The 55,786-nt window shown below is 59.0% G+C and carries 53 protein-coding genes (2 of these 53 cut by a window edge); 35 read left to right on the top strand and 18 right to left on the bottom strand.

The window, feature by feature from the left end:
• The 3 genes in view from ACONT6_RS17520 to ACONT6_RS17530 are tightly spaced (at most 20 nt apart) and all read left to right on the top strand, a layout consistent with a single transcriptional unit that may run on beyond the window.
• Positions 1-1,507, top strand: the 3' portion of a protein-coding gene (locus tag ACONT6_RS17520) for a M3 family metallopeptidase (protein ID WP_428819674.1). Its footprint begins 560 nt before the window's first position; only the last 1,507 of its 2,067 coding nucleotides appear in the window; the start codon falls outside the window, past its left edge; it ends in the stop codon at positions 1,505-1,507.
• Between the two features lie 8 nt (positions 1,508-1,515).
• Positions 1,516-1,791: a YheV family putative zinc ribbon protein gene (locus ACONT6_RS17525; RefSeq protein WP_428819675.1), complete on the top strand. Its 276-nt coding sequence runs from the start codon at positions 1,516-1,518 to the stop codon at positions 1,789-1,791.
• 20 nt (positions 1,792-1,811) lie between these two features.
• Entirely contained in the window at positions 1,812-2,618 is an 807-nt protein-coding gene (locus ACONT6_RS17530) for a hypothetical protein (RefSeq protein WP_428819676.1), read from the top strand.
• A 44-nt stretch (positions 2,619-2,662) separates the two neighbouring features.
• Here the strand turns inward: ACONT6_RS17530 and ACONT6_RS17535 are convergent, their stop codons facing one another.
• Together ACONT6_RS17535 and ACONT6_RS17540 are read right to left on the bottom strand one after the other, a co-directional pair.
• Positions 2,663-3,322: a hypothetical protein gene (locus tag ACONT6_RS17535; protein ID WP_428819677.1), complete on the bottom strand. Its 660-nt coding sequence runs from the start codon at positions 3,320-3,322 to the stop codon at positions 2,663-2,665.
• 139 nt (positions 3,323-3,461) lie between these two features.
• A complete protein-coding gene (locus ACONT6_RS17540; RefSeq protein WP_428819678.1) occupies positions 3,462-4,826 on the bottom strand; it encodes an MATE family efflux transporter in 1,365 nt (454 codons plus the stop codon).
• A 433-nt stretch (positions 4,827-5,259) separates the two neighbouring features.
• Between ACONT6_RS17540 and coxB the strand changes: the two genes are divergently transcribed.
• Genes coxB through ACONT6_RS17560 form a run of 4 tightly spaced genes read left to right on the top strand, consistent with a single transcriptional unit; the run spans position 5,260 to position 9,515 of the window.
• Positions 5,260-6,420, top strand: coding sequence for a cytochrome c oxidase subunit II (gene coxB, locus ACONT6_RS17545; RefSeq protein ID WP_428819679.1), 1,161 nt, complete (start codon positions 5,260-5,262; stop codon positions 6,418-6,420).
• Positions 6,421-6,444: 24 nt separating this feature from the next.
• Complete coding sequence (gene ctaD / locus ACONT6_RS17550; protein WP_078084159.1) at positions 6,445-7,995, top strand: cytochrome c oxidase subunit I; 1,551 nt, start codon at positions 6,445-6,447, stop codon at positions 7,993-7,995.
• Positions 7,996-8,024: 29 nt separating this feature from the next.
• A complete protein-coding gene (locus ACONT6_RS17555; RefSeq protein WP_428819680.1) occupies positions 8,025-8,618 on the top strand; it encodes a cytochrome c oxidase assembly protein in 594 nt (197 codons plus the stop codon).
• Between the two features lie 6 nt (positions 8,619-8,624).
• Entirely contained in the window at positions 8,625-9,515 is an 891-nt protein-coding gene (locus ACONT6_RS17560; RefSeq protein ID WP_428819681.1) for a cytochrome c oxidase subunit 3, read from the top strand.
• A 49-nt stretch (positions 9,516-9,564) separates the two neighbouring features.
• Here the strand turns inward: ACONT6_RS17560 and ACONT6_RS17565 are convergent, their stop codons facing one another.
• Positions 9,565-9,789 (bottom strand): DUF2909 domain-containing protein, encoded by a 225-nt coding sequence (locus ACONT6_RS17565; RefSeq protein WP_181254751.1) that lies wholly within the window; start codon positions 9,787-9,789, stop codon positions 9,565-9,567.
• 32 nt (positions 9,790-9,821) lie between these two features.
• Here ACONT6_RS17565 and ACONT6_RS17570 point away from each other — a divergent pair, with 32 nt between their 5' ends.
• From ACONT6_RS17570 to ACONT6_RS17600, 7 genes are all read left to right on the top strand, one after another.
• Positions 9,822-10,667 (top strand): SURF1 family protein, encoded by an 846-nt coding sequence (locus tag ACONT6_RS17570; protein WP_428819682.1) that lies wholly within the window; start codon positions 9,822-9,824, stop codon positions 10,665-10,667.
• A gap of 84 nt (positions 10,668-10,751) precedes the next feature.
• Positions 10,752-11,402 (top strand): hypothetical protein, encoded by a 651-nt coding sequence (locus tag ACONT6_RS17575; protein WP_428819683.1) that lies wholly within the window; start codon positions 10,752-10,754, stop codon positions 11,400-11,402.
• A gap of 49 nt (positions 11,403-11,451) precedes the next feature.
• The gene (locus ACONT6_RS17580; RefSeq protein WP_428819684.1) at positions 11,452-12,504 is read left to right on the top strand and encodes a COX15/CtaA family protein; all 1,053 of its coding nucleotides are present in this window, start codon (positions 11,452-11,454) and stop codon (positions 12,502-12,504) included.
• A gap of 197 nt (positions 12,505-12,701) precedes the next feature.
• Complete coding sequence (gene cyoE, locus ACONT6_RS17585; protein WP_428819685.1) at positions 12,702-13,610, top strand: heme o synthase; 909 nt, start codon at positions 12,702-12,704, stop codon at positions 13,608-13,610.
• 2 nt (positions 13,611-13,612) lie between these two features.
• Positions 13,613-14,281, top strand: a complete 669-nt coding sequence (locus ACONT6_RS17590; RefSeq protein ID WP_428819686.1) for an SCO family protein — start codon at positions 13,613-13,615, stop codon at positions 14,279-14,281.
• Positions 14,282-14,365: 84 nt separating this feature from the next.
• The gene (locus ACONT6_RS17595; protein WP_428819687.1) at positions 14,366-15,157 is read left to right on the top strand and encodes a lysostaphin resistance A-like protein; all 792 of its coding nucleotides are present in this window, start codon (positions 14,366-14,368) and stop codon (positions 15,155-15,157) included.
• Between the two features lie 10 nt (positions 15,158-15,167).
• Entirely contained in the window at positions 15,168-15,587 is a 420-nt protein-coding gene (locus ACONT6_RS17600) for a hypothetical protein (RefSeq protein WP_428819688.1), read from the top strand.
• 3 nt (positions 15,588-15,590) lie between these two features.
• Here ACONT6_RS17600 and ACONT6_RS17605 read toward each other — a convergent pair whose 3' ends face one another.
• Positions 15,591-16,403, bottom strand: coding sequence for an iron chelate uptake ABC transporter family permease subunit (locus ACONT6_RS17605; protein WP_428819689.1), 813 nt, complete (start codon positions 16,401-16,403; stop codon positions 15,591-15,593).
• A 2-nt stretch (positions 16,404-16,405) separates the two neighbouring features.
• Positions 16,406-17,191, bottom strand: a complete 786-nt coding sequence (gene znuC / locus ACONT6_RS17610) for a zinc ABC transporter ATP-binding protein ZnuC (RefSeq protein WP_428821527.1) — start codon at positions 17,189-17,191, stop codon at positions 16,406-16,408.
• 164 nt (positions 17,192-17,355) lie between these two features.
• Between znuC and ACONT6_RS17615 the strand changes: the two genes are divergently transcribed.
• On the top strand, positions 17,356-18,300 hold the full coding sequence (locus ACONT6_RS17615; RefSeq protein WP_428819690.1) for a metal ABC transporter substrate-binding protein: 945 nt from the start codon (positions 17,356-17,358) through the stop codon (positions 18,298-18,300).
• Positions 18,301-18,350: 50 nt separating this feature from the next.
• On the opposite strand, the gene ACONT6_RS17620 is transcribed toward ACONT6_RS17615, so the two are convergent.
• Complete coding sequence (locus tag ACONT6_RS17620) at positions 18,351-18,773, bottom strand: hypothetical protein (RefSeq protein WP_428819691.1); 423 nt, start codon at positions 18,771-18,773, stop codon at positions 18,351-18,353.
• A gap of 224 nt (positions 18,774-18,997) precedes the next feature.
• Between ACONT6_RS17620 and polA the strand changes: the two genes are divergently transcribed.
• The 3 genes from polA to ACONT6_RS17635 all read left to right on the top strand — a co-directional run bounded on the left by polA (position 18,998) and on the right by ACONT6_RS17635 (position 23,353).
• Entirely contained in the window at positions 18,998-21,742 is a 2,745-nt protein-coding gene (polA, locus tag ACONT6_RS17625; protein ID WP_428821528.1) for a DNA polymerase I, read from the top strand.
• Positions 21,743-22,666: 924 nt separating this feature from the next.
• Positions 22,667-23,137, top strand: coding sequence for a hypothetical protein (locus tag ACONT6_RS17630; RefSeq protein WP_428819692.1), 471 nt, complete (start codon positions 22,667-22,669; stop codon positions 23,135-23,137).
• A 15-nt stretch (positions 23,138-23,152) separates the two neighbouring features.
• Entirely contained in the window at positions 23,153-23,353 is a 201-nt protein-coding gene (locus ACONT6_RS17635) for a hypothetical protein (protein WP_428819693.1), read from the top strand.
• 29 nt (positions 23,354-23,382) lie between these two features.
• Here ACONT6_RS17635 and yihA read toward each other — a convergent pair whose 3' ends face one another.
• The gene (gene yihA, locus ACONT6_RS17640) at positions 23,383-24,063 is read right to left on the bottom strand and encodes a ribosome biogenesis GTP-binding protein YihA/YsxC (protein WP_428819694.1); all 681 of its coding nucleotides are present in this window, start codon (positions 24,061-24,063) and stop codon (positions 23,383-23,385) included.
• Positions 24,064-24,197: 134 nt separating this feature from the next.
• On the opposite strand from yihA, the gene ACONT6_RS17645 reads away from it, so the two are divergent.
• From ACONT6_RS17645 to ACONT6_RS17680, 8 genes are all read left to right on the top strand, one after another.
• Complete coding sequence (locus ACONT6_RS17645) at positions 24,198-24,848, top strand: c-type cytochrome (protein ID WP_428819695.1); 651 nt, start codon at positions 24,198-24,200, stop codon at positions 24,846-24,848.
• Between the two features lie 205 nt (positions 24,849-25,053).
• Entirely contained in the window at positions 25,054-25,731 is a 678-nt protein-coding gene (locus tag ACONT6_RS17650; protein ID WP_428819696.1) for a thiol:disulfide interchange protein DsbA/DsbL, read from the top strand.
• A 128-nt stretch (positions 25,732-25,859) separates the two neighbouring features.
• A complete protein-coding gene (locus tag ACONT6_RS17655; RefSeq protein ID WP_428819697.1) occupies positions 25,860-27,074 on the top strand; it encodes a hypothetical protein in 1,215 nt (404 codons plus the stop codon).
• A gap of 126 nt (positions 27,075-27,200) precedes the next feature.
• Positions 27,201-27,746, top strand: a complete 546-nt coding sequence (locus tag ACONT6_RS17660) for a hypothetical protein (protein ID WP_428819698.1) — start codon at positions 27,201-27,203, stop codon at positions 27,744-27,746.
• Positions 27,747-27,877: 131 nt separating this feature from the next.
• A complete protein-coding gene (locus tag ACONT6_RS17665; protein ID WP_428819699.1) occupies positions 27,878-28,738 on the top strand; it encodes a hypothetical protein in 861 nt (286 codons plus the stop codon).
• A gap of 37 nt (positions 28,739-28,775) precedes the next feature.
• Complete coding sequence (locus ACONT6_RS17670) at positions 28,776-29,186, top strand: ACT domain-containing protein (RefSeq protein ID WP_428819700.1); 411 nt, start codon at positions 28,776-28,778, stop codon at positions 29,184-29,186.
• 69 nt (positions 29,187-29,255) lie between these two features.
• A complete protein-coding gene (locus ACONT6_RS17675) occupies positions 29,256-30,002 on the top strand; it encodes a hypothetical protein (RefSeq protein WP_181254730.1) in 747 nt (248 codons plus the stop codon).
• A gap of 74 nt (positions 30,003-30,076) precedes the next feature.
• Positions 30,077-31,771: a M28 family metallopeptidase gene (locus ACONT6_RS17680; protein ID WP_428819701.1), complete on the top strand. Its 1,695-nt coding sequence runs from the start codon at positions 30,077-30,079 to the stop codon at positions 31,769-31,771.
• Here the strand turns inward: ACONT6_RS17680 and ACONT6_RS17685 are convergent.
• Positions 31,768-32,907, bottom strand: a complete 1,140-nt coding sequence (locus ACONT6_RS17685; protein WP_428819702.1) for a peptidase C39 family protein — start codon at positions 32,905-32,907, stop codon at positions 31,768-31,770. The two genes, ACONT6_RS17680 and ACONT6_RS17685, sit on opposite strands and share 4 nt — an antisense overlap.
• A gap of 199 nt (positions 32,908-33,106) precedes the next feature.
• Here ACONT6_RS17685 and ACONT6_RS17690 point away from each other — a divergent pair, with 199 nt between their 5' ends.
• Positions 33,107-34,573, top strand: a complete 1,467-nt coding sequence (locus ACONT6_RS17690) for a RimK family protein (protein WP_428819703.1) — start codon at positions 33,107-33,109, stop codon at positions 34,571-34,573.
• A 48-nt stretch (positions 34,574-34,621) separates the two neighbouring features.
• Here the strand turns inward: ACONT6_RS17690 and ACONT6_RS17695 are convergent, their stop codons facing one another.
• Complete coding sequence (locus tag ACONT6_RS17695) at positions 34,622-35,503, bottom strand: LysR family transcriptional regulator (RefSeq protein ID WP_428819704.1); 882 nt, start codon at positions 35,501-35,503, stop codon at positions 34,622-34,624.
• Positions 35,504-35,640: 137 nt separating this feature from the next.
• Here ACONT6_RS17695 and ACONT6_RS17700 point away from each other — a divergent pair, with 137 nt between their 5' ends.
• On the top strand, positions 35,641-36,417 hold the full coding sequence (locus ACONT6_RS17700) for a ferredoxin--NADP reductase (protein WP_181254726.1): 777 nt from the start codon (positions 35,641-35,643) through the stop codon (positions 36,415-36,417).
• 266 nt (positions 36,418-36,683) lie between these two features.
• Here ACONT6_RS17700 and ACONT6_RS17705 read toward each other — a convergent pair whose 3' ends face one another.
• The 9 genes from ACONT6_RS17705 to ACONT6_RS17745 form a co-directional block, all read right to left on the bottom strand.
• Complete coding sequence (locus ACONT6_RS17705) at positions 36,684-38,402, bottom strand: hypothetical protein (RefSeq protein WP_428819705.1); 1,719 nt, start codon at positions 38,400-38,402, stop codon at positions 36,684-36,686.
• A complete protein-coding gene (locus tag ACONT6_RS17710; protein WP_428819706.1) occupies positions 38,402-40,609 on the bottom strand; it encodes a hypothetical protein in 2,208 nt (735 codons plus the stop codon). The genes ACONT6_RS17705 and ACONT6_RS17710 overlap by 1 nt, the downstream gene beginning before the upstream one ends.
• On the bottom strand, positions 40,602-41,816 hold the full coding sequence (locus tag ACONT6_RS17715) for a BatA domain-containing protein (RefSeq protein WP_428819707.1): 1,215 nt from the start codon (positions 41,814-41,816) through the stop codon (positions 40,602-40,604). The genes ACONT6_RS17710 and ACONT6_RS17715 overlap by 8 nt, the downstream gene beginning before the upstream one ends.
• Position 41,817: 1 nt before the next feature.
• The gene (locus tag ACONT6_RS17720; RefSeq protein WP_428819708.1) at positions 41,818-42,714 is read right to left on the bottom strand and encodes a DUF58 domain-containing protein; all 897 of its coding nucleotides are present in this window, start codon (positions 42,712-42,714) and stop codon (positions 41,818-41,820) included.
• 18 nt (positions 42,715-42,732) lie between these two features.
• On the bottom strand, positions 42,733-43,743 hold the full coding sequence (locus ACONT6_RS17725) for an AAA family ATPase (protein WP_428819709.1): 1,011 nt from the start codon (positions 43,741-43,743) through the stop codon (positions 42,733-42,735).
• Positions 43,744-43,749: 6 nt separating this feature from the next.
• Positions 43,750-44,463 (bottom strand): DUF4159 domain-containing protein, encoded by a 714-nt coding sequence (locus tag ACONT6_RS17730; protein WP_428819710.1) that lies wholly within the window; start codon positions 44,461-44,463, stop codon positions 43,750-43,752.
• Positions 44,464-44,598: 135 nt separating this feature from the next.
• On the bottom strand, positions 44,599-46,230 hold the full coding sequence (locus tag ACONT6_RS17735) for a TldD/PmbA family protein (protein WP_428819711.1): 1,632 nt from the start codon (positions 46,228-46,230) through the stop codon (positions 44,599-44,601).
• A gap of 27 nt (positions 46,231-46,257) precedes the next feature.
• The gene (locus ACONT6_RS17740; RefSeq protein WP_428819712.1) at positions 46,258-47,589 is read right to left on the bottom strand and encodes a TldD/PmbA family protein; all 1,332 of its coding nucleotides are present in this window, start codon (positions 47,587-47,589) and stop codon (positions 46,258-46,260) included.
• Between the two features lie 177 nt (positions 47,590-47,766).
• Positions 47,767-49,398, bottom strand: a complete 1,632-nt coding sequence (locus tag ACONT6_RS17745; protein WP_428819713.1) for a TldD/PmbA family protein — start codon at positions 49,396-49,398, stop codon at positions 47,767-47,769.
• Between the two features lie 429 nt (positions 49,399-49,827).
• On the opposite strand from ACONT6_RS17745, the gene ACONT6_RS17750 reads away from it, so the two are divergent.
• The 7 genes from ACONT6_RS17750 to ACONT6_RS17780 form a co-directional block, all read left to right on the top strand.
• Positions 49,828-50,283, top strand: coding sequence for a hypothetical protein (locus ACONT6_RS17750; protein WP_428819714.1), 456 nt, complete (start codon positions 49,828-49,830; stop codon positions 50,281-50,283).
• 52 nt (positions 50,284-50,335) lie between these two features.
• Positions 50,336-51,004 carry a PspA/IM30 family protein gene (locus ACONT6_RS17755; RefSeq protein WP_428819715.1) on the top strand — a complete coding sequence of 223 codons (669 nt, stop codon included), beginning with the start codon at positions 50,336-50,338 and terminating at the stop codon, positions 51,002-51,004.
• Positions 51,004-51,663: a YqiJ family protein gene (locus tag ACONT6_RS17760; RefSeq protein ID WP_181254694.1), complete on the top strand. Its 660-nt coding sequence runs from the start codon at positions 51,004-51,006 to the stop codon at positions 51,661-51,663. Before ACONT6_RS17755 ends, ACONT6_RS17760 begins: the two co-directional genes overlap by 1 nt.
• A gap of 16 nt (positions 51,664-51,679) precedes the next feature.
• Complete coding sequence (locus ACONT6_RS17765; protein ID WP_428819716.1) at positions 51,680-53,374, top strand: flotillin family protein; 1,695 nt, start codon at positions 51,680-51,682, stop codon at positions 53,372-53,374.
• 270 nt (positions 53,375-53,644) lie between these two features.
• Positions 53,645-54,754 (top strand): 4-hydroxyphenylpyruvate dioxygenase, encoded by a 1,110-nt coding sequence (hppD, locus tag ACONT6_RS17770; protein ID WP_428819717.1) that lies wholly within the window; start codon positions 53,645-53,647, stop codon positions 54,752-54,754.
• Between the two features lie 28 nt (positions 54,755-54,782).
• Entirely contained in the window at positions 54,783-55,331 is a 549-nt protein-coding gene (locus tag ACONT6_RS17775; RefSeq protein WP_428819718.1) for a VOC family protein, read from the top strand.
• A 44-nt stretch (positions 55,332-55,375) separates the two neighbouring features.
• Positions 55,376-55,786 carry the start of a fumarylacetoacetate hydrolase family protein gene (locus ACONT6_RS17780; protein WP_428819719.1) on the top strand. 597 nt of this gene lie beyond the right edge of the window, so only the first 411 of its 1,008 coding nucleotides appear in the window; it begins with the start codon at positions 55,376-55,378; the stop codon falls past the right edge of the window.

Here is a 55,786-nt window from a genome sequence, read left to right on the forward strand (position 1 = left end):
CGATGAAGCCGAGCTGGCTGGTATTCCTGAATCCTCGCTGGCCACCGCCACGGCGCTGGCGGAGTCGAAAGGCAAGTCCGGTTGGTTGCTGACTCTGGATGGGCCCTGCTTTCTGGCGGTGATGACCCACGCGGAGAACCGCGAGCTGCGCCACAAGATGCACTACGCGTTTATCACCCGCGCCTCCAATGTTGGCCCCAACGCCGGCGAGTTCGATAACGCCAATGTGATGGCTGAAATTCTTTCCCTGCGCGCAGAGCAGGCGCACCTGCTGGGAATGAAGAACTATGCAGAGCGCTCCCTGGCCAGCAAGATGGCGGAATCTCCCGAGCATGTGGAAACCTTCTTGCGGGATCTGGCCAAGCGCGCCAAGCCCGCCGCAGTGCGAGAGTTTGCCGAGCTGCAGTCATTTGCCGACAGCGAGCTCGGTATCGACCGGCTGCAGCCGTGGGATGTTGGCTGGGCCGCTGAGAAGCTCAAGCAGGCCCGCTACGCGGTGAGCCAGGAAGAGTTGCGTCCGTATTTTCCGTATCCGAAAGTATTGTCGGGCCTCTTCTCGGTAGCGGAAAAACTCTTCGGCGTGAGCGCCGAGCGGGATAGCTCGGTAGCCACCTATCACCCGGACGTGCACTTCTACTGGCTGAAGCGTGGCGGCGAGCCCATTGCCGGCTTCTATCTTGATCCCTATGCCCGCGAGAACAAGCGCGGCGGCGCCTGGATGGATGACGCGCGGGTGCGCCGCCAGACCAGTGCCGGCCTGCAGCTGCCTGTGGCCTACCTGGTGTGCAACTTTTCTTCACCGACTGCCGCTTCCGGCTCGGGTAAAGACACGCCGGCGCTGTTGACCCATTACGAGGTCACCACGTTATTCCATGAATTTGGCCACGGCCTGCACCATATGCTCACCCAGGTGGACGTGGCCGCGGTCTCCGGCATTAACGGTGTTGCCTGGGATGCGGTAGAGTTGCCCAGCCAGTTTCTGGAAAACTGGTGCTGGGAGCCGGAGGCGCTGGCGATGATTGCCGGTCATCACGAGACCGGCGAGCCGCTGCCGCAGGAATTACTGGAAAAAATGCTCGCGGCAAAGAACTTCCAGTCCGCCATGTTTACCGTGCGCCAGCTGGAGTTCGCCCTGTTTGATTTCCTGCTGCACTCCCGCCCGGAGGGCGCCAATGCCGAAGAAATCCAGCGCCTGATCAACGAGGTTCGGGCCAAGGTGTCGGTGGTCCCGGTTTCCCCGGATAACCGTTTCCAGAACAGTTTCAGCCATATTTTTGCCGGTGGTTACGCCGCTGGATACTACAGCTACAAGTGGGCCGAAGTACTGAGCGCGGATGCGTTTTCCCTGTTCGAGGAGACGGGAATTTTCGATCCTGCGACCGGCAATCACTTCCTGAGCACGGTCCTGGAGCAGGGCGGAAGTCGCGATGCACAGGACCTGTTCGCAGAATTTCGCGGCCGAGCCCCTAAAATAGACGCACTGTTGCGGCACTCGGGTATTGAATGAGGTAACCCATGAGCGATCACCAGAACATTGAAAAACCCACGAAGCGCCGGTTTATTGCCGGTGCTGTATGTCCCCGCTGCAGTGAGATGGACAAGATCGTCAACTACAAACTTGGCGATAAAAATTATCGCGAGTGCGTAGCCTGTGGCTTCAAGGACGAAATACGCTTACAGGCATCTACGCGGGAATTGGATACCCGGGTGAATCAGACCAATGACAGGGAAGTGGAAGAAACCGCAGTCAAAATACTGCAGCCGCCCTCGGGACCGGCCGATAAAAATTAATCCACGAAAAAATTAACTCCTTGAAGAAAATCTATCCCCTGATCGCACTGGCGATCGTTTTACTCATTGCGGGTTACGCAGGCCTAGACCACTACCGCGAGGTGCGCGAACAGCAGCAGGCCCAGACTGCGCACCTGATTACCCGCTGTGTTAACCAGGGACTGCTGTCCCTGTTTACCCTGCAAAAAAATGACTGGGAGAAAAATCCGGAACTGTTGCGGGCGGAAGAAGAGCGACTCGATCAGCGGATCGCCGCGCTGCCGGATGCGGTACTGGTCGACAAGCCCTTTGCCGATTGGCAGGGCGCGCTGGAAATTTGCCAGCGCCTTACGGTCAATTCCAATCGTCTGCACAAAACCATTTTCCGACCCCTGATGGAAATGGCAAAAAAAGAAATGTGGAGCCTCAAGAATGCCAAGAGCTCCCAATATCAGTCGCGCCGAAAACGCACTATTTACCGGACAAAAATAGCCGCGGAAGCCGCGGACCGGTATCTGGAGGACTTGCGATCGGATATTGATCGTCTGCTCGATATCAGCCGGATCTCCGCGGAATCGCGCGCCCTGGCCGAGCGCCAGTTACAGGAAGCGATCTTCGATAAATATCGCAAGGGACGTTTTAGCAAGACGCGGGTACTACAATATCTGGAGCGTCAGGAAACCTTTTACCAGTTGCTCGCCGACAACCCCAGGGGATTCACTCTGCGCGGCGGCAGTCTTTATTTCTATAACGATAAATTGCATCGCCAGGCGGATGACCTGAACCGTGCCCTGTTGCAGGGTGAGGTGGATTTTTTCGCCAATTGGCGCCAGATCGTCGAGCAGTAGAGCGCGGGATTACCGGCGCGGTCGCACGGGTTGGCACTTTGCGCCTAGTGCGACAGGTCTATCTGTCTGGATAAGGAAGGGGTGCGCAGTTCAATCTGCAACTGGCTGGCAAAGTCCGGCCATTCTCCGGGCGCATCGTCGTAGCGTTGTTTGTAAAGGATCATGGATACCAGTCTTTCCGGATCCAGTTCCGCCGGTTCAAAGCGCTGCAGCAAAATATTTGCCAGATCGTCCAGCTGGCACGCCAGCTTTTCTCCCAGTAGTTCCCGCACCACCAGATTGGCCACCATCGGATCCATCGGCAGCAGCGGCGTACCGCACAGGGGGTGCAGCATATCGTTGATTTCTTCCATCGCGCGATGGGCCAGATAGGCTTCATCCAGAATGGAACCCAGGCCGTGCTCGTAGGGCTGGCGCTCGGGAACCTGACTGAAGCTGTGCAGGATCAGTTCCCGCAACGGGTGAAAATCCAGACCGCCAGCGTGACACATCTCATCCAGGCGTTGCATCCAGGAAGGAATAGCCTGGATATAGCGGATGACAAAGCAGGTGATATGCAGGGGGGCATCGCGTTGCGGCAGGTGGATGCTGCGATGCAGGTTCGGCAGGGTATCGTGTAATGCGCGACGAAAGCGCCCCCGGGACTGCTCTGCAGCCACGGCACGGTCGATACACTGCTGGATCAGTTGATAATGGTCACTCATACATCAAAACGAAAACGGCGAAACCGCCTCCCCGTTTCTTTGTCTGCTGACCCCCCGTTTGCCCCTGATGGCAGGGGATTGATCCAGAGTGCGGACAAGACTGCTTAACGTTGGAAGTGGACTCGGTGCGTATCTCCAATTACAGCCAATAATTGTTCTTAGTGTAGTTATAAAAGTAGACCATCAATCCGGAAGATCGTGCGCCAAACCACAAAAACAGGCTGAACCAGATGCCAGTGTTGCCCCAGTGTCGTGTAAACCACCAGCAAGGTAAAAACACGATCACAGTTGCGATGAACATGGTGTCACGCATTTGCCTGCTTTTTCCCGCCCCGATGAATACCCCGTCCAATTGATAGCTCCATACCGCCACCAGAGGCAGTGCACACAGCCAGGGATAAAACTCCGCGCTTGCGGTCAACACCGGCGGAATACTGGTAAACAGCGGCAAAATCCAGCCTTTTCCGGTGATCAGGATCAGTGTGACGACAATGGCGGAAACCAGCGCCCAGACCCCCGCGGCCGCGTTGGTGCGCTGGAATTGTGCCAGGGATCCGCGTCCCACTGCGCGCCCCACCAGCGACTCGGTGGCATGGGCAAAGCCGTCCAGCGCATAGGAGGTCATCATCAGCAGCTGTAGCAGAATCGCGTTGGCGGCCAGCACGGTATCTCCCTGTGCTGCGCCCTGGGCAGTGAAAAACGTCAGCGTGAACAGTAGCAGACAGGTGCGGATAAACAGGTCGGTATTGATACGCAGCAGCTCCCACCACGGCGCTCCGCGCCGCCACGGCCAGAAGTCGGTTGCGGCCATTACTGCGCGTATTTCCCGGACGGTGTTGCGGTGCCGCCGGGACAGCAGCCAGAACCCCATCGCGAAAGCACACAGGTCCGCGGATAGCGACGCCCAGGCCGCGCCTCTCGCGCCCATATCCAGGCCGAGGATCAGGATCAGGTCGAGCAGAATATTGAGCAGGTTGGCGGTAACCAGTATTGCCAGCGGTGCGCGGCTGTCCTGGCGACCGATAAAAAATCCCAGCAAGGCAAAGTTGGCCAGTGCCAGTGGTGCACTCAAAAGGCGGATCTGCAAATAGTCGCGGGCGTGCGGTGCGGCCTCGGCACTGGCATTCATCCAATGGGTAATCTGCGGAAGCAGCGGCGACGCCAGCAACAGTACCAGCAGGCCGAGTATTGCCGACATCCACAACGCGCGCAGTAGCCAGGCGGCGCCCTGTGCGCTGTCGCTTGCCCGCGCCACCAGTCCGGTGGTCCCCATTCGCAGAAAACCGAACGCCCACAACAGCATCGAAATCACACTGGCGCCAATGGCAACGCCGGAAAGATATTCCGGGCTGGACAAGTGGCCGAGTACAGCGGTGTCGACTGCGCCGAGAAGCGGCACGGTTATGTTGCTCAGGATCATGGGCCAGGCAAGGCGCCAGACCCGCACATAGGGGGCGGCAAATCGGCGCTGAATGGCACGCGAGGGCGCCGGTGAATTTTTCATGTAAGTTGGCGGTTTAATTGACTTTCTTCTGGCGATGTGTTTCTTTTGATAGCGCTAGATGCGACGAAAAGACACAGGTTGTTGGTTGTACCTTCCGGGCGACGACATCTGAAGTAAAAATAACAAGTTGCACTGACAGCAGTATCGCGCAACTGTGGTCCTCCCCGGTGTGCGAACAGTGTATGTAGTCTTGGTTTACTACAGCATGTCCACATTGATGATGTGTGGATTATTTCCCGATCTTGCGATCGGGGCAGACTCCAGTCCTCCGAGCAGCCAACCGCTGTTACAGGGTTTTGCTATTTTGTTGGTTGCAGCGCCGCGACTGCGCACCCGATACCGCAGCGAAAGCAGTATTCGTGTGGCAGGCCCGCAGTGATGTGACCGCAGGAAAGCGGCTCGCGAGAATAACAAACATGGAGATCTGCAGGCGATGTTGATGGGCTTAAAACGGCTGTTCGCCTTCCTGACCATCTCGGCCATCGCGCCCCAACTTTTTGCCCAGGAAACTGCGCAGAAAGCCGAAGAGGGTGTGGAGCGCTGGGGGGTCAACATGACCCAGGGGGTTACCGAAGTTTCCCGAACCACTTACGATTTGCACATGCTGATCTTCTGGATCTGCGTGGCGATCGGTATTGTGGTGTTCGGGGTGATGTTCTACAGCATGTGGCGTCACCGCAAAAGCAAGGGCTACAAGGCGGCGCAATTTCACGAGAGCACGCTGGTGGAGCTGGCGTGGACGATTGTACCCACGTTGATCCTCGTTGGTATGGCGATTCCCGCCACCAAAACCCTCTACGATATCTACGACACCAAGGAAGCCGATCTCGACATCATGATCACCGGCTACCAGTGGAAGTGGAAATACGACTACCTGGGTTCCGACGTCACCTTCTTCTCCAATCTATCCACCCCCCGCGCACAGATCGATAACCAGCAGCCAAAAACCGAGAACTATCTGCTGGAAGTGGATGAGCCGCTGGTGGTACCGATCAATCGCAAAATCCGTTTCCTGATCACAGCCAACGATGTCATTCACGCTTGGTGGGTGCCGGATCTCGCAGTGAAAAAAGATGCAATCCCCGGCTTTGTGAATGAATCCTGGACCCGCATCGACGAACCGGGCATTTACCGCGGCCAGTGTGCGGAGCTGTGCGGTAAGGACCATGGCTTTATGCCGATTGTGGTCAAGGCCGTGCCGGAGGATGAATACCATTCCTGGCTCAATGATCGCGCTGCCGCAGCGGCGAAGATCAAGGAGCTGACCAACAAGACTTTCACGTTTGACGAGCTCTACGAGCGCGGCAAGAAAGTCTATGAGAGCACCTGCGCCGCCTGTCACCAGGTGAAAGGGCAGGGTGTGCCCGGTGCCTTCCCGGCCATTGCCGGCTCCAAGATCGCCACCGGTGCAATGGATGGCCATTTGAGCATGGTGGTGAATGGCTCGCCGAGCAATCCCGCGATGCAGGCGTTCGGCGCACAGTTGAGTGAAGTGGATCTCGCTGCGGTTATCACCTATCAGCGCAATGCCTTCGGCAACAATATGGGCGACACCGTGCAGCCCATCGACATTCTCAATTTCAAGAATAAGTAAGCAGGAGCCGAAAGGAGTTTAGTTATGGCACACGGTCCGAAACCCGGTTTTACCCGCTGGCTCTACACGACTAACCACAAGGACATCGGCTCGATGTACCTGTGGTTCAGTTTTGCGATGTTCCTGCTTGGCGGTTGTATGGCGCTGGTAATCCGCGCCGAACTTTTCCAGCCCGGCCTGCAGATTGTGCAGCCGGAATTCTTTAACCAGATGACCACCATGCACGGTCTGATCATGGTGTTCGGCGCGGTGATGCCCGCGTTTGTGGGGCTCGCCAACTGGATGGTGCCGATGATGATCGGTGCCCCGGATATGGCGCTACCGCGGATGAACAACTGGAGCTTCTGGATTCTGCCATTCGCATTCGCGATGCTGGCGTCCACCCTGTTCATGGAAGGCGGTGCGCCCAACTTCGGTTGGACTTTCTATGCACCACTCTCCACCGAATATGCGCCGCCCAGCGTAACTTTCTTTATCTTCTCGATTCACATCATGGGTGCGTCTTCCATCATGGGGGCGATCAATATTGTCGCTACCATTTTGAATATGCGCGCGCCGGGCATGACCCTGATGAAGATGCCGCTGTTTGTGTGGACCTGGCTGATCACCGCCTATCTGCTGATTGCGGTAATGCCGGTACTCGCTGGTGTAGTGACCATGATGCTGATGGATATCCACTTCGGCACCAGCTTCTTCAGCGCCGCCGGCGGTGGTGATCCGGTACTGTTCCAGCATGTGTTCTGGTTCTTCGGCCATCCCGAGGTGTACATCATGATCCTGCCGGCATTCGGTATCGTGTCGGCGATCATTCCCACCTTCGCGCGCAAGCCGTTGTTTGGTTACAGCTCGATGGTCTACGCCACCGCGTCGATTGCTTTCCTCAGTTTTATCGTGTGGGCACACCACATGTTCACCGTGGGCATGCCCATTGCCGGTGAGCTGTTCTTTATGTACGCGACCATGCTGATTGCGGTACCTACCGGGGTGAAGGTATTCAACTGGGTAACTACCATGTTCCGGGGCTCGATGACCTTCGAAACCCCCATGCTGTTCTCCATTGCCTTCGTGATCCTGTTTACCCTGGGCGGTTTCTCCGGGCTGATGCTCGCCATCGCACCGGCGGACTTCCAGTATCACGATACGTATTTCGTAGTGGCGCACTTCCACTACGTGCTGGTACCGGGTGCCATCTTCTCGATCACGGCCGGGGTGTATTACTGGCTGCCGAAGTGGACCGGCAACATGTACAACGAGACCATGGGTAAGGTGCATTTCTGGATGGCGTTTGTCGGCCTGAATGTCACCTTCTTCCCGATGCACTTTGTCGGTCTCGCGGGTATGCCGCGGCGTATCCCGGACTACGCGCTGCAGTTTGCCGATTTTAACCAGATAGCTAGCGTCGGCGCCTTCCTGTTTGGCGCTGCCCAGATCGTGTTCCTGTTCAACGTGATTCGCACCGTGCGCGGCGGCCGTAAAGCTACCGATGAAGTATGGGAAAACCCGCAGGGTCTGGAGTGGACTGTGCCTTCACCGGCGCCGTACCACACCTTCAGCACCCCGCCGGTAGTGCGTTGATTGATCGGCATGGCAAGCGGGACTGAATCATGGCAATGAGTGCAAACGCCAAAACCACGGTAAAGATGCTGGCCCTTGCGGTCAGCATGCTGGGGTTTGCACTTTTTATCATGCCGCCCCTGTACGACGCCTTCTGTGAAATTACCGGTCTCAACGGCAAGACCGGGGATCGCTATGAAGCGGTACCCGCGGCCGTGGATACCGGGCGCACGGTAAAAGTCCAGTTTGTTGCCAGCAACAACGAAAACATGCCGTGGAAATTCACACCCGGTGTGGTGGAAATGAAGGTACACCCGGGCGAGGCGGTGGATACGGTATTCCTTGCGTATAACCCGACCGAGCGCGACATGGTGGGGCAGGCCATCCCGAGCCTGGTGCCGTTCAAGGCCGCCAGCTATTTTCATAAGACAGAATGTTTCTGCTTTAACCAGCAGACTCTGGCTGCCGGCGAGAGCGCCGAGCTGGGTTTACGATTTATCGTGGACCCGGATCTGCCTCCCGGCGTAAACACCATCACGCTTTCCTACACGCTGTTTGATGTAACCGAACGGATCGCGAAGCAGACAGACAACAAAAAAACGGATGCCTCCCCAATTGAGCGAGACTCCGAGCGAGAGGGATAGAAAATTATGGCCACAGAAAGCAGCTATTATGTTCCCGAGCAGTCCCGGCTGCCGATCTTTGCCACCATCGGCCTGTTCCTTACGGCCTTTGGTGCCGCCAGCTGGGTAAATGGCGGTAGCTCCTATATTTTCTTCGCCGGTGCCATCGCCATGGCGGCAGTACTGTGGTTCTGGTTTGCCGCGGTGATTCGCGAAAACATGCAGGGGCTCAACAGCGATCAGCTCAAGCGCTCTTATGTGTGGGGGATGGGCTGGTTCATTTTTTCTGAAGTGATGTTCTTCGCAGCATTCTTCGGTGCGCTTTACTACATCCGTACCTTCAGCCTGCCGTGGCTCGGTGGTGAAGGGGATCGCGGCTCTTCCAACATGCTGTGGGAGGGATTCCAGAATACCTGGCCGCTGATGGTGACCCCGGACCAGGCGGTGAGTGGTGAGTCCGCGAAAGTGTTGGGCCCCAAGGGCATTATCGACCCCTGGCATCTGCCCCTGCTGAATACCGTATTGCTGCTGGCCTCCAGCGTGACCGTACATATCGCTCATGTTTTCCTCAAGAAGGGCAAGCGTCAGGGGTTCAATCTGTGGCTGGGTGCTACCGTAGCGCTCGGTGCGGCCTTCCTTTTCTTCCAGGTGGAAGAATATCTGGAGGCTTATCAGCATCTGGGGCTGACTTTGGAATCCGGTATTTACGGTACCACCTTCTTTATGCTCACCGGCTTCCACGGCGCCCACGTGACGCTCGGCACCATCATGCTGCTAATCATGTTGTTGCGCTCGGTGATTGCCCATCACTTCAAGCCGGATGATCACTTCGGCTTCGAAGCGGCCAGCTGGTACTGGCACTTTGTAGATGTGGTCTGGGTAGGTTTGTTTATTTTTGTCTACGTGCTGGGTGCGTAAACCGGGACGTTAACGGTGGATACGAATTTCCGTATCCACCAGAAAGCATTTAATACTTGTTGGCCCAGGGCGCGGTATTGGAAAGCATACCGCTGTGGAATCCATACCAGATGGTTAGCAGGAGCAGCGCGGCGAGTGTGATCCGAATGCCGAGTGCATACAGCGTACGCTTGGATTCCGGTGCACCCATATCGCGCAGCAGAAATAGCAGGGCGCTGGTCAGGCTGGCCAGCACGGCGAGAAATAACAATACAATGATTGTTTTGAGCCACATAATATAACGCCATTTATAGAAGTATTATTGGCATGACAGTTCCGAAAATGTCGCCGGAAGAAGGCGGCAATGTATTAACCTCCGGGACCCGATCAGACTCCAAGGAAGCGGGAGAACCATCGCGAGCTGCCAGTGTAGCATTTATCCGCAGCTGGCCTCTCAGCCTGCTATGTCTGTGTTTTTTCCCCCTGCTGTTAGGTCTCGGTAACTGGCAATTACAGCGCGCCGCTGAAAAGCAAAACCTGCTCGATCGCATTGACGGGCGTCTTTCCGCACAACCGCAAAGCATTGATCAACTCCACGAACCACAGTCCTACACACCGGTACGCCTGCTCGGGTTCTATACCGACGAATATTTTTACCTCGACAACCGTACCCGAAACGGCCGTGTGGGCTATGAAATCCTGCAGGTATTTGAAACGGGCAACAGCGAGCGCGGCAAGCGCCGCTGGCTGATCAACCGCGGCTGGGTGCCGGCGAGTAGCCAGCGTTCAGAGTTGCCGGAAGTGGCATACCCCCTCGCTGCCAAGGTCATCACCGGATTTATCTATCCCAGTGATAATCAAGTCGGACGAGAGTCTAATGAGGCTCCGTCGCGCACCACACCCCATGCCCGCATACAGTCGCTCGACAACATTGTCGAAAGCGGGCTGCGACTCGATCACCCGCAGTGGCATATCCGCCTGAGTGCCGACTCTGACACGGCACTGTTCACAGATTGGCAACTGGTGAATACAAATCCGCAAAGACATCAGGGCTATGCGGTACAGTGGTTCTCCATGGCCGCAGCGCTATGTCTGCTGTGGTTGCTGGCCGCGACCAATATACGTGAGATGGTTCGGCAAAAGTGGTTTAAAAAGCCGACAAAACAGACATAATCAACACATAACAATAACGAGCGCGCGAGTTGCAGCTCTGTGGTGGTCCTGCAGCAACAGCGGCGCGGCAGCGAGGTAATTCCCGTGGCAGAGAACACCCATTCCGAAAGTGCAGCGATTAGTGAAGGTTCCGACAATCACGGCAAGGCCTCCGGCCTCGGCCGCTGGTCCGGATTTGCAGTGTTTGCCTCAGTGGCGCTGCCCATGCTCGCCGCCTACATCGTGTTTTACAGCGGCATCGGTATGCCAACCAGCACGGTCAACCAGGGCGAGCTGCTAACACCGGCAAAGAATGTCGCCGACATTGAGCTGATCACCCGCGACAGCACACCCGTTGAGCTGAGTAATGAAGCACCAATGTGGCGCTACCTGATCGTTGGTGACGAAAAGTGCGCGGGTGAGTGTGAAAAGCTGCTGTACACCACCCGCCAGGTGCATATCCGCCTGGGGGACAAGGCGCACAGGGTAGAGCGATTGCTGGTGACCGGTTCGCCGCTTACCGAGCTGCGCCACGAGGATCTCGCGCGCCAGCATCCGCGCCTGCGATTTACCACTGCGGACCAGGGCCAGATTGATCAGTGGCTTGCCGACAGCGACCACGCGCAGCTGCAACGCCCCAGCGCGCTGCTGGTAGACCAGAACGGTTTTGCAATGATGGTCTACGACAACCACCACAGTGGCAACCAGTTACTCAAAGATATCAAACGACTGCTGAAGTACTCCTACGAAAAGTAGCGGCCCGGCAACGGGACCCACAGTAAAAGTTCATCCGGGAGAGAGCGAAATGGATGTGGAATCGGACATCACCGAACTGCGCAAGAACTACAAGAAAGACTGGCGTTTCCGCCTTGCCCTGATCGGCACCGGGCTCGCCCTGGTGGTTGTGGTGCTGGGCGCGTTTACCCGCCTGACACACGCCGGACTCGGCTGCCCGGACTGGCCGGGTTGCTACGGCCACCTGCTGTGGCCCAATGAAGGCCACGAAATAGCGGCGGCCAATGCCGCATTCCCGGACACTCCGGTGGAAACCGACAAGACCTGGCCGGAAATGGTTCACAGGTACTTCGCTGGCATGTTGCTGCTGGTGGTCGTCGGACTCACCTATATGTTCTGGCGTCGCCGTGGACACCGCGGGTTTATCCAGAGTCATATCCTGCTGGGCGTTATCTTGCTGCAGGCCGCATTTGGCATGTGGACGGTTACCCTGAAGCTTTGGCCGCAAGTGGTGACCGCGCATCTGTTGGGCGGCATGGCAACCCTGTCGATCCTGTGGATGCTCGCCGAGCGCTTGCGTTACCGCAAACGGCTGATCCCGCCCCATGAATTCAGCGCGCTGCAGAAAATCAGGCCGCTGGCAGTGGTTGCGGTGGTTGCCGTCTGTTTGCAGATCGCCCTCGGCGGCTGGACCAGTTCCAACTATGCCGCGCTCGCCTGTCCGGATTTTCCCACCTGCCACAGCCAGTGGTGGCCGGCTGCGGATTTCAGCCAGGGTTTCAACGTTGCGCAACATATCGGCCCCAATTATCTGGGCGGCGCCATGGAAAATGATGCGCGTACCGCGATCCATCTCACGCACCGCATTGGCGCCATTATCGTTACCCTGTTGGTGAGCCTACTTGCACTACTCGCCTGGCGCGCTGGATCGCCCCGCTGGGCACAGGGTTTGCTGGTCGTTTTGTGCTTGCAAGTGGGGTTGGGAATTGCGAACGTAGTGATGTTCCTGCCGCTGCCGGTTGCCGTAGCGCATAACGCCGGTGCAGCACTGCTTTTATTGAGCCTGCTGACATTCTGCTATCGGATCAATACGGTACAACCGGCAATAAAAAATTATCCGTAGTAAGCGACGTTTTATTTGGGAAATTTAAACAGGGGTTTGGATAGCGCGTTTTCACAGAGGATCGAGTAGTACCTCAAGGTTTTTAAAAAGGGAAATCAGCCGCTGATTTCCCACCACCGGATGTTGAATAACATCCGGTGCCACAAGTCAGGCCATACGGAATTGGCCAATATAATAATGACAACGAGGTGGTAACCATGAGTACCCAGGCAGTAAGCGTACAACGTGCCAGCTGGCGCGATTACTATGAACTCACCAAGCCGCGGGTGGTGATGTTGATGATACTCACCTCCGTGATCGGCATGTTGCTCGCCGTTCCCGGGATGGTGCCACTGGATATCCTGATTCTCGGTAACCTGGGCATTGCGCTGTGTGCAGGCTCCGCCGCGGCGGTCAATCACCTGGTAGATCGCCATGTGGACATCAAGATGGCGCGCACCACCAATCGCCCCATCGCGCGCGGTAGAGTCGAGCCCCACAAAGCCATTGTATTTGCCCTGGTACTGGGCTGCAGTGGCATGGCCATACTGCTTGCCTTCGTCAATCCGCTTACCGCCTGGCTCACCCTGTTTTCCCTGTTGGGTTACGCGGTGGTGTACACCATGTTCCTGAAGCGGGCGACCCCACAGAATATCGTTATCGGTGGCCTCGCCGGTGCTGCGCCGCCACTGCTCGGCTGGGTTGCGGTCACCGGAGATGTGCACGGTCACGGCCTGTTGCTGGCGCTGATCATCTTCGCCTGGACACCACCACATTTCTGGGCGCTGGCAGTACATCGCCGTGACGATTACGCCAAGGCAGAAATTCCCATGCTGCCCATCACCCACGGTGTGGGCTACACAAAAGTCCATATCCTGCTGTATACCATTATCCTGTTTGCCGTCAGTCTGTTGCCTTTTGCCACCGCCATGCTCGGCTGGTTGTACCTGCTGGGCGCGGTGGTGTTGGGTATCGGTTTCCTGTACTGGGCAGTGGAAATGTTGCGGGATAAAAATCCCAATGCGGGCATGGAGACGTTCAAGTATTCCATCATTTATCTGATGGCCCTGTTCTGCATCATGCTGCTGGATCACTACCTGGTAGCACTGCCCACCAGCGGAGCATAACCATGAGTAAAAATGTTCAGCACACGGCGGAACAGAAACGGGGAATCCTGCTCACCGTCGTGGTGATGGTATTGTTTATGCTGGCGGTGCTGGCCGGCTTCCTGAACAAGATGGGTCAGCCGCGGGTTATCACCGATGCGGAATTGCGCGCGAACGGCGCCATCAAGCTGGAGCGGCCGCGGATCCTGGATGAATTTGAGTTGCTGGCCGATTCCGGTGAGGTATTCAACACAACCCAGCTGGCCGGTCGTTGGACTCTGGTGTTTTTCGGTTTCACTCACTGTCCCGATGTCTGTCCTGCAACACTGTCTACCCTTAATCAGTTTTATCAGACCCTGGACGACGACACCCGCGGCGATACGGATATTTTGCTGGTTTCTGTGGATCCGCAGCGGGATAAGCCACAGCAGCTGCACGACTATGTCCGCTACTTCAATCCGGATTTCTTCGGCGTAACCGGTGAATTTCTTAATCTGAAACGTTTCGCCAACCAGCTGAATGTTCCTTTCAATAAGGTGCCGCTGGACGATGGGGACTACACCGTCGACCACGGATCCCAGGTCGTACTGATCAATCCCCGCGGGCACTATCACGGCTTCTTCAAGGCACCGCTCGACCCGGCCAAAATGAAGCTGACGTACCGATCAATGCGAGCTACGTACAACGGGTAGTTGGGTCTCGTTCACTGAATTGGTATTGCACAGGCGCTAGAATGACGCCTGTACCTGTTTGTTGAACTTGAAAATGGATTTTCTATGTTTTCACTTAATGTCCATCGGGGGGCGCCGGTAATCGGTGCCGCCGAACCCTTCGATAATAAAAGCCTGTGGCTACCCGCGGCCTTTCTGTGTCTGCTCGCTATTCCCCTGGGGTGGATTGGTGTATTTGCCCCGGCCATCTGGTTGGGGCTGGTGTCTATTGAAAACACGCGCGGTTGGAAAAAGGCGCTGGGTTTTATCATCACCGCGCTGCTGATGCTGCTGGTCAACAGCGGCAAAATCCCCGGTAACGACCACGTTGCCCTGCTGCAGCCCTATACCGACAGCAACGGAAACCAGATTTACGCAAGCTTCCGCCCGGCCAAGGCGATGATCGCGCTGACCCTGGTACTGTTTATGATCCTGCGTCCGCAGCGGCTGAAACGCGCTGATTTGGGTGTTGTAGCCATTGCCGTTGCAGTACCGATTATTGCGGGTCTTTTTCTACTCCCCATCTACCCCAAGCTGAATGCAACCATCGCCATCGCCGCACTGATAAACCTGCTGGTGGTGTGTATTGCGGAAGAGGGCTTCTTCCGCTGGATATTGCAGCGCGGTCTGGGCATGTGGCTGAAGAAATTACCCTGGCTGGCCACGATCATTGTGACCCTGCTGTTTGTTACTGCCCACACGGCTTGGGCGGCTTCACCGTTGATGCTCGCATTGGTTGGGCTGGCGGGCCTGGGGTATGCGCTGGTCTGGCAACTGCGCGGCAGCTTCTGGGCCTGTGTGCTCACGCACTGGGGCGTGAACCTGCTGCACATGACGCTTCTCAAATATCCGGGCTAGGTATCAAAACGTGGAACTGACCGTAAACGGCAAAGTTGTCAGCGAGAGTCCATCGCAAGAGGATTTATCCCGCTATATCGGCGAGCTTTCGGAAGCGTCGGACAGCTTCATTATTCTCGCTCGGGATGACAAGACCTATATCCAGGCGGCGCTGTTGCAGGGCGGAGGTGTACAGCTCGAGTATCAGGAAGGATCTTTGCAGCAGCACTACGAGTGCACCGACAGCCACCTGACCAGGGGAAACTTGCGGGATATTTTTTTCTGGTATCTCACCGGCGACGAGCGCTGGCAAAACCGTTTTCCCTGGCGGGAGCTGGCATTGCCCGAGCACCGCCCACGCTATCACACGGAACCGTGGGTGTGGCGGGTGGTACTCACGGCAGGGGCGGCGATTCTTGTCGCCATCGCCCTGGCCAACCTGTACGGCTAGGGCTCAGCTCACCGGCTCGCGGTGAAACAGCTGCCCAATCAGGAAAAGTGTACCCGCCGCCAGCACAATGGATGGCCCGGCGGGGCTGTCCCAGATGACCGAGGCGGTGAGCCCGAGCACCACCGAGACACACCCGATCAGTGAAGCCAGGCCTGCCATCTGCTCCGGGGTGGTGGAAATCCTGCGCGCCGCGGCCGCGGGAATAATCAGCAGGGCGGTGATCAGCAGCACGCCCACCACCTTCATGGCGATAGCGATTAACAACGCCAGCATCAGCATCAACGCCAGCCGAATCCATTCCACACGCACCCCTTCTACCGCCGCCAGTTCCTCATGCAGGGTAAATGCCAGCAGTTTTGGCCACAGGGTCAGCAATAACAGGGCGATTACCGCGGCGGCGGCGGCCATGAGGATCAGGTCCTGGGTAGAGACTGCCAGCAGGTCGCCGAGCAGCAGTGACAACAGATCCACATTGATATCCAGCAGGCTGACGGTAACTATCCCCAGGGCCAGCATGGAGTGGGACAGGATCCCCAGCAGGGTGTCCACCGACAGGTTCTGGCGGCGCTGGAAATACACCAGCAGCAATGCCAGCAGACAGCTGCTCGCGCCCACGGCCAGGGTCGGCTGGATATGCAGTACAAAACCCAGGGTTACACCGAGCAGTGCGGAGTGGGCAAGGGTGTCGCCGAAATAGGCCATGCGCCGCCACACGGCGAAGCAGCCCAGAGGGCCGCTGACCAGGGCCACCAGCAGCCCCGCACCGAGGGCGTACCAGAGGAATTGGCTGTGCAAAAGCTGGGAAAGTTCGCTCACGTTCAGTCTCGCTCGGATCTGTCGTCAGTGGGGGACGGGTGGGCGTGGTCGTGATCACAACAGTCATCCACCACCTCGCCGCTAAGGTCGTGGTGGTGATTGTGCTGATGGGTGTAGAGGGCGAGCTTGTCGCCGAACATTTCCAGATAGGCGGGGTCTTTACTCACCTGCTCCGGATGGCCGTGGCAGCAGATGTGCTGATTGACGCACAGTACCCGGTCGGTTGCCGCCATCACCAGGTGCAGGTCGTGAGATACCAGTAACACGCCGCAGCCGAGTTCATCGCGAAGCTGGGCAATCAGCTGATAAACCTCTCCCTGGCCGCCGAGATCTACACCCTGGGTGGGTTCGTCCAGCACCAGTAGCTGGGGCTTGCGCGCCGCGGCGCGGGCCAGCAGTACCCGCTGCATCTCCCCGCCGGAGAGGTCTGCGAGGCGTGCGCCGGCCAGTTGTGGCGCGCCCACCCGGGCGAGCGCATCCGCCACTTTCACGTCGTCGATACCCAGCTGCAGAAAACGGCCCACAGTCATTGGCATGGTGGCGTCGATCTGCAGGCGCTGGGGCATATAGCCCAGGCGCAGGCCGGGACGTCGCTCCACGCGTCCACTAGTAGGGCGGGTCAAACCCAGCAGCAGGCGCAGCAGGGTGGTTTTGCCCGCACCATTGGGGCCGATGACGGTGACGATTTCCGCGGGCTCGAGCTCGAGGGAAATATCCCGCAGCAATTGCCGCCCGGCAATTTCCAGGCCGAGGCTGTGGGCGCGGATAAGCGGCTGGCTGGCAGTCAGGGGACACTCCTGTGATTTGACGGTGACTTGGCCATATAAAAGGCGGAAGAGCAGGTTACCCTTATACCGGGTCCCGGGGCGAATGGCTGGCGAGTGTACGCCGGGTATGATTATATCGCACTTTTTTTCGCCCCCCGCCGGCCCGGCCGAATCTCAAAATCCTGGTGGTCACCTTGCCTAGTAGTCGTGTAAAGCCATTCCTTGCCCAGCTGTTCATTCTGGCCGTCACTCTGGTGTTGGCCGCCTGCGGCGGTGACAGAAGTGCGAACAAATCACCGCAGCCAAGCGCTGACCCTGCAGAAAAAGCGACGTTGGTGGTGAGTATCGGCCCGCTGGCGATGATTGCCCGGGAAATTGCCGGCGAGCAGGTGGCTGTACGGCCGCTGATCGGCAACGGCGATCCCCACCACTATGCGCCGAGTGTCACCGATCGCGTGGCGATGGAATCCGCGCAGCTGGTGGTGTGGCTGGGGCCGCAAATGGAGTCGGTGCTGGCGCGGCAGATGGCGTTGTTGCCTGAGCAACAACAGCTGGGCCTGCTGGCTGCAGGTGGCTACGAGTTTGACGGGGCGGACAAAGACGATCCGCACCTGTGGTTGCGCCCGCGCAATGCGGCGGTAATGGCGGCGCATATCGCTAACCGCCTGGCCGCGTTGAATCCGGGTCAGGCGCAGGAATTTCGCGCGCGCGCGCGGGATTTTTCACGCGCCATGGCCAACCTGCAGAAGGTCCAGGATCGCGCCCTGTGGGCCTATCGCGACGTACAGATTGTCTCTACCCACAAGGCCTACAGCCAGTTCTTCGGGCCCGCCGGGGTAACCGTAAACAGCCTGAGTGGTTCGTCCAGTCACCAGCACGGCGCGCGCGCCATGCTCGAGCATCGTGAAAATACCGAAGCAGAGGCCGGGCGCGGCTGCCTGTTCGGCGAGGTGCCGGTGAATGAGCGCGATCGCCAGACCGCGGAACACCTGAACCTGGGCTACCAGGCCCTGGATCCCCTCGGAACCCAACTGCCTGCAGACGCAACTTATCCACAGCTTATGCAGCAGCTGCTGGCGGATGCGCGCGAATGCCTGGGGGCGATACCGGATCGTAGCGCGGAGCACTGAACGGGGCGCCGGAGCTTAACTGAAAAAGTAACTGCCGTTGCTCGATCCGTTCAGGACGGTTCCTGCAGTGGCTCCTCCTGGATTTCAGATTCCTGTACCGGGTCGATACTGGAGGCTTCTTCGTCCAGTTCGACTTCCGCGGGTTCCAGTTGCTCGAGCTGCGGCGGGGCTTCCTGCGCCAGCGTGTCGCCGCTCAGGTTCTCGCCCTCCAGCCGAAATGCCTCCAGTTGCTGCAACTGGGCGGCCTCGGTACTCCGCAACAGCTCCTGTCGCTGTTGCTTGACCATCTGCTCGGCGATGGAATCCTTGTCAACGCTGGTTTCCGTTGCGGTAATCGCCGGCGTTGGATAGCCGATGACTTCCACGTGTTCCATCACTTCCGCTTCCTCACTGACATCGGATTGTTCCGTGGCCAGTGCGGTCCCGGCGATGGCACAGGCTATAAACGCTGCGGCAAACTTGCGGGGGTTCATGTTGATCACCTCTGTGCGACTTCCCTGATAGAAGCCTAGAAGCCCGCGCGGGGAGTGTGGTGACAGTGCGATGACTGGTACGCGGTTGGCGACAGGGTGAACAACCTGTTTTCCATCGGCGGAGGCGCAGATACGTGCAGCGGAACGAGCGAAAAGCTTCCATCGCGGTTATCCTGTCGCCCAACGAAAGCCCCGCAAAGAAAAACCGGACTTCCCAGCTATTTATGAGTAACGACAAGACTTCTTCCGCGCCGTTGATCCTGGTCGATGGATCCTCCTACCTGTATCGCGCCTTCCACGCACTGCCCCCCCTGGCGACCAGCAGTGGCCAGCCCACCGGTGCGGTGCGCGGTGTGATTTCCATGCTGCGCAAACATCTCAAGGAGCACCCGGGCAGCCCGGTAGTGGTGGTTTTTGATGCCAAGGGAAAAACTTTCCGCGACGAACTGTTCGAGGAATACAAATCCCACCGACCGCCGATGCCGGATGACCTGCGCGCACAGATCCAGCCCATCCACGACATCATCGATGCCATGGGGTTGCCGCGACTGGTGATCGACGGGGTCGAGGCGGACGATGTGATCGGCACCCTGGCGCTGCAGGCTGCTGACAAGGGCATGGATGTGATCATCTCCACCGGCGACAAGGACATGGCCCAACTGGTGCGCCCGGGGGTGACCCTGGTGAATACCATGTCTAACACGGTGCTGGATGTGGAAGGCGTGAAGGAAAAGTTCGGCGTGGGCCCGGAACTGATCATCGACTTCCTCGCGCTGATGGGCGACAAGGCCGACAACATTCCCGGTGTGCCGGGCGTCGGCGAGAAGACCGCGCTGGCACTGCTGCAGGGGCTCGGCAGCCTGGAAGATATCTACGCCGACCTCGACGCCATCGCGCCGCTCGGTTTCCGAGGCTCCAAAACCCTGGCCAAGAAAATGCAGGAGCACAAGGACGCGGCGGATATGTCCTACGTGCTCGCCACCATCAAGACCGACGTGGATATGGACTACAAACCGGAGTCCCTTGCCAACGCCGAGCCGGATACCGACAAGCTGCGGGAGATGTTCAGCGAGCTGGAATTCCGCAGCTGGGTGGAAGAGCTGGGCGGTGACGGCGATGCCGAAACGGCCGCGGAGGCGCTCGCTGTCGAGCGCAACTACAGCATCATCCTCGACGAAAAGGAACTCGACCGCTGGCTGGAAAAACTCGCCAAAGCGGAGGTGTTCGCATTCGATACGGAAACCACCAGCCTCAACTATATGCAGGCAAAACTGGTGGGTGTGAGCTTTGCCGTGGAAGCGGGCGAGGCCGCCTATCTGCCCCTGGCCCACGACTACATGGGCGCACCGCAGCAGGTGGACTTCGATGCGGCGCTGGCAAAGCTGAAGCCGCTGCTCGAGGACGAAAACGTCCACAAGGTCGGCCAGAACCTGAAGTACGACAGCCACATTCTCGCCAACTACGATATCGAACTGCGCGGTATCGCACGTGACACCATGCTGGAATCCTATGTGCTGAACAGCACCGCCAGCCGCCACGACATGGACAGCCTCGCGCAGAAATATCTCGGCGAATCCACGGTCAAGTTCGAGGATATTGCCGGCAAGGGCGCCAAACAGCTGACTTTCAACCAGATCGAGCTGGACAAGGCCGGGCCCTACGCCGCGGAGGACGCCGACATCACCCTGCGCCTGCACCAGGACCTGAGCGCACGCCTGGCCAAGGAGCCGAGCCTGGAGAAAGTGCTCGACGAGATCGAGATGCCGCTGGTGCCGGTACTGGTACATATCGAGCGCAACGGTGCCTACATCGACGCGGCGATGCTGAAAAAGCAGTCGGTCGAGCTGGAAGAAAAGATGCGCGAGCTGGAGCAGCTGGCGTACGAGGAAGCTGGTGAGGAGTTCAATCTCGGCTCCACCAAACAGCTGGGCGCGATCCTGTTCGAAAAGCTCGAAATCCCGGTGATCAAGAAAACCCCCAAGGGCGCCCCCTCCACCGCGGAACCGGTGCTGCAGGAGCTGGCGCTGTCGCACAAGCTCCCGGCGCTGATCATGCAGTATCGGGGCATGGCCAAGCTGAAGAACACCTATACCGACAAGCTGCCGCAGATGATCGACCCGGCCACCGGCCGTGTGCACACCTCGTATCACCAGGCGGTAGCGGCCACCGGCCGCCTGTCATCCAGTGATCCCAACCTGCAGAACATCCCGATTCGCACCGAAGAAGGCCGCCGCATTCGCCAGGCGTTTGTCGCCGACCCGCGCATCAACGGCGGCAGTGTGATCGTCGCGGCGGATTACTCCCAGATCGAGCTGCGCATCATGGCGCACCTGTCCGGGGATAAGGGGCTGCTGGATGCCTTCGCGGCGGGCGCCGACATTCACCGCGCTACAGCGGCGGAAGTGTTCGAGGTTTCGGCGGACGATGTGAGTGATGAACAGCGTCGCCGTGCCAAGGCGATCAACTTCGGCCTGATTTACGGCATGAGCGCTTTCGGCCTGGCCAAGCAGCTGGATATTCCGCGAGCGGATGCGCAGACCTATATCGATCGGTATTTTGAGCGCTACCCCGGTGTCCTCGAATATATGGAGAACACCCGCAAACAGGCCGCGGACAAGGGCTATGTGGAAACCCTGTTCGGCCGCCGCCTGTACCTGCCGGAAATCAATTCCCGCAACGGCATGCAGCGCCAGGCCGCGGAGCGCACCGCGATCAATGCGCCGATGCAGGGCAGCGCTGCGGATATCATCAAGCGCGCGATGATTGCGGTGGATGCGTGGCTGCGCGACGAGGGGCTCAAGTCCCGCCTGATCATGCAGGTACACGATGAACTGGTACTGGAAGTGCCGGCAGATGAGCGGGATCTGGTGGTAAAACGTATCCCGGAACTGATGCAGGCGGCCGCGGATCTGGATGTACCGCTGATCGCAGATCTCGGGGAAGGGGCCAACTGGGACGAGGCGCACTGATCTTAAGGTGCGCGATATTAGGGCGAAGGTATCGCTGCCGGGTGTGGCCTTGCGAGACCTTCGAAAAAAGGGACTTTTTCGAAGAGCCCCCAGGGATGGGTTCACGGCGTGTCTCGCAAGGCCACACCCGGCAGCGATACCGCCACGAATTTTTTTAAATTTTTTTCGCAACTCTTGGAACTACCACCAAAAGGGGTCCTCTAATTAAGCAAGATCGTTGGAATGCAACATCATCCCCCAAAGCTTAGTCAGAAGCCCCTCGCCCCGAAGCTACCCCCATCGGGGCTTTTTTTTGCCCAAAATTTGTTCGATCGAAAAAATACCGTTGATTGAAGAATCATCAGTGTTGCTGATTAATTGCACGAAGCTGTAAGAAATTGGCCGGGGGCGTGGAATAAAGTCTCAAATAAAGAATTTTTTGTCCCAGTACTCAATAGTTGTGGGATACATTTCCTCGTGTCCGGAGACGAGAAAACAACGCGGAGAAAAGAGTGGGGAACCTTAGCGGCCCAGCTTAATCTTTGTATTGAAGGAGACGCATCGGATGCAGTGGAATTTGGGTGAGAACCCAAGAGCGCGCCCGTCCCCCTGGGCGTGTTCCCCTAAGTGCCCATCCCCAAGGGCACTGACCCCTAGCCGGTAGCTGCAATCTACCGGCTTTTTTTTGCCTGTCTGTTTTGTAATGCCACCTTTCGCAGCAGTACCGGCAGGTGTCGCACCGCAGCCTGTCGAGGGAGCGGTATCGGCATAGAGCCGCTAACAGCGCCGTTAAATTCAGTTTAGTCGAAATCTGGCGGCCCATTTCACATCGTTCGAACAGCGTCACCTATTCTTCAATTGAAAATGATAATGGTTCTCATTAATATGGGGTGGCCGGGTGCAAAACCCCACCGGGAATCCGAAGAAGAAATACTGGGAGATGCTGTGAATCTGAAGTTTCTATGTGCCAACCACCGTCAGTGGTTGATGAGCGACAGCCATCGTGCGGAGCAGGCCTGGCTGGAATGGACCGAGCGGGGCGGGCTGTTGTGTGAGGAAAAGCAGTACCAGCAGGCGGTCCCGTTCCTGGGTTGTGCTTATGAACTGGCGGATTTCCTGTTGAGTGAGCGCGCCCCCGGTTATGCGGTGGCGGCGACAAGATTTGTCGACAGCGCACACAAACTGATGGAGGCCTACCGTCAGTACGGCGCCACCGGCCACGCAAACTACATCCTGGTAGGTGCCAGTTCGCGCCTGGCGCGGGAGTTGGCAGACAGGTCCCACTACCAGCTGACCGCGGACTGTATCCGCACTCTCTACACCGCAGAGGCGAGCCTACCGGAGAGCTGGCGCGGACAGCTGAAAGGAATCTCGGCATCATCCGATGGTGACAGTGCGGCGCCACGTCTGCACTGAGCGCCCGGGATTGCCATGATATTCAACCTGGAGCAGACCATGGCTTCCACCAATCGATACCTGAAAATCCAGATCAGCCAGCAGACCCTGACGTCGCTGATTGCCGGGCGGCATCTCACCGCCGAGCAGTTGCGCGGCCTGACACCCACCGCGCGGCGCACGTTGCGACGGATACTGCTGGATAGCCTCAAGGAAGAGGGGTTTGCAGGTGAGTAATTACTTACAGCCCGCTGCCCGCACCCGGCTTAGTCGTTGTCGTCCCCGCCAGTGTCGTCGCCATCGACATCTGTTTCCATATCTTCCGGCGCCAGTGTCAGCCACTGGTTGAGGCGCGCCTCGAGCTTGTCCAGTCCCTTGCGTTTCGGCGCTGAAAAAATCTGTACGGTGACGTTATTGTCCAGTTCCAGCTCTTTCAGCTCCTTTTCCACCGCGAAACGGGTATTGTTGGCGGGGCCGTTCTTCAATTTGTCCGCTTTGGTCAGCAGGATGTGCGCGGGCAGGCCGGCGTTCACCGCCCAGGTGAGCATGTGCAGGTCAAATTCTTTCAGCGGTTGCCGGATATCCATCAACAGTACCAGCCCCTTGAGGCAGCGGCGCTGTTCCAGATAGAACGCCAGGTGGCGCTGCCACTCGTCCTTCATGGAGCGGGCGACCTTGGCGTAACCGTAGCCCGGCAGATCCACCAGGCGCTGTTGTTCGCTCAGGCTGAAAAAGTTGATCAGCTGGGTGCGCCCCGGGGTCTTGGAGGTGCGCGCGAGCTTGCTGTTGCCGGTCAGGGCGTTGATGGCGCTGGATTTGCCGGCATTGGAGCGTCCGGCAAAGGCCACTTCGGCGCCGGAATCTTCCGGACACTCCGCCAGGGTGGGGGCGCTGATCAGAAATTCGGCGCGTCGGTAATTGATTCGTTCTACATTGGATTCAGACATGAGTCTTCCCGGTACACTCAGATGGCGCGCAAGTATATAATGCCGCGGTTTTATCGTCGCTGATGGCTGCCGGGCAAGGTTGCTGCCAGCAGCGAAGATCGGGTGCAAAACTTCAGCGCGCAACAGGACGACGTATGAACAGCATTATAAAGAAGGCCGCTCTGGCTTTGGGGATGGTGGCATTTGCCCAGGTGGGCCACGCCGCCGGTGACGCCACTGCGGGGCAAACCAAGGCTGCCGCCTGTGCCGCCTGTCACGGTGCCGACGGCAACAGCCCGGCGCCGACCTTTCCAAAAATCGCCGGTCTCGGCGAGAAATACCTGCTCAAGCAGCTCCACGACATCAAGAGCGGCGCGCGCAAGGTACCAGAGATGACCGGCCAGCTCGACAACATGAGCGACCAGGACATGGCGGACATCGCCGCTTACTTCGCCGCCCAGAACATCCAGATCTCCGGCTCCGAGGCGTTCTCGGTCATGCTGAACAACGGCGACAACGTCGACGGTCTGGCCCTGGGACGCAAGATTTTCCGTGCCGGCAACCCGAGCTCCGGTGTACCGGCGTGTATGGGATGTCACTCTCCCACCGGCCAGGGCAACGCTCCTGCGGGCTATCCGCGCCTGTCCGGTCAGTACGCACAGTACGTCGAGAAGCAGCTGAAGGCTTTCCGCGAAGGTGCGCGTAACAACGACGGCGATACCCGCGTAATGCGCAGTGTAGCCAAGCAGCTGTCCGACGCCGAGATCAAGGCGGTGGCCAACTACGTTGCGGGCCTGACCGAGTAACTGTTGGCCTACCGGATCACCGGAATCGGTCCCAGTTCACAAAAGGCCGGTCACTGACCGGCCTTTTGCTGTCCGGCCATCGCACCCGGGTTGCACCGCAGTGCGGGAACTTCAATAATTCCCGCGGTCTATATTCAGCCGGGCGTCAGCTTATGCGAGCCATACTGACCGCCGGAACCAAGAATAATGTTTGGAGTAAGTCTTTATGAGAGCCGTCGTTGCACTGTTCACCATGCTGCTGAGCCTCGCAGCCTGTGCCCAGGATACCCCGGGAAAATTCAAAGCGGGCGAGTACTACGAAGTGCTGCCCCAGGCCGTCGCCCAGGATGACGACAGCAAAATCGAAGTCACCGAACTGTTCTGGTACGGCTGTGGCCACTGCTACCATTTTGAAGGACCGCTGAAAAAGTGGCAGAAAACCATGCCTGCGGATGTCGCACTGAAGAAGATCCCGGCAATCTGGCAGCCGGTGATGGAAGTGCACGCGCGTATGTTCTACGTGGCGGACGCCATGGGCGTGCTGGACAAGGTGCACGACCCGATCTTTGGTGCCATCGCCCAGCAGCGCAAAATGTTTGCCGACCGCAACGGCCGTGAGTGGACCCCGGACGAAAGCGCCATTGCCGCCATGTTCACCAACAATGGTGCCGACGGTGACAAAGCGGTGAAGCTGATGAACTCCTTCGCCATCAACAGCAAGATCAAGCAGGGCCAGGCCAAGCAGCGCGCCTACAAGCTTTCCGGCACCCCGGAAATGGTTGTGGCCGGCAAGTACCGTGTCAGCACCTCGCTGCCGGGCTTCAAAGGCAAGTCCAACGGTCAGCAGCTGATGCTGGAAGTTGTCGACTACCTGGTCGAGAAAGAGCGCGCGGAAAAGGGCTGATCGCCACCGCGACGGAAAACCCCGCACAGGCGGGGTTTTTTTATGCCCGCGGTTTGCCGTGCGAGCCGTGTCCGGGGCAATACTGCTAGTCTGAAACGGGATACCGTAAAAAAATCCGCCACTGCCAAATGCCCAGAAAGCCGAAAACCCCGCTGCTGATACTGCTGCTTGCCACCTTGCTGGGTGGAAGCGCGGCGTGGGCGCAGCCCACTGCAGACAAGGAAACCCAGAATACCGCGGCGCGCGCGGTGAGCCTGCTGTCCTTTGTGGCGGTGGATTATCCCGAGGCGGTCAGTGACGACGGGATGCGGGATCGCAGCCTGTACCGCCAGTTGCAGGGCAATGTGGAGGTGGCCGCGTCGCTGCTGGAAAAGCTGCCCGAAAAGCCCGGCCGCAATCAGCTGCAGCGCACCCTGCAAGACCTCGCCGCGGAAATTGAAAACCGCGCGCCACCGGGCCAGGTACGCCAGCGCGCGAACGCCGCGGCGGATCGCCTGGCGGCGCTCTACCAGTTGCCGCGCTCGCCGGCAGAGCCGCTGCCGCCGGCGCAGGAAGCGCGCGCGCTGTACCAGGATCGCTGCCGTCACTGTCACGGCGAAAACGGCGATGCACCGCAGGCCGAGCGCAAGCTGACCGATCCCGCGCGCATGGCGAACCTGAGCCTGTACGATTTCTATAACGTGCTCGAACCCACGCGTAATGATGCCCACAACAGGGACATCGATGGCGATCTCAGCAGTCGCGAGCGCTGGGCACTGGCGGTGATGGTGGCGGGTTTTGCCGCCCCAGAGATAGCGCCGTCAGCGCGCCGCGCGCAGGAATATCCCGCGTTGGTGGGGCTACCGGGAATGGCGGTACTGCGGCCAGTGGAACTGCCCGACGACGCCCGCGATGCGCTGATGTGGTGGCGCGCACACCCGCAGGAGACCGCGCATCTGCAACACCCGCTGGCGCGGGCCGCCGGGTTGCTGTACCTGGGGCAGACCGCCTATCGCAGCGGCGATTCTGCGAGTGCCTATCACCAGTTGATGCTCGGCTTGCGCGAGGGCTACGCCCAGGCCCGCCCGCAGCTGGCGGAGCGCAACCCGGCGCTCACCGCCCAGCTGGACCAGCAATGGCAGGAGCTGCGCCAGTCCATCCTCGACCGCGCTCCGAGCAATGAAATCATCGAACAGTTTCAGCGCCTGCAGGCCAACGTGGTGCGCGCGCGGGAGCAGTTACAGCCCACCTCTGGCAGCGCAATCTACGCCTGGGCGGTGTTTTTCCTGGTGATTGCCCTCGGGGTTGGCGGGCTTTTGTGGTACAGATTGCGCCGCCCAAGGGGTAAAACTGGAACTTCGTAGTGTGCTTTGGCGCGGAAACAAAGAATTTTGTCGCATCCGCTGCCACAGTTGAGATTTACGACTAGGCTTTTAATTAGGTTGATTAAATAACCGCCAGTCGTAGAACCCAACAGAGAAGAGTGCCGCATGAAGTTGTTGCGTCAGTTGTCCTTCCGTCCCGTTCTCCTATCCCTGCTGCAGGTCTATGGCCTGGTGCTTGCGATATTCCTGTTACTTCCCATGCTCGCTTCCGCCCAGTCCCAGACGCCGGATCAGTCCACCGCCAATCAGTGGGCCGGTAACTGGCTGGTAGTGGGGCAGGGCGACGAGCAGCTGGTGTGGCAGCTGAAAGCCGATGGCACCGGTTTTGCCCACGGCTTCCGCGCCGATGGCCAACTCACCCACGGTTTTGCCATTTCCTGGCGAATCGAGGGAGATACGGTACGTATCCGCACCGGTGGCACCCTGCACTGCAACAGCGGCATGGTGTACGCGCAATTTACCGGTTGGAGTCCGGTCACCCTAGACTTCAACGTTATCGACGGGCGTCACTGGCGCCAGCACAACGGCGGCATCCTGGCCTTCCAGCGTCGCTTGCCAGACTGGCAGACCCCCAATCACGGGGCCGAGTGCCCGAACCTGTACGACGGTGAAAGCAAGGAAACCCAGCAGACTGCGTCTGCGGGCAACTGAGCACCGGCGCTTCGCACGCGATGGTTCAGGATTCAGCGCCCAGGCGTCGGCCCGGTCAGGAGCGACCCGTCGACGCCCCCGGTGAGCGACCCATTCTTCAGGGACGAATAAAGCGCAAGCGGAGACAAGCCGTGAAGCAGCCTCGCTTTATTCCCTCCGGATTCGTGAAGCCAATCCTGCTCGCAGCAGCCGTGGCCGCGTTCGGTGTGCCCAGCGGTCTGCGCGCGCAGGACAAGGCGCCCACGGATGCCACCGCAGCGGATATCGCGAACAGCGCAGCGCAGGCGGAGAACAAAACCCAGTACCCGGGGTGGGACGCGGATTCCCGCCTGGAAGCCAGTCAGTGGGTCGGCAACTGGCTAATCTCCCGCGATGGCGAGGCCCAGCACGTGTGGAGCCTGAATCGGGACGGCACAGGTCGTTCCTACGCGTTCAGCAAGCACGGGGAAAAGATGAAGTTCTCCTATGGCTACGATATCCGCTGGTACTTCGATCCGTTTACCCAGATGGCAAACATCAAGACCGAGCGCCGCATCGTATGCCGCGGCGGACGTCTGTATCCCTACTTCCTGACCCTCAAATCCTACGAGAGCGATTACGCGGTCAAGGGCAAATATGCCTGGCAGACCACCTGGACCGAAGCCAGCATCGGCCGCAACTACCTGCACAAATCCCTGGTGGTGTTTGTCGCCCCGCTGTCCGGCTGGCACAACCCGCAGAAAGACGCCCCGTGTCCCGAGTTCCCGCGTATGGATGTTGAAAAAGATATCGATATCGCCCTCGACCGCTGGGAGCTGGAAGCGCAGCGCCAGGAGACCCTGGTAGATACCACCCCGGTGGAGGGCGAGCCGGAGTTCGACGGTGAAGAGTTTGGCCCTGCCGCCAAAGCCCCCAAGGGCAAGCTGCCGCAGCAGCGCAAGAACACCGCCAGGGCGCGGGTGAAGGGCGGCACCGGCAAACAGCCGAAACCGAAAAAACGCGGCGCGAACTGAGCGCGCCCCCTGTCAGTATCCGGAGAGTGAGATCACCATGAATGCCCAGGTAAAAATCGACCAGTTGTTACAACGCCTCACCCCGATTCTGAACCGTGAGCAGCTGGTGATGTGTCAGCTGGATGAAACCCAGTTGCGCACATTGTTGCAGGAGTGCCTGTGTATCTTCCGCGAGCGCGAGGGTATCTGCGCGCTGCTGCCCAAGGACGTTGCCGAGCGCGAGTCACTGCCGGAAGACGGCAGTTACCGCCAGATTACCCTGCAGTACACCGGCGGCCTGCAGGTGCCGGGAATCGCCGCCACAATCGTGCGCGAGCTGGCGGACGCCGGTATCCAGGCCAATGTGGTGTCGGCGCGCTGTCACGAGCATCTGTTGGTCAGCGAGCATGACGCCAAGCAGGCCATGCAGGTTCTGTACGGCATCAGCAATCGACTGCAGTACAGCTGATCGGCGCCACGCGCTGACGGAGAAAACAGATATCCGGCAGGGAGCGCCGCTGAGGAGCTTCCTGAGACCATGCATATTGCCTATCCCGCTCCGCTACCACACGGCCGAATCCGCCAGGTGTTGCCGGACTTTTTTGTGGTGCGCGGTACCGCGCGCATCGCGCCGCGGGTATACGTCAATCGCAACATGGGCATCGTGCGCAGCGGCGACGATCTGCTGCTGGTAAACCCGGTGCGTCTGCGCCGGATGGAGGAAGAGCGCCTGTGTGAACTGGGGCGGGTGCGCCAGGCGGTCAGGCTCGGTTACTACCACGGCTGTGACGACCTCTATTACCGCGATCGCTTCAATGTTTTCTTCTGGCGACAGGCCCACTCCGATCACTATCCACTGCCCCCGGCGGATCAGTTTCTCGCCGACGGCGGCACCTGTCCGGTAACCGGCGGTCGGGTATTTGAATTCAGCAACAGCCGGGTGCCCGAGGCGGCACTGCTGCTGCCCCTTTCCGGAGGCCTGCTGCTCACCTGCGACGCGCTGCAGTTCTGGAGTGGCTGGGCCGGCTGCAGCTGGGCCGGCAAGTGGATGCTGCGCCTGAGTGGTGTGCACCAGGGGATGCAGGTCGCACCCGCCTGGTGTCGTCGCGCCACGCCGGATCACGAGAACAACCAGCGCTGGCTGGCCGCGGATTTTCAGCGCCTGTTGAACCTGCCTTTCCAGCACCTGCTCGGTGGTCATGGTGACTTTTGTGCGGATCGCGCCCACGAGCTCGCAGAGCGCGCCGTGGACAGTAGCTTTATGAGACTTGCACCACGCCATTGATGCCCGCCAATCGTCGGAGCCCGGTACCGCGAGCGTGCTAAGCTGGCGCCGTATCCGATCTCGACGAGTCCTGTATGCGTATCAATCATCTCACCTGCCGCGCCCTTGCGGCGGGCGCCCTGGCTGCACTGCTCAGCACCGGCATTATTTCCTGCGTCAGCACCGGGGCATTCGCGCCCATCCCCAGCGCGGATATGGAGCGCATGCGCGCGGATATAGAGTACCTTTCCGCCGACGCCCTCGCCGGGCGCAAGACCGGCAGCCGCGGCTATCAACAGGCGGCGCAGCACGTGGCCGACCGGTTTGCCGAACTGGGCCTGAAGTCGATTACCGGCGATGACTACTTCCAACAGGTACCGTTTCGCGAGGCGCGCTGGGGCGGGCACCAGGCGACCCTGATGTTGCACGGCCGCGACGGGGATATCACCTTCGAACTGGGCGCGGACTTTCTCGCCAAACCACCGACCATCGGCGACGATACCGCCACCTCCGCGGGGCTGGTGTTCGTCGGCTACGGTGTTGAAGCGCCGGAATTCGGATTCGACGATTACGCCGGATTGGATGTGCAGGGCAAAATCGTGGTGGTACTGGATGGCCGCCCGCCGCAACTCCCCAACGAAGTGGGTGCCCACTATGCCTCCGGGCGCACCAAGCGGGAAACCGCCGCCCGCCACGGTGCGGTTGGCTATATCAACCTCAATACTCCGGCGCTGGAAGCGCGGCGTTCATTTGCCCGTTCTGGCGAACATATCCAGGAGCCGACTTTCGACTGGTTGCGTGCGGACGATGTGCCGGGTAACGCCATCCCCGGTATGCACCCCGGCGTTGTGCTGGATATGCCCGCCGCGCGGCAGCTGTTTATGGGTGCGCAGCGTAGTCTCGATACCATTTTTACCGAGATGGACAATGGCGTAGTGCCCAGGGGCTTCGCGCTGCCCTACAGCGCGACTCTCACCAGCGGTGGCGAACACCGCAAGGTAGTCAGCCCCAACGTGGTCGGTCTGCTGCCGGGAAGTGATCCCGGGTTACGCGACGAGTATGTGGTGTTCACTGCCCATCTCGATCATATCGGGGTGGATGCCGCCGGGTCGGGGGAGGGCGATGTCCACGACCCGTTAAACCCGGACCGAATCAATAACGGTGCCCAGGACAACGCCGCGGGCATCGCGGTGATGTTGGAGGTGGCGCGCATGTTTGCGGAGTCCGGTCGCGCACCGGGTCGCTCGATCCTGTTTGTGGCGGTGACTGCTGAGGAAGAGGGCCTGCTGGGTTCCGACTACTTTGCCCGGCACCCACCGGTGCCGCCCCGGTCGATGGTGGCAAACATCAATCTGGATATGCCCATGCTGTTGTATCCGTTCCGCGACGTGATCGCGTTCGGTGCCGAACACTCCAGCCTGGGCAAAAGTGCCGCGCGCGCCGCACAACGGGCGGGCCTCAAGTTGAGCCCGGACCCGATGCCGGAGCAGGTGATTTTCGTGCGCAGCGACCACTACAGCTTTGTGCGCCAGGGGGTACCGTCGATCTACCTGATCACCGGCCGTGAGGCGATCGACAAGAATATCGATGGCACCCAGGCCCAACTCGATTTCCTGATTGGCCGCTACCACCGCCCGGAAGACGAGGCGGACGAACAGATCAGCTATATCGCCGCGCAGCAGTTTGCTGAGGTGAATTTCGCGATTGCCTGGGATGTGGCCGATGCGGAGCGCAAGCCATACTGGAACCGCGGGGATTTCTTCGGCGAATTGTTTGCTGGGGAAAACTAGCCGCGGCAGCTTTTCCTGACCACCACCGCGGTGCGCAGCCGGTCCTTGCCGAACAGTGACATCTGCGAAAGCGCATCGCGGGCAATGGGCAGGTACTGGCTGTCCAGCGGGTTGTCCTCGTCGTCCACGTCCGGGTCGTGCACGTAAAAGCAGGCATCGTCCATTCCGGTCAGGGTTACCCAGTGGGGGACTTTCTTGCCGTCCAGCCTGTAGGTACTGATCAGCAATAACACCAGCGCACCTTCCTCCAGCCACTGCTGGCACTGTTCCTGGGTAAAGTCCTGTGCGATTACCGGCAGGCCGGTATCCCTGGCCTGCTGGCGATAGTCCGCATCCACCTGTTCGATGACCATCTTTTTTTCCGCGCTGCGCACGCTGTCGAGAAACAGCGGGCTCGACTGGTTCAGGTACACCTCGCAGGCAAAGCTGCGCTTCTGCATCGCCAGTGCCAGCCCGATGGGATGACAGCCGCCGGTGCCGGAGGTCATGAAAATGGTGGTGGCTTCCCGCCACAGGGTCAGTTCATCGCTGCCGTTGGGAACATAGTCGGGATCCAGCCCGGCCATGGCCATCATCGCCGCCGCCGGGCCGCAGGTGAACTCGGTGCGCTGTCCGTACCAGGGCACTTCCGCGGTGTGCAGGTTTTCCGGGCGATAGCGGATGCGCTTCTGCATGCGCAGGGCGTTGCCGGCGTCCTCGTAGTAATTGCTGTAGCTGCCAAAGGTGCGGTACCCCAGCTGCTGGTACAAACCGATGGCGGCGCTGTTTTGCTCCGCTACCTCCAATCGCATATACAGCCGGCCAGCCCGGCTGCTCGCATCCTCGGCCGCCATCAGCAGTGCCTTGCCAATACCCTTGCCGCGCCCGGCTGCGCCGACCGCAATAGAGTACAGGCGCGCCAGACGGGTGCCCCGGCGCAGCAATACCAGAGCGTAGCCCAGCAGCGCGCCATCCTGTTCCGCGACCAGGAAGACCCGGTTGTCGGTTTTGAGCCAGTGGCGCAAGCGGCGGCGGCTGAGTCGATCGCCGCTGAAGCTGGCTTCTTCCAGCTCGCACAACGGGTCCAGATCGCGGATTTCGGCCGCGCGAATCTGCAGCTGTGCGACAGCGTTCGGGGTGGGGGAGTGGTGTGGCATTTTAGGGGTGAGGCACCGGAATAGAGCCGCAAAGGTGCGGCCCGGGAAAGCTAGCAAACCGGTGGAAAAAAACTAGTGGCTGGATGAAAAAAATATTAGGTGTTGGGTAAAAAGTCTTCTATCTTTCGCACATCTGACGGGCCTCTTCTGGGCTCTATTTTGGTCTCACTTTTTCCCTCCCGAGGCGCCAACAGCATCCATGTCCCAGGTCCTTATTGTGATCGACGAGCCCGACGACTGGGCTCCCTACTACCCCAGCGAGCGGGTCATCACCTTTGCCGACTACCTGGCCCTGCCGGCACGCCAGCAACGGGTGCGGGTAATCAACCTGTGTGCCAGCTACGACTACCGCGGCGAGGGTTACTACTGTTCGCTGCTCGCCGAGGCGCGCAGTCACAATGTGCTGCCCAGTGTGCGCACCCTCAACGACCTGGCCCTGCCACAGCTGTACAAGCTGCAGCTGTCCCAGGCGCTGCCGGTACTGGCGAAACTGCCGCTGCCCGCCGCGGGTTCCGAGCGGGTGGTGAAGTCCTATTTTGGGCGCTGCGCGGACCCGGCACTGCAGCCGCTGGCGCGGGCGCTGTTCGACCGTTTTGCCTGCCCGGTGCTGGAAATCCACCTGCGCGCAGACCCCCAGTGGGAAATTGTCGAGCTGAAAATCTGCTCCCACCGCGAGCTGAACGAGGCCGAGGAAACCGAGTTTGCCGAGGCCCTGGATAATTTCAGCAACAAGGTCTGGCGCCAGCATAAAAAGCCCGGCAACAGTCGCTACGACCTGGCGATCCTGGTGAATCCGGAAGAGAAACTGCCGCCGTCCGACGCGGCGGCGATCAAGAAATTTATCGGTGCCGGACGCGAGCTGGGCCTGTCGGTAGAGCTGATCGGCCCCGGGGATTACATGCGCCTGTCGGAATTTGACGGGCTGTTTATCCGCGAGACCACCGCCATTGATCACCACACCTATCGCTTCGCTAAAAAAGCCGAGGCCGAGGGGCTGGTGGTGCTGGACGATCCTACGAGTATTCTGCGCTGTACCAACAAGATCTACCTGGCGGATCTGTTCCGCAACAACAAGGTCCCGGCACCGCGCACCTGTATTCTGCGCCGCGGCGATGAGGCGGGGCTGAAGGTGGCGCTGGAGGAACTGGGCCTGCCGATGGTGGTGAAAATCCCCGATGGCTCTTTCTCCCGCGGCGTGGTGAAAGTGAAAACGGAAGAGGAGCTGCATCAGCAACTGGAATTGTTGTTCGCAGAATCCAGCCTGCTGCTGGCCCAGGAATTCCTGTACACGGAGTTCGACTGGCGCATTGGTGTGCTCGACAACAAGCCGCTGTATGCCTGCCGTTATTACATGGCCAAAAACCACTGGCAGATCTACAACCATGGCAGCAAAAAAAATGTCAGCGGCGGATTTACCACACTGCCCACATTTGAGGTGCCCAAGCCGGTATTGCAGGCCGCCCTGAAGGCCACCCGTCCCATCGGCAACGGTTTTTACGGCGTGGACGTGAAGGAATCCGCGGGCAAGGGGTATGTCATCGAGGTGAACGACAACCCGTCCATCGACAGCGGGGTGGAGGACAAATACCTGGGCAAGGAACTGTACCGGCTGATCCTGCAGGAATTTATCCGTCGCCTGGATGCGCGCAAGGCGGGGCAGGAATAACCGCGCGTATTTTGTAGGCGCCCGCCCCGCATGCTGGTGTGGAGCAGGTCAGGGGGTTTGGCGGCACAGTTCCAGCCAGCGCTCGATACCGGCACTGCGATATTTCTGCCGGTGCAGGGCGAAATAAAACTCGCGACTGAAATCCCGCTGTGGCACCGGCAGTTCTACCAGCGCGCCGCGCTTGAAGGCATCGGTGAGGGATACCCGGGACAGGCAGCTGATGCCGAGCCCGGCTTCCACCGCGCGCTTGATCGCCTCGGTGTGTTGCAGCTCCAGGCGAATATTCAGCTCCGGCAGCAGCCCCGCGAGGGCCCGCTCGAACGTCTGGCGGGTACCGGAGCCGGTTTCCCGCAGTATCCAGGTGGCCTCGCGCAGGTCTTCGTCACTCAGCTGGGCGCGGTTGGCCAGGGGGTGGTCCGGTGAGCAGAACACCACCTGTTCGTCGTCCCGCCAGGGGATCATCTCCAGGTCGGGATGGTTCAGTTCCCCCTCGATCAGTCCCAGGTCCAGCTCGAAGTTCAGCACGCCCTGGGCAATGGCCGCGGTATTGGCCACTTCCAGTTCCACCCGCGCCCCCGGTTGTTCCTCCATATAGCGGGCCATAATGCCCGCGGCCAGGTAGTTGCCGATGGTCAGGGTGGCGCCGATCTTCAGGCGCCCCAGATCGCTGTGCACCAGCAGGGTGGCCTCCAGCTCCCGGGCCCGCTCCAGCAACTCCTCCGCACGCGGCCACAGCTGTCGTCCCAATTCATTAAGGCGCAGCCGCTTGCCGGTGCGTTCGAACAGGCGCAGGTCGAACTGCTGCTCAAACTCCTTCAGCGCGGTGGACGCCGCCGACTGCGACATGTTCAGGCTTTCCGCCGCGCGGCTCACATTCTGGTAATGTGCGCAGGCGAGGAACACTTCCAGCTGACGTAGGGAATAGCGCATGGGATGGGTCTCTCGGGGATACCTTTTGGTTATCTGTAAAATAGATAACGAATATCGAAATATCCCATTTTGCCAATAGATATGCCAGCGCTAGAATTCACCGGGCAAACAGCGCAGGAATAAGTGGTTCTATTGTTATGTCAAATTTGAATAAGGAAACGGTGCTCGAAGTCCATCACTGGAACGACACCCTGTTCAGCTTCAAGACCAGCCGCGATCCCGGATTCCGCTTTGAAAATGGCCATTTCACCATGATCGGCCTGGAGCAGCCCAACGGGCGTCCGCTGCTGCGCGCCTATTCCATTGCCAGTGCCAACTACGAGGACGAGCTGGAGTTTTTCAGCATCAAGGTCCCCGATGGTCCGCTGACCTCGCAGCTGCAGAAGATCAAACCCGGTGACGAGATTTTCGTCAGCCGCAAACCCACCGGTACCCTGGTCGCCGATCACCTGCTCCCGGGCAAGCGTCTGTGGCTGTTGTCCACCGGTACCGGCCTGGCGCCATTTATGAGCATCATCAAGGATCCGGATGTTTACGAGCGCTTCGACCAGGTCATCCTGACCCACGGTGTGCGCTTCAAGTCCGAACTGGCTTACCAGGACTACATCGAGAAGGAACTGCCGGAACACGAGTATTTCGGCGAGATGGTACAACAGGGGCTGTTGTACTACCCCACGGTCACCCGCGAGCCCTACCGGAATAACGGCCGCCTGACCGACCTGATGCTGTCCGGCAAGATCTTCAGCGATCTGGACCTGCCCAAGCCGAATGTGGAAGAAGACCGCTTTATGCTGTGCGGCTCACCGGCGATGCTGAAAGACCTGACCAGTATTCTCGACGACTGGGGTTTCAAGGAAACCCGCGCGGGCGTGCCGCACGAGTACGTGATCGAGCGGGCCTTTGTCGAGAAGTAAGTGAAAGTCGTGGTGCTGCTTCGTGCGGCACCGCGCAACTGCCACCTGAATGGAACAGGATACTGGCGTCGGTACTTTGGGGATGTCTGCGTGAGGGATTGCGCAAGGAGAGCGAAGGATTCGCGGGTTTTTAAAGTGTCGACCCCAGTGTTTTGTTGCCCCGGTGGTGACAATCACATTTCCAGTGAAACATGGGTGACCATCAACAAGCCCTGTACTGATACCACCTCCGGGTGGTTTTTTTATGCCTGCGGGAAGCTGGCGGGTCAGCGCAGGGTGCCGCGCTCGCGCAACCAGGTTCCGGCCAGTAGCAACAACAGCAACAGTGCAATCCAGTAGCGCGGCAGCGCGTCTCCGCGGGTAGTGTCGTGTGAGGCATCCACCGGGCCGAGGCGCGCGGCGGCCATCTGCGCAGTGTCTTTGCGTCTCAAGTGGGTCTGCCATTCCGCCCAGCTTTGCCGCGGGAACACATAGAACGAGAAGTCCCCATCTCCCACCTGATGCCATCCCGAACCTGTGGGCCAGTAGTTGTAACAGTTGCCTGCCGCACTGATCCCCGCCGCTGCCGCCGGCAAAGCGGAGGATGTCGACGCATCGTTTACGCTTGCGCGCACCGCGGGTGCCGACTCGGTGCTGAATCCAGTGCTGCACAGGGTAAGTCGCTCATTTTCCCGCGGTAGCGATTGCTGCAGGGCGATCGGCGCTTCACCTCCTTGCCACCTGAGCTGCGCGGAAAAAATATCTGCCCACAGACGGGAGAACTCGCTGTCAAAGCCGGCGGTCTGCCAGCGATAACTGTTCTGGAAAAAAACAAAGCCGAGCGATTGCCGGGGACGGGTGCGCGCCCAGTAGATCACGTGTTCGCCAGCGGTGAAGCGGCTATCCGTTGCTGCGGTTGCGGCGGGCTGAACCCCCGCCATTTGTAGTGACGGTATTTCGGATTCGCTGGAATAACCCGGTGGGCGATAAGCGGCCTCCAGTGCCGCGGACTCATCCAGATGCATGTTTACGGTCGCGGCGTAGTCGAAAAAGGCTTTGCCGGTATCTGTGTACAGCAACCACAGCAGGGGTTTTTCCCCGGCGATAGCACCCAGCCGTTGGCGATCCTGCGCGGATAATTGTGGCCAGAGCCGGCTGTCCAGAATCAACAGGTCGAACGGACTGTCGGCTCCGAGGAGATTGCCTTCCACGGGTTCCTGATCGTTGAAGGTCTGGCGCCGCAGCATATCTGGCGCCAGACGGGTCACCACCTGCGTCGGCGAACCGGACTGACGCAGCCAGCGGGACAGGGCCGCAGATTCAAACCCCGGGCGCGCCAGCCACAGCAGCACCGCGGGCCTGCGAGTGGTGTGCACCGATACCGGCAGTATTTCGGAGCGCGCTGACGGTGATGCTTCCGATACTGTTGTTTCGGGATCTATGTGTATGCGGTATTCCCACTGTCCCGCCAGTTTCGGCTGGTCGCGGAGAGTGATTTGTGACGTTTCCGCGGAGAGCGTGGCATTGTCCACGGAATTTCCGAATGGATCCTCCAGTGTGAACTTGATGGGCGCGGCGCCACCTTGGGTTCGGGTAATGGTCAGCTCTAGCGGACTGCCGAGGGTGAGATTGTGCGGCCACTGCAGCGACCACGACTCGGCCTGGCTGTGCTGGTCGGGATGCAGGCGTACCGGAGGCATATCCCGCAGCAGGTCGCGACGCAGGCCGTCGCCGTCCAGCTCAAGCGCGCCTAACCGATGGAGCTCCGCAGGTGTGAGATCTGACAGCGCCGCAGCGCCATCCTCGCTATTCAATCGGATAGTTTCGCCGCCAGCCGCCGTTGGCAGCAGTGCCGGGGGGTGAGCGAGTGCCCACACCAGGCCCCAGATCAGTGTCTGCAGCAGGCCGTGGCCGATACGTCTGGCAAGCGAGGTTTTGTGACGCAGAATAAAAAGTAGCGAAACCAGTAGTCCGGCAATACACAGCAGGTTGAACCAGAACAGCATTAGCGGGCCTCCCCCTGTTGTTGCAGCCACTGGCGATAACTGCCGCGCTCCGTGCTGACGTTGGGCAATCCCGGCTCGGCCAGCGGCGCCGACAGCAGCTGGTACAACAGAGACGAAAGCGCCTGGCGGCACTCATCACAGGCGGGCTGCTGGCGGTAGCGGCGCAGCTGTTTGGCGAGCTCGATACGGGTGGTTGCGGAATCCTTTACCGCCGACAACTGCTGCAGCGCCGCGGCTTGCGCTTCATCGATGGGTTCATTGCGGTGCAGGGTTTGCAGCAGGGCAAGTACCTGTGCGCGCTCGCCGTCATCGCGCTGCGCAGTCACTCGCGGCGGGGTTATCTCTTCCATTTCACCGGACAAGCGGCGGGTCTCATCCAGTGCGGGCGCTTCAAAGCCCACACGCTGCAGATAAATTCGCGAAGCCTGTTGCACCTCCTTGATATAGCGCAGCGCCGAGTGCTGGTGGGGCAGGGAAGCCCTCGGCTCAATAACCGAAAGATCCCGCCACGCACTCCACATGGCATTCAGTGCGCTGCGCAGCAGTTCCTTGGTTTGCGGATCGAACAGCGTCGCATGCTCGGAACTGTCATGCTGGTGGCCAGCCGCCGCCACTACCCCGGTCGCATCGCCAAAGCGCTGTGACGATTCACCTGCATGGCTGTCCGCGTCATCGTGGCCTGTATGGTCGTCTTGATCCCCGTGCGTCTCTTCTGCTTCTGCCGAGTCATCGCTGTGCTCCATGGCCGAATCCTCTTCACCGAGGAAGCGGCCATAGCGCATGCGCAACAGGTTCTGCTCGTACGCGAGGTTTTCCGCACGCTTGCGGAATGCCTGCGGGGTAATTTGTTTTTCCTGTTCGAGAAGAGCTTCGGTATCGATGATCAACTGACGCTGACTGCGGAAATACTCGGGCAGGATTTTTATCGCCATGCCTTCCGCGTCGCTGAGTCCGAATATTTCTTCCTGTGGCCAGCGAATGATGAAGTGCTGACTCTTGCGCACATTCGCCTCGGGTGTGCGATTATCCCGCGCTTCCAGATACCAGTAGAGTTCATCGCCGGATTCAATATCGTAGCGCTCCACCGGGATATTGAACCGGTAGTGATTGGTACTGCCATCTGCGTCGATATCGATGCTGGCAGGCTGCAGTTTTATACGTTCGTTGCGAAAGCGCACGTTCTCGCCGCTACCACTCGCCAGGGTAAGCAGCAGGTCGGTTTCCACCAGCTGGTAGTCGTCGCTGACTCGCACGCTGACATTGAGCAGGCTTGCCTGCTTGCCCCTTTCAACATTGACGACCGTTACATTGTCCTTGGGATAGTCGAAGGTATATTCCGGCGGCCGGTCCGGTTCCAGTTCGATATTGTAAATTTCCGGCTGCAGACGGAAATTGTCCCTGCTGTTGCCCTGATTATTTTCCAGCAGGCTGAGCTGGTAGAAATCGGTATCGAGCAGAGTGCGGGTAACCTTCCAGCTGCGACTCGGTAAGGCTTCCTGAGTGGCAAAGTCGAACGTTTTCTCCGCGGCGACCATTCGCAGGGCGTAGGCCGGTTGTTCCAGGGTAATTTCCCAGGTCACCCGCGAACCCTCCGGGGTCTGAACGTCCAGCGACTGCGTGCGTCTGGGCAGGTTGGTATACGCGGGTGGCTCAATGGTGGTCACTGCTTCGAGGATAGGTTGCGCCATTTGCGCGCGTTCAGTCCCGCTGCCGCTAATGTGTGCCGGTCTATCTGCGGTGCTCGCACCCTGAAACTGGTCGAGCGCCACATAGGCAAACAAACCCAAACCGGCACCGATAGCGGCGAGCAACGGACTGCGCAAACTCGCGGGGCGAAAGGCCTTGAGCCTGTCGGCATTGAGTAACTGTTGCAGTGTATCTGCAGTGCGACTGCGCTGTAGCCGCGCCAGTGGCGATAGTTGCTCCGGGTCTTGCAACAGTAGCCCGCTACTGTCCTGCAATTCGGCAAAGCGCGCATCCAGTTTGCTGCAGGTCTCATCTAGTGGGAGTCGCCACTGTCCGTCGATCAACGCCGCCACGACAAAAAATCCACCGGTCACGGCGGCGAGCCATAGCGGCAGTTCCAACAGTGCGGATAGCAGCAGCAATAGGAGAATCACTGCAAAAGCCACAGAGAAATAGGGCATCAAACTGGCGACACACCAGTGTTGCCGGGCCCGGGTGAGCGAAACCGGGATCTCATTCATGGCCCTTGTCCCCCGCTGCAGTGAATGCGCCGGTATCGCGTCGCGACAGTGCGATGCCGCGTTCGAGTAGCAGCAGCAGCGCAATCAAGATCAACAGCCAGCGATCCAGGGGGATTTCCCGGTACCGCGTTACCCGATCGTCCGGCACCGGTATCTCGGGCGTGTTGTCGGCAGACCAGTGACTGCGGCTGTGAAACTGGAATTGCCAGTCCTGTGCCGACCACTGTTGCCACAATAATTCCGGCAGCGCCCCCTGTTGATAGAACGGTGCGCTGTGCCAGTCCTGTTTGTAGCGCAGCCAGCTGCCGCGACCGACCGGCGCGGCCTCGGCAGCCGGTTGCGAATCCAGCGCGGTGAAATTATTTACCGCATCCCAACGTACCCGCTGGTCGGTAATCAACAGGCCACCCTCGCGAACAAAGGCTTGCAGTGCAGCGGGTAGCGGGCCGGCAGTATCGTAAATTAGCCAGTGCGGTCGGGTTTTAGTGGAGCCGCCAACGAGGGTTTCGATATCGCTATCAGTAATAAAGGACAAGCCTGAACCCAGCTTCTCGCGCAATTGTTCCATCGCCGGCTGCAGCCAGGCGGGCGCGTCACCGGCCAGTGCGATGCGAGGAAGATTGGACGCTGCAGGAGCGGCGGTATCCGCAATCCGATGCCATTGCCAGTCTGGGCTCACCTGCAGGGTGCTATGCCCGCTGGGGTTTTCCGCGTCCAGCAACAGGATATGTGCGCGTCGAAATATTTCTCTTGTGGATAAGTGAGACAGCACCCGCCAGATATCCTGGGGCGAGGGCCGGGGTGCAGTTATTGCGAGTGGCTCTGGCTGTAGCCAGAACACCTGCTTCAGTTGCGGGTGTTGCGCGAGAAATTCATCCAGCGCGGAAGCCTGAATCCGCGGATCTACCAGCAGCACATCCTCCTGCGCTTCGCTGTCACTGTTTAGCATTGGCTGGCCCAGTAAGAATGCGAGCAGTGCCACCAGCATCAGGCGCAGCAGCAGTAACAAGCGATCGCGCAGCACAAACTTGTTCCAGCGGCGCTGCTGGCGGGGAAGCAGCCACTGGGCGGCGGCAAAGGTGATTTGTCGCGGCCTGCTGCGGCGTATCAGGTGAATAAGCAGGGGGATGGCGAGTGCGAGCAGTAGCCACAACCACTGTGGCTGTAACCACTGCAACGGCAGCGTCGGGGTTGCGGCCAACGGCATATCAGCCAATCCTCCCGTGTGCGCGGATGAATGCGCGCAGCGATTGCTCTATCGGTGTTTCCACGGTGGCGACGGTCAGCGGGCATTCGCGCGCAGCAAACTGTGCGGCAAGCTCGTGTTGTGCGGCGTTAAATGCCCGCAGGTAATCATCGCGCTGCTGGTGCGCGCCCAGCTCGGGAATTTCACCGCCCTCTGGATCGACAATCTTCAACTCGCCGTCGAACGGGAAAGTCTGCTCCGCCTCCACCAGTATCTGCAGTGGCAGGCAGGGCCGGTTCGCCGCGTGCAGGCGCGCAGCAAATGCTGACATGCCAGCGTCCTGTGACACCTCAAAAAAATCACTCACCAGCAAGGTCTGGCAGGGCTGCTCGAAATATTGCCACACCGCGGACAGCTGCGACGCCTGCGGCCAGTGCCCGCGCGCCTGAACGCGTTCCAGCGCCAGGGCGATACGGCGGTGATGACTCTCACCCTGGCCGGCGGGCACATAATGATTCCCACCATCGTTCAGCACCAGCAGAGAAAATCGATCCCCCTGCCGGTAAAGCAGCCAGCACAGGGTCGCCACCCAGCACTTTGCGTACTGCAGCTTGTTTAACTCGGGATAGGTGAAGCTCGGTTGCTGCATCGAAGCGCTGGCATCCAGCACGATGCACACGTGCATCTGGCTTTCCTGGTCTGCCTCGCGCACATAGTAGCGGTCCGAGCGCGCGAACAGCTTCCAGTCGATATTGCGAATGGAATCGCCGGACTCGTAGCTGCGGTACTGCTGGAATTCGATACCGGCACCGCGCCGCTGGCTGTGTTGCATACCCAGCAACATGCCTTCGGCAATATGCCGCGAGAGCCACGCGAGATCGCGGGTTGCCGCCAGTGTCAGAGGGTCGATCAGTTGCACGCCTGGACTCCGCTGCGGTCAGTCTGCACCGGGTTCTGCTACAGACTGCACCAGCGCCTGGATAACCTGCTCGACGGTCACTCCGTCGGCCTGGGCATGGAAACTGAGCAAAATACGGTGACGCAAGACCGGCAGCAGCAGCGCGCGAATATCTTCACGGGTCACCGCGAGACGCTGCTGCAGGAAGGCGCGCGCCTTGGCGGCGAGAATCAATGCCTGTCCGGCACGGGGCCCCGCACCCCACTTGATCCACTGGCCCAGCGTGGAATCCGCTTTGTCTATAGCGCGTGTGGCGCGTACCAGCTGCGCCACATACTGGTAGAGTGCATCACTCACCGTAACCTCCCGCACCAGTTTCTGCAGTGCCTGCAGCTGTGCGGCGTCCATACACGGCGTTGGTTTTTCCAGCGCGCCACCGGTGGTCGCGCGCAGAATTTCCACCTCATCCTGCTCGTGCGGATAATCAATATGGATGTTCAGCAGAAAGCGATCGAGCTGCGCTTCCGGCAGGGGATAGGTACCCGCCTGTTCGATGGGGTTCTGGGTGGCGAGCACAAAATAGGGATCCGGTAGGGCCATGGTTTCCCCGGCCACGGTCACCGAATACTCCTGCATGGATTCCAGCAGCGCCGCCTGGGTTTTGGGCGGGGTGCGGTTGATTTCGTCCGCCAGCAGGATGTTGGTGAAAATTGGCCCGGCCTGAAACTTGAAGAAGCGTTTTCCGGTGGAGTGATCCTCTTCCAGGATTTCACTGCCGAGAATATCCCCGGGCATCAGATCCGGCGTGAACTGCACCCGTTTGAATGCCAGGCTCGATGCGTCTGCCAGGGTTTTTACCAGCAGCGTTTTACCGAGACCGGGTACACCCTCGAGCAGCGCATGACCTTTCGCCAGCAGACAGATCAGCATCTGCTCCACGACCTCCTGCTGCCCGACAATGACCTTGCCGATCTCTGCGCGCAATGTTGCCAGCGCCTGCTGCTGTTGTTCGATCATCTGTTCGGTTCTTTCCGGTGTGGTGATATGCATGGCGATTCAGGTAGTGAGTGCGTAAATAACAATATTGATGGCGAATTTGGTGTTGTCGATCGCGAGCCAGCGTTTGTTGCGGTAGTCGTAATCCCACTCGCAGCCAAAATCCTTGTTGCTGTACAGCACGGCGATACGGCCGTTGATCACGATCGCCTTCAGGTAATCGTGTACCAGGTCGTCCCCCCAGCCATTCAGCTCGAAGCTGGTAACCGGCAATTCATCAAACTGGAAAAAACAGCGGTAAAGGTCGTGGTCGTCCGGCAACTTCTGCAGGCAGTCCTCACCGAACAGCTTGACCATCTGCGCTTCAAAAGATTTGGCAAACAGCCCGTCGATATCGTGGTTGCAGTCATCGACAAAAACAAAACCACCGCGATTGACGTAATCGCGGAAATTGCGCGCTTCTGCTTCGGTGAATTCCACCAGTTTGTGGCCAGCCATGTAGCAGAAAGGTGCCAGCAGCATTTCCGGGTCTGCCAGCGGCACAATATGTTCTTTCGGATCGACTTTGAGGTTGGTGTATTCGATCAGGGAATTCAGCACATTGGACGGCATGCGCTGATCCACATCCCAGTCACCGGATTCGTACATCAAGCGAGTGAAATAAAAATCATAGTGTGGCTTACCCGCAGTTTGCGCGCGTAGTGCTACCGGCAGTGCGCAACCGGCACCGGCGAACAAAAGACGCTGAAGGAACTGTTTTCGGGTAAGGGACACGGTTACTGCTCTGGAATCTCTAAGACTACGAAGACTTTATAAATACTGTCTATTTAATTTTTGGCTTCTGCGAAGGGGCGGTGCCGGGTATAGCACCGCCTCCGGGCTTTTTTAGTTGGAAGGTACTTGCACCAATTAACCCAGCTTGCGCTTGGTATTGATGACATTCACTCCATCGAAACGCGTGGTGGAGCTGCCGTGAGAAACCGCGCTCACCTGCATCGGCTGCCCCTTACCGTCAAAGAAAGAGCCACCCAGACGGTAATCGCGCTTGTCGCAGATCTGCGAACAGGAGTTCCAGAATTCCTGGGTATTGGACTGATAGGCCACATCTTCCAGCATGCCGGTGATCTTGCCGTCCTCAATTTCATAGAACAGCTGACCGCCGAACTGGAAGTTATAGCGCTGCTGGTCGATGGAGAAAGAGCCGTCGCCGACAATATAGATACCTTTTTCCACGTCCTTGATCATGTCGTCCAGGCTCAGCTCTTCCTTGCCGGGCAACAGGGAAACGTTGGCCATACGCTGGAACTGCACATTGGACCAGCTATCCGCGTAGCAGCAACCGTGGGACTCTTTCTGATCCAGCATATGTACCTGATCGCGAATCGCCTGATAGTTGGTGAGTACACCTTCTTTTACCAGATCCCAGCTACCGGTCTTCACTCCCTCATCGTCGTAACCCACGGCACCGAGGGAGCCCGGCTGCACCTTGTCCGCAAACAGGTTGACCTTGTCGCTGCCGTACTTGAATTTGCCGCTGCGCCACTTGTCGATGGTGGCGAACGAAGTGCCGGCAAAGTTGGCTTCGTAGCCGAGAACACGGTCCAGCTCCAGCGGGTGGCCGACGGACTCGTGGATGGTCAGCCACAGGTGTGATGGGTCGAGCACCAGGTCGTACTTGCCCGGCTTTACCGACTTGGCCTTCAGCTTTTCCTGTGCCTGCTCGGCGGCAAGACGCGCGTCCTCGACCATATCGTAGGAGTCACCATACAGCACGGTCTGGGACTGGACCTTGTGTTCCGCGCGCCCATCCAGATATTCGAAGCCGCGGCCGACTGGCATGCCGAGACCGTCGCGGGTGCGGAAGCCGCCGTCTTTCTTGTCCACCGCCGTGACACTGAACGGGGACCACAGACGGTGTACATCCTGGTCGATGTAGGAGCCGTCGGTAGAGGCGAAGTACTTCTGCTCGTTCACCAGGTACAGCATGGAATTGATGAAGCTGGCCCCGGCGTCCAGCGCCGATTTATTCACTTCCATCAGCAGGTCAACCTTTTCCACCAGCGGAATCTGCATGGCGTTTTTCTCGATCGGTGTTTTCCAGCTGACTTCGCCGTGGCCTTTCACCGGTGCCAGTTCCACTGGCTCCTGCTGATACTTGGAGTTGGCCTTGGCGGTCGCTACTGCCTGGGCGGTAGCGCGGGCGATACCGTCGATCGTCATATCGTTGGTTGCCGCGAACCCCCAGGTACCGTTGGCTATGACACGCACGCCCATACCGATGGACTCGGTATTGACCACGTTCTGTACCTTCATCTCGCGGGTCACCACATACTGGTTCAGGTAGCGGCCGATACGCACGTCCGCGTAGGATGCCCCCATTTTAGTCGCGGTGTTGAGCGCCGCGTCGGCGAACTCTTTCTTTACTGCGATATCCAGCCCACTCTGGGTCAACTGGCTTTCGGCAATCACGCTGGCGGAAAGCGGAAGCATGGATGCGCCCATACCGGCGCCGCTCAACTGCAGAAATTTTCTACGGTCCATAATGTGTTCCTCTTTTTCTGCAATTGATCAAACGGCGTCGGACAGGCTGCTGAAAGTGAAGTCACGCACTTTCAGGGCGGGAATCATCGCCGGACCACCCCACATGCTGACCCGTTGCGGTCTGCCCATGTCCTCGATGTTGTTCAGCATGATGACCGGGCTTTCGTTGAAGCGGAAATTCTTGATCGGATACTTGATCTTGCCGTTTTCGATATAGAAGGTTCCGTCCCGGGTCAGGCCGGTCAGCAGCAGTGACTGCGGGTCAACCATGCGGATATACCAGGTGCGGGTTACCAGTACGCCGCGACGGGTTTTCTTGATCAGTTCCTCGGTGGACTTGTCGCCACCCACCATGATCAGATTATTCGGTGAGGGGATCGCTGTTCCCTTGGACTGTTCCGCCCAGTAGCGGCTGCAGGGCAGGTTCTCGACCACGCCGTCCTTGATCCAGTCGACCCGCTGCATTGCCATATAGTCTTCGTCGGACCAGGGCTGTGCCGGCACATTGGCATCGGACGGGTCGGAGTAGATGTTGACGCGCTTGTCGAACATCTTCTCGCCGGTGCGATTACCGCCGCCTTTCTTGCTCATAAAGCTGCGGCCTTCGTCGGCGTTGCGCGCGTCGAAGTTACCCATCATGTAGGCGACGAGACCGGACACCGCACTCGGTTCCAGAATCACGGTGTATTTACCGGGCTCCAGCGCGCGCGCTTCCTGTGACAGCACCGCCTTGTCGATGGCGACACCGGAGCTGGCTGCGGTATTCATGTTGGTGAAGTCGGTCACGTCGCTCTGCGCCCAGCCGGAGCCGAGACCGTTTTCGGTGCGCATGGTGACGGTGAAGTTGGCAGAGGTTGAGGCGTAGTAACCGAACAGTCCCTTGGTGTTGGCGACAGCGGCAAACGAGCGCGCGTCTTCCAGGTAACCGGCGGCGACAACGTCTTTCTTTTTCGCCGCGGCGATGGAATCGGCGGCGGCCTTGGCGCGCTGGTCCGGAGTGATATCGGCGGTGGACTTGGAGAACCCGTTCACTGCCTGATATTTCTGTTCGCCCAGCAGCGGCATGGATTCGGGATTGTCCGGAGAAAGTTTGGCCAGCTCTTCCGCGCGGCGCATGACTTTTTCCAGAGATGCATCGCTGAACTCGTTGATGGTGGCGATACCGGATTTCTTGCCGAAACGCGCCTCTACCGCCAGTTCAATATCGTTGACGATACCGCTGGTGGAAACGCTGTTGCGCGCGTAGCGGATGTTGCCAGTCTCCGCGCCGCTCAATTGTGCGCTGGCCGCTTCAGCCTTGCTGTACTTCAGCACCTTGTCGAGAATTTTCTTGGCTTCACTTCTGGATAAAATTGCCATATTGGTTGCTCCAAAAATTTATTGTTGTTCGTGTTAGGAACACCTTAAAAACGTCGCGAGCGGGTGGCTGGTGATGGCCGCCGGAGCGCAGAAAGCGGAATGTATAGTTTATACATGAGCATTTCGAGCACCGCCGGCCCTTATCAGGCGCGCGCGCAGTAGTTTTTCAGGCGTTCCTTAGCCGATCTTGCGTTTGGTATTGATGACATTGATCTTGTCAAAGCGCGTGGTCGAACAGCCGTGGGAAACGGCGCTCACCTGGCTGGGTTGTCCCTTGCCGTCAAAGAAGGTGCCGCCGAGCCGGTAGTCGCTGCTGTCACAGATCGCCGAACAGGAATTCCAGAATTCCTGGGTGTTGGACTGGTAGGCCACGTCCTCTACCTGACCGACAATTTCGCCGTCCTTGATCTCGTAGAACAGCTGTCCACCAAACTGGAAGTTGTAGCGCTGCTGGTCGATGGAGTAGGAGCCGCGACCCAGAATATAGATACCTTTCTCCACATCCTTGATCATCTCTTTGGCCGAGTACTTTTCTTCACCCGGCGCCAGCGAAACGTTCGGCATGCGCTGGAACTGCACACTGGACCAGCTGTCCGCATAGCAGCAGCCGTGGGACTCTTTCTGGTCGATCATGTGTACCTGGTCGCGCGTAGCCTGGTAATTGACCAGCACGCCGTCCTTGACCAGGTCCCAGCGCTTGGTTTTCACGCCTTCATCGTCATAGCCCACCGCGCCCAGGGAGCCTGGTTGTAGCTTGTCCGCGAACAGATTGACCTTATCGCTACCGTACTTGAACTTGCCGCTGCGCCATTTATCCAGGGTTGCAAAAGAAGTGCCTGCGTAATTGGCCTCGTAGCCGAGCACGCGGTCCAGTTCCAGCGGGTGGCCCACGGATTCGTGAATGGTCAGCATCAGATGTGAGGGCTCCAGTACCAGATCGTACTTGCCCGGCTCGATGGATTTCGCCGTCAGTTTGGCTTTCGCCTGTTCTGCCGCGAGACGCGCATCCTCGGCCATATCGTAGGAGTTCTTGTACAGGGTGGTCTGGCCGTGGATTTTGTCTTCCTCGCGCCCGTCCAGATACTCGTAGCCGCGCCCCACCGGATCGCTGAGGCCATTGCGGGTCTTGAACACGCCGGTCTTCTTGTCGACCACGGTAACCTGCATCGGTGCCCACAGGCGATGTACGTCCTGATCGATATAGGAACCGTCGCTGGATGCGAAATACTTCTGTTCGTTCACCAGGTACAGGGAGGAGTTGATGAAACTCGCCCCGGCTTCCAGGGCACCGTTGTTGACGTCCATCAGGAACTCCACCTTTTCGCTGATGGGTACATCGATGGCGTTCTTCTGAATCGGTGTCTGCCAGGAGACCTCGCCCACGCCCTTTACCGGGGCCAGCTGTACCGGCTCGCTCTGGTACCTGGCGTTGGCCTTGGCCACCTCCACCGCCTGTCGCGCAGCCCTGGCAATACCGTCTTTGGTCAGGTCATTGGTGGCGGCAAAGCCCCAGGTGCCGTTGGCGATGACGCGGATACCGGCACCGAAGGACTCGGTGTTGACGATATTCTCGACGTTGGTCTCGCGGGTGATGACGAACTGGTTGAGGTAGCGACCGATGCGCACATCGGTATAGGAAGCGCCGGCCTTGCGCGCAGCGTTGAGGACGATATCGGCGAGGACCTTCTTCTGCCCCACATCCATACCGTTGCCGGCAAGTTGTTCCGCAGAGACCGCGATACCGGATATGGGGAGCAATATGCCGCTGGCACCCACGCCCCCGAGCTTGATGAAATTACGTCTGTCCATTGTCCTCCCCGGGCTCCCGGTCCGGAACCCGCCTTGGATAAGTGGGGGAACCGGAAGACTGCTTATTGTTATTGCCGCCGGATCGCGGCGGGTAAGCCCTACAGGTAATCGCGCGCGCGGGTTTTTGTAAAGCGCTAACTCGTTGAAATGACCGATGGCAAGGCTGAACGGTTTCGCGCACTTTGCTGGCGCGATCCGTCGTCGTGTGCCCCCAATTGGTGAAACCCCGCCTGCGTCTACTGTGAATGCCGATCGGGCTTTTCGCCCAAGTGGTTCAACTGACGGAATTTTCGTCAAATCTTCATGATTTCCTGACTATCTTGCATCTTTCACTGGCTTTTTGCTCCGTATTAGCGCCTGTAATCCCGTGTAATTGACCGTGCACGGGTTCGTGTGTACTTTTGTATACATCGCAAGTCAGGGAATGCCATGCTCAACAAAACCCAATCCATCTCGGCGCGCCTTTCGTCAGAGGACTACACCTACCTGATGTCCATTGACCGCAATGGCGCTGTCACCCAGAGCGAAAAAGTGCGCGAGCTGATCGCCATGGCCCGCGAATCCGTGGGTGTCGAAAGTTTTGCCCGCGCCTATCTCGCGTCTGCCGAAACCATGTTGCCGACCAAGGCCCGATATGTGGATGAAAACCAGCGCAGCCTGCTGGTGGAGGCCCTGCTGGAAATGGTCGCCGAAGGCGCCGCCGCGATTCAGGCCTGTGCCGACGCGGAGTCACTGGCACCCGCGCTGGAACAGAAAGCCCTGCCGGCCATCGAGACATTCCTGGAAAAAATCCTGCTGGTTGCGGTGCAGAAAGATCCCCGTCTGATCGACCCCGGGGCGGCGCAAACAATACAGCAGCAACTCAGGGATCTTTTGCAGCGCTGATTCCCAGCGTTGCCGGCTTACCCAAACAGATCGACAAGAGGAAGGAAAAACAATGAAAGAAGGATTGATAAAACGTATCTCCCGCATCATCTCCGCTTCCGCCAATGCGGTGGTGGATTCCGTAGAAAACGCTACTCCACAGCTGGTCATGGAGCAGGCCATCCGTGAAATTGACGATGCGATTGCCGACGTGCGCGATCAGCTCGGCAAGGCGGAAGCGGCCAAATACCTGAGTAGCAAAACCCTCAACGATGAGAACAGCCGTCACGGCACACTGAGCGCACAGATCGAAGTTGCCGTGCAGGAAGGCCGCGACGATCTCGCCGAGGCCGCCATCGCCAAGCAGATGGATATCGAAGCGCAGATTCCGGTACTGGAAAAAGCCATCGCGGAAACCGACCAGGAAATTACCGAACTGAATTCCTATATCGGCGCCCTGCAGGGCAAGAAGCGCGAGATGCGCGAGCAGCTGCGGGAATTCATCAAGGCCAGTGAACATGTCAGCAATGGCCCCGCGGGCGAGCAGCAGGGCAATAGCCGCGCGACCGCCGACAAGGTGGATCAGGCCTCCGGCGCGTTCAATCGCATTCTGGAACAGGCGGGCGTGCCGACCTCAGAATCCAGCGCCGACGTCAGCAAACTTGCCGAACTGGAAGAACTGGCGCGCGGCAACCGGATCAAGGAACGCTTGGCCAAAATCAAATCCCAGACGGAGGCTTGATGGCTTTCTTTCTGCAAGACGGCAATCAGCTATTTACCGGTGCGCTGGTACTGATGCTGATGATTGCCGTACTCGAAGGGGTGATGATGCTGATCGGTGTTGGTATCTCGGATCTGCTGGATAACCTGCTGCCAGATATGGACATCGATCTCGACGCCCCCGATACCGAGGCCGGTGGCGTACTCACCAAGCTGCTGGGCTGGCTGCGTTTTGGCGAGGTGCCCGCACTGATTTTGCTGGTCGCCTTCCTGGTCAGCTTCGGCGTCAGTGGCCTGCTGATTCAGATGTTCTCCGAATCCCTGCTCGGCATTTTGTTGCCCGGCTGGCTGCTCGCCATCCCGGTGCTGTTTCTGGCCCTGCCGCAGGTCCGCTTTGTGGGCAACCTGCTGCGCAGGTTTGCGGTCGGCGACGAGACGGAGGCGGTCGGACGCACTTCATTTATCGGCCGGGTCGCGGTGATCACGATCGGCGAGGCCGTCGTTGGATCACCGGCAGAAGCCCGGCTCAAGGACGAATTTGGTACCACCCACTACGTGATGGTGGAGCCGGATGATGGGGAAACCTTTACACAGGGACAGCAGGTATTGCTGGTGGAGGAGCGCGGAGCCAATTTTCGCGTAATCAAGCCCACCAACAAGCACCTGACTGAAAACAATTAAATTGGAGAAAAACGTAGTGATTCAGAATCTTTCCAACATAGGGATCATGGCAGGTGCCGTACTGATCGGCCTGATCGTCATCGGCACCATCTTCGCGCGACTGTATACCCGCGCTTCCAAGGAGCGCTCTTTTGTCCGCACCGGTATGGGTGGGCAGAAGGTCATCATGAATGGCGGCGCACTGGTATTGCCGGTGCTGCACGAAATCATTCCGGTAAACATGAATACCCTGCGTCTTGCGGTTTCCCGCAAGGAGCACCAGGCGTTGATCACCAAGGATCGTATGCGTGTCGACGTGCTCGCGGAGTTCTACCTGCGGGTCAAGCCGGACACCGATGCCATCGCCAATGCGGCACAGACCCTGGGTGTGCGTACCCTGGATCCGGAAGCCCTCAAGGAAATGATCGAGGGTAAGTTTGTCGACGCCCTGCGCTCGGTGGCAGCGGAAATGGAAATGGCGGAACTGCATGAGCAGCGCAGCCAGTTTGTGCAGAAGGTGCAGCAGGTGGTTTCTGAAGACCTGCTGAAAAACGGCCTGGAGCTGGAATCCGTTTCCCTGACAGGTCTCGACCAGACCCACAAGGAATTCTTCAACCAGGACAACGTATTCGATGCGGAAGGTCTTGCGAGCATGACCCGCTCCATCGAGGCGCGCCGCAAGGAAGTGAACGACGTCGAACAGGAAACCCGGGTTCAGATCGAAACCAAGAACCTGGAAGCGGAACGTCAGCGCCTGGAGATCGAAAAGGAAAAACGCTACGCCTATCTGGAGCAGCAGCGCGAGCTGGAAAACCGTGAAGCGGCGCAGAAAGCGGATATGGCCAAGGAAACCGCGGCTCAGGAGCGCGCTGCCCGCCAGGCGGAAATCGAAGCCGAGCGCGAAATCGACCAGTCCCGTATTGCTGCCGAGCAGGCCACACGTCTGCTGGAAATTGAAAAGGAAAAACGCCTGCAGGAGCAGGAAATTGAACGCGAGCGCGTGCTCGACGAACAGCGTATTTCCAAGCAGAAATCCCTGGAAATTGCCGAGCAGGAGCGCGCCATCGCCGTTGCGGAAAAATCCAAGGAGCAGTCCCTTGCGGACCAGCAGGCTAACGTGGCACGCGCGGAGGCAGTGAAAGCGGAAGAGCAGGTACAGACTGCGAAAGACGTGGAAGCAGCCGAGCGTGACAAGCGTATTGAGATCATTGAGGCGCAGAAAGAAGCTGAGCGTCAGGCCACTTCCATCAAGGTTGCCGCGGAAGCAGAAAAGGCTGCAGCGGAAGACAAGGCCGAAGCGCTCCGCCTGCAGGCGGCGGCAGAAGCCGAAGCCGTACGCATCAAGGTCGAGGCCGATCGCGAGAAATACGCGGTTGACGCGGAAGGTCAGCGGCTGATGAATGAGGCCATGAACAGCCTCAGCGACGCGCAGATCGCCCTCAAGCGAGTGCTCAGCCTGCACGAGCACCTGCCGGGCATCGTGCGCGAGAGCGTGCGTCCGCTGGAGAAGATCGAAGGTATGAAGATCATCTCTGTGGAAGGCCTGAATGGGGTTGGTGGCCGCACTGGCGGCGGTATCGTCGACAGCGATGGCGAATCCGGTAGCCAGAGCCTGCCCGAGGCCCTGGTGGGTAGCGCGTTGAAGCACCGCGCTATGGCGCCGCTGGTCGATTCCCTGTTGAAGGAAGCCGGTGTTGGCGACCTCTCCAAGGTGGTTGAAACCGAAGCCTGACTGTAACTGGACTCCTGGCCGCGCAATGCGGTCGGGAGTTATCCCTTTCTATGCTTTTCTAGCACCCATTTCCTCTCGCTGGTCATCTCTTTACCGGTTATTTCCTATTTTTGGGCCTATTACTTTAGGGCCGTTTCAAACCGTCTGAGTCCGGTGCTTGACATTGGTTACACGCGTAACTAAATTCGTTGCACCTGAAACCAAGTAGGCCTTTGCCGCCACAAGCGGCATCCCTGGCCACCATAAAAAATCCCGTATAAGGAGGATCACATGGCCGATTTGTTTGAGAACCCCATGGGCCTGGACGGCTTCGAATTCGTGGAATTCACTGCGCCGGAGAAGGGCATTCTGGAGACTGTTTTCGAGGCCATGGGCTTCACCAAAGTCGCCCGCCACCGCACCAAAGACGTTGAACTGTGGCGTCAGGGTGACATCAACTTCATCACCAACTACGAGCCGGGCAGCCACGCGGACTACTATGCGCGCGAGCACGGCCCCTCCGCCTGTGGCCTGGCGTTCCGCGTAAAAGACGCAACCTTCGCCTACAACGAAGCGCTCAAGAAAGGCGCCCAGCCGGTAGAAGTGGAAACCGGCCCCATGGAACTGCGCCTGCCGGCGATCAAGGGTATCGGCGGTGCCACCCTGTACCTGATCGACCGTTATAAGGAAGGCGAGACCATCTACGATATCGACTTCCACTGGCTGGAAGGCGTGGACAAGCATCCGGAAGGCTGCGGCTTCCACACCCTGGACCACCTGACCCACAACGTGTACCGCGGTCGCATGGACTACTGGGCCAATTACTACGAAGACCTGTTCAACTTCCGCGAGATCCGCTACTTCGATATCAAGGGCGAGTACACCGGCCTGTTGTCCAAGGCGATGACTGCACCGGACGGCAAGATCCGTATCCCGCTGAACGAAGAAGCAGCCGGTGGCGGCGGCCAGATCGAAGAATTCCTGATGAAGTACAACGGCGAAGGCATCCAGCACATCGCCTTTGCCTGTGACGACCTGGTGGCCTGCTGGGATCGCCTGAAGAAGCAGGGCATGGAATTCATGACCCCGCCTCCGGAAACCTATTACGAAATGCTGGAAGAGCGCCTGCCCGGTCACGGTGAGCCTACCGACGAGCTGAAGAAGCGCGGTCTGCTGCTGGACGGCACCACCGAAGGCGGCCAGCCGCGCCTGCTGCTGCAGATCTTCTCTGCCAACATGCTCGGCCCGGTATTCTTCGAGTTTATCCAACGCAAGGAAGACGAAGGCTTCGGTGAAGGCAACTTCAAGGCACTGTTCGAATCCATCGAGCGCGACCAGCTGAAGCGCGGTGTAATCGGCGGTAAAGCAGGTGGGGATCAGGGTAAAGAAGACGCAGCCTGATCGATTCACTGTAAACCGGAGGCCAACCATGGCTATACAACGTATCCACCACGTGGCCTACCGCTGCCGCGATGCCAAGGAGACCGTGGAGTTCTACCGCGATCTCCTGGGCATGGACTTCCAGCTCGCCATTGCCGAAGACAAGGTGCCCTCTACGGGGGCGCCGGATCCCTACATGCATATCTTTATGGATGCGGGGCAGGGCAACGTGCTCGCTTTCTTCGAGCTGCCCAACTCTCCGGATATGGGGCGCGATGAAAACACTCCACAGTGGGTGCAGCACATCGCCCTGGAAGTGGAGAGCATGGACGAGCTGCTGGAAATGAAGCAGAAGCTCGAAGATGCGGGTATCGATGTGCTCGGGCCCACCGATCACACCATCTTCAAATCCATCTATTTCTTCGATCCCAATGGCCACCGCATCGAGCTCGCCGCCAATACCGCCAAGCCCGGTATGCATAAAGAGCTCAAGCGTGTCGCCGAAGATATGCTGGAAGAGTGGTCCCGCACCAAGAAAGCGCCGCGCCACGCAGCGTGGATGCATGGTGAGGAAGAGTTCAAGGCGCTGGACCCTTAACACCACAGAACCAAAATCAACGATTCAATCAAGAGGAAGGCACAGTGAAGTTAGCCACCTTGAAAAGTGGACGCGACGGCAAGCTCGTAGTGGTCAGTGATGACCTGACCCGTATGGAGTCAGCAGCCAATATTGCGCGGACCCTGCAGAGCGCCCTGGATAACTGGGACAAGAAATCGGCCCAGCTGATAGAGCTCCAGGAGAAACTGAACAGCGGCGAGATCGCAGGCGAGCCCTTCGATCAGGCTCAGTGTCACTCCCCGCTACCACGCGCCTACCATTGGGCGGATGGCAGCGCCTATGTGAACCACGTGGAGCTGGTGCGCAAGGCCCGTAATGCCGAGATGCCGGAGAGCTTCTGGACCGACCCGCTGATGTATCAGGGCGGCTCCGACACTTTCCTGGCGCCGCGCGAGCCGATAAAAATGCCGCAGAGCGAAGGCTTCGGTATCGAT

The organism is Microbulbifer sp. MCCC 1A16149 (assembly GCF_050368945.1).
In the GTDB taxonomy this organism is placed as follows: domain Bacteria; phylum Pseudomonadota; class Gammaproteobacteria; order Pseudomonadales; family Cellvibrionaceae; genus Microbulbifer.

Coding starts and splice junctions, on each gene's coding strand:
- ACONT6_RS17525 (WP_428819675.1), top strand. CDS start 1,516: ATGAGCGATCACCAGAACATTGAAAAACCCACGAAGCGCCGGTTTATT.
- ACONT6_RS17535 (WP_428819677.1), bottom strand. CDS start 3,322: ATGAGTGACCATTATCAACTGATCCAGCAGTGTATCGACCGTGCCGTG.
- ACONT6_RS17540 (WP_428819678.1), bottom strand. CDS start 4,826: ATGAAAAATTCACCGGCGCCCTCGCGTGCCATTCAGCGCCGATTTGCC.
- coxB (WP_428819679.1), top strand. CDS start 5,260: ATGTTGATGGGCTTAAAACGGCTGTTCGCCTTCCTGACCATCTCGGCC.
- ctaD (WP_078084159.1), top strand. CDS start 6,445: ATGGCACACGGTCCGAAACCCGGTTTTACCCGCTGGCTCTACACGACT.
- ACONT6_RS17555 (WP_428819680.1), top strand. CDS start 8,025: ATGGCAATGAGTGCAAACGCCAAAACCACGGTAAAGATGCTGGCCCTT.
- ACONT6_RS17560 (WP_428819681.1), top strand. CDS start 8,625: ATGGCCACAGAAAGCAGCTATTATGTTCCCGAGCAGTCCCGGCTGCCG.
- ACONT6_RS17565 (WP_181254751.1), bottom strand. CDS start 9,789: ATGTGGCTCAAAACAATCATTGTATTGTTATTTCTCGCCGTGCTGGCC.
- ACONT6_RS17570 (WP_428819682.1), top strand. CDS start 9,822: ATGACAGTTCCGAAAATGTCGCCGGAAGAAGGCGGCAATGTATTAACC.
- ACONT6_RS17580 (WP_428819684.1), top strand. CDS start 11,452: ATGGATGTGGAATCGGACATCACCGAACTGCGCAAGAACTACAAGAAA.
- cyoE (WP_428819685.1), top strand. CDS start 12,702: ATGAGTACCCAGGCAGTAAGCGTACAACGTGCCAGCTGGCGCGATTAC.
- ACONT6_RS17590 (WP_428819686.1), top strand. CDS start 13,613: ATGAGTAAAAATGTTCAGCACACGGCGGAACAGAAACGGGGAATCCTG.
- ACONT6_RS17595 (WP_428819687.1), top strand. CDS start 14,366: ATGTTTTCACTTAATGTCCATCGGGGGGCGCCGGTAATCGGTGCCGCC.
- ACONT6_RS17620 (WP_428819691.1), bottom strand. CDS start 18,773: ATGAACCCCCGCAAGTTTGCCGCAGCGTTTATAGCCTGTGCCATCGCC.
- polA (WP_428821528.1), top strand. CDS start 18,998: ATGAGTAACGACAAGACTTCTTCCGCGCCGTTGATCCTGGTCGATGGA.
- ACONT6_RS17635 (WP_428819693.1), top strand. CDS start 23,153: ATGATATTCAACCTGGAGCAGACCATGGCTTCCACCAATCGATACCTG.
- yihA (WP_428819694.1), bottom strand. CDS start 24,063: ATGTCTGAATCCAATGTAGAACGAATCAATTACCGACGCGCCGAATTT.
- ACONT6_RS17645 (WP_428819695.1), top strand. CDS start 24,198: ATGAACAGCATTATAAAGAAGGCCGCTCTGGCTTTGGGGATGGTGGCA.
- ACONT6_RS17650 (WP_428819696.1), top strand. CDS start 25,054: ATGAGAGCCGTCGTTGCACTGTTCACCATGCTGCTGAGCCTCGCAGCC.
- ACONT6_RS17655 (WP_428819697.1), top strand. CDS start 25,860: ATGCCCAGAAAGCCGAAAACCCCGCTGCTGATACTGCTGCTTGCCACC.
- ACONT6_RS17660 (WP_428819698.1), top strand. CDS start 27,201: ATGAAGTTGTTGCGTCAGTTGTCCTTCCGTCCCGTTCTCCTATCCCTG.
- ACONT6_RS17670 (WP_428819700.1), top strand. CDS start 28,776: ATGAATGCCCAGGTAAAAATCGACCAGTTGTTACAACGCCTCACCCCG.
- ACONT6_RS17675 (WP_181254730.1), top strand. CDS start 29,256: ATGCATATTGCCTATCCCGCTCCGCTACCACACGGCCGAATCCGCCAG.
- ACONT6_RS17680 (WP_428819701.1), top strand. CDS start 30,077: ATGCGTATCAATCATCTCACCTGCCGCGCCCTTGCGGCGGGCGCCCTG.
- ACONT6_RS17685 (WP_428819702.1), bottom strand. CDS start 32,907: ATGCCACACCACTCCCCCACCCCGAACGCTGTCGCACAGCTGCAGATT.
- ACONT6_RS17690 (WP_428819703.1), top strand. CDS start 33,107: ATGTCCCAGGTCCTTATTGTGATCGACGAGCCCGACGACTGGGCTCCC.
- ACONT6_RS17695 (WP_428819704.1), bottom strand. CDS start 35,503: ATGCGCTATTCCCTACGTCAGCTGGAAGTGTTCCTCGCCTGCGCACAT.
- ACONT6_RS17700 (WP_181254726.1), top strand. CDS start 35,641: ATGTCAAATTTGAATAAGGAAACGGTGCTCGAAGTCCATCACTGGAAC.
- ACONT6_RS17705 (WP_428819705.1), bottom strand. CDS start 38,402: ATGCTGTTCTGGTTCAACCTGCTGTGTATTGCCGGACTACTGGTTTCG.
- ACONT6_RS17710 (WP_428819706.1), bottom strand. CDS start 40,609: ATGAATGAGATCCCGGTTTCGCTCACCCGGGCCCGGCAACACTGGTGT.
- ACONT6_RS17715 (WP_428819707.1), bottom strand. CDS start 41,816: ATGCCGTTGGCCGCAACCCCGACGCTGCCGTTGCAGTGGTTACAGCCA.
- ACONT6_RS17725 (WP_428819709.1), bottom strand. CDS start 43,743: ATGCATATCACCACACCGGAAAGAACCGAACAGATGATCGAACAACAG.
- ACONT6_RS17735 (WP_428819711.1), bottom strand. CDS start 46,230: ATGGACCGTAGAAAATTTCTGCAGTTGAGCGGCGCCGGTATGGGCGCA.
- ACONT6_RS17740 (WP_428819712.1), bottom strand. CDS start 47,589: ATGGCAATTTTATCCAGAAGTGAAGCCAAGAAAATTCTCGACAAGGTG.
- ACONT6_RS17745 (WP_428819713.1), bottom strand. CDS start 49,398: ATGGACAGACGTAATTTCATCAAGCTCGGGGGCGTGGGTGCCAGCGGC.
- ACONT6_RS17750 (WP_428819714.1), top strand. CDS start 49,828: ATGCTCAACAAAACCCAATCCATCTCGGCGCGCCTTTCGTCAGAGGAC.
- ACONT6_RS17755 (WP_428819715.1), top strand. CDS start 50,336: ATGAAAGAAGGATTGATAAAACGTATCTCCCGCATCATCTCCGCTTCC.
- ACONT6_RS17760 (WP_181254694.1), top strand. CDS start 51,004: ATGGCTTTCTTTCTGCAAGACGGCAATCAGCTATTTACCGGTGCGCTG.
- hppD (WP_428819717.1), top strand. CDS start 53,645: ATGGCCGATTTGTTTGAGAACCCCATGGGCCTGGACGGCTTCGAATTC.
- ACONT6_RS17775 (WP_428819718.1), top strand. CDS start 54,783: ATGGCTATACAACGTATCCACCACGTGGCCTACCGCTGCCGCGATGCC.